Annotated in this window: 49 protein-coding genes and 1 pseudogene; 18 read left to right on the forward strand and 32 right to left on the reverse strand. The window is 64.8% G+C overall.

The genetic code is table 11. The features are described 5' to 3' along the window. Positions 1–351: 351 nt before the first annotated feature. Genes secD through VKZ87_RS07415 form a run of 3 tightly spaced genes read left to right on the forward strand, consistent with a single transcriptional unit; the run spans position 352 to position 3,214 of the window. Complete coding sequence (gene secD / locus VKZ87_RS07405; protein WP_324220611.1) at positions 352–1,851, forward strand: protein translocase subunit SecD; 1,500 nt, start codon at positions 352–354, stop codon at positions 1,849–1,851. A gap of 11 nt (positions 1,852–1,862) precedes the next feature. After that, positions 1,863–2,822, forward strand: coding sequence for a protein translocase subunit SecF (secF, locus tag VKZ87_RS07410; protein WP_324220612.1), 960 nt, complete (start codon positions 1,863–1,865; stop codon positions 2,820–2,822). 17 nt (positions 2,823–2,839) lie between these two features. Beyond that, a complete protein-coding gene (locus VKZ87_RS07415) occupies positions 2,840–3,214 on the forward strand; it encodes an Mth938-like domain-containing protein (protein WP_324220613.1) in 375 nt (124 codons plus the stop codon). A gap of 19 nt (positions 3,215–3,233) precedes the next feature. On the opposite strand, the gene VKZ87_RS07420 is transcribed toward VKZ87_RS07415, so the two are convergent. Continuing rightward, positions 3,234–3,812, reverse strand: a complete 579-nt coding sequence (locus VKZ87_RS07420; protein ID WP_324220614.1) for a urate hydroxylase PuuD — start codon at positions 3,810–3,812, stop codon at positions 3,234–3,236. A 125-nt stretch (positions 3,813–3,937) separates the two neighbouring features. Here VKZ87_RS07420 and VKZ87_RS07425 point away from each other — a divergent pair, with 125 nt between their 5' ends. Continuing rightward, complete coding sequence (locus VKZ87_RS07425) at positions 3,938–4,774, forward strand: phytoene/squalene synthase family protein (RefSeq protein ID WP_324220615.1); 837 nt, start codon at positions 3,938–3,940, stop codon at positions 4,772–4,774. On the opposite strand, the gene VKZ87_RS07430 is transcribed toward VKZ87_RS07425, so the two are convergent. Genes VKZ87_RS07430 through uvrA form a run of 5 tightly spaced genes read right to left on the reverse strand, consistent with a single transcriptional unit; the run spans position 4,771 to position 10,888 of the window. Further along, positions 4,771–5,619 carry an SDR family oxidoreductase gene (locus VKZ87_RS07430; protein ID WP_324220616.1) on the reverse strand — a complete coding sequence of 283 codons (849 nt, stop codon included), beginning with the start codon at positions 5,617–5,619 and terminating at the stop codon, positions 4,771–4,773. The genes VKZ87_RS07425 and VKZ87_RS07430 overlap by 4 nt on opposite strands. Beyond that, positions 5,616–6,983, reverse strand: coding sequence for a methylenetetrahydrofolate--tRNA-(uracil(54)-C(5))-methyltransferase (FADH(2)-oxidizing) TrmFO (gene trmFO / locus VKZ87_RS07435; protein WP_324220617.1), 1,368 nt, complete (start codon positions 6,981–6,983; stop codon positions 5,616–5,618). Before trmFO ends, VKZ87_RS07430 begins: the two co-directional genes overlap by 4 nt. Further along, complete coding sequence (locus tag VKZ87_RS07440) at positions 6,970–7,542, reverse strand: regulatory protein RecX (RefSeq protein ID WP_324220618.1); 573 nt, start codon at positions 7,540–7,542, stop codon at positions 6,970–6,972. The genes trmFO and VKZ87_RS07440 overlap by 14 nt, the downstream gene beginning before the upstream one ends. A 14-nt stretch (positions 7,543–7,556) precedes the next feature. Continuing rightward, positions 7,557–7,961, reverse strand: coding sequence for a heme-binding protein (locus tag VKZ87_RS07445; protein WP_324220619.1), 405 nt, complete (start codon positions 7,959–7,961; stop codon positions 7,557–7,559). Between the two features lie 14 nt (positions 7,962–7,975). After that, the gene (gene uvrA, locus VKZ87_RS07450) at positions 7,976–10,888 is read right to left on the reverse strand and encodes an excinuclease ABC subunit UvrA (protein WP_324220620.1); all 2,913 of its coding nucleotides are present in this window, start codon (positions 10,886–10,888) and stop codon (positions 7,976–7,978) included. A gap of 110 nt (positions 10,889–10,998) precedes the next feature. Here uvrA and ssb point away from each other — a divergent pair, with 110 nt between their 5' ends. Further along, complete coding sequence (gene ssb, locus VKZ87_RS07455; RefSeq protein ID WP_324220621.1) at positions 10,999–11,496, forward strand: single-stranded DNA-binding protein; 498 nt, start codon at positions 10,999–11,001, stop codon at positions 11,494–11,496. A gap of 7 nt (positions 11,497–11,503) precedes the next feature. On the opposite strand, the gene VKZ87_RS07460 is transcribed toward ssb, so the two are convergent. From VKZ87_RS07460 to mazG, 3 genes are all read right to left on the reverse strand, one after another. Then, entirely contained in the window at positions 11,504–11,911 is a 408-nt protein-coding gene (locus tag VKZ87_RS07460; RefSeq protein WP_324220622.1) for a hypothetical protein, read from the reverse strand. Further along, on the reverse strand, positions 11,908–12,213 hold the full coding sequence (locus tag VKZ87_RS07465; protein ID WP_324220623.1) for a hypothetical protein: 306 nt from the start codon (positions 12,211–12,213) through the stop codon (positions 11,908–11,910). Before VKZ87_RS07465 ends, VKZ87_RS07460 begins: the two co-directional genes overlap by 4 nt. 141 nt (positions 12,214–12,354) lie before the next feature. Continuing rightward, positions 12,355–13,179, reverse strand: coding sequence for a nucleoside triphosphate pyrophosphohydrolase (mazG, locus tag VKZ87_RS07470; protein ID WP_324220624.1), 825 nt, complete (start codon positions 13,177–13,179; stop codon positions 12,355–12,357). Between the two features lie 103 nt (positions 13,180–13,282). On the opposite strand from mazG, the gene VKZ87_RS07475 reads away from it, so the two are divergent. Further along, positions 13,283–13,894 (forward strand): DedA family protein, encoded by a 612-nt coding sequence (locus VKZ87_RS07475; RefSeq protein ID WP_324220625.1) that lies wholly within the window; start codon positions 13,283–13,285, stop codon positions 13,892–13,894. 79 nt (positions 13,895–13,973) lie between these two features. On the opposite strand, the gene VKZ87_RS07480 is transcribed toward VKZ87_RS07475, so the two are convergent. From VKZ87_RS07480 to VKZ87_RS07505, 6 genes are all read right to left on the reverse strand, one after another. Continuing rightward, positions 13,974–14,948, reverse strand: coding sequence for a mitochondrial fission ELM1 family protein (locus VKZ87_RS07480; protein ID WP_324220626.1), 975 nt, complete (start codon positions 14,946–14,948; stop codon positions 13,974–13,976). Beyond that, positions 14,942–15,697, reverse strand: coding sequence for an MBL fold metallo-hydrolase (locus VKZ87_RS07485; protein WP_324220627.1), 756 nt, complete (start codon positions 15,695–15,697; stop codon positions 14,942–14,944). Before VKZ87_RS07485 ends, VKZ87_RS07480 begins: the two co-directional genes overlap by 7 nt. A 15-nt stretch (positions 15,698–15,712) precedes the next feature. Further along, entirely contained in the window at positions 15,713–16,516 is an 804-nt protein-coding gene (locus VKZ87_RS07490; RefSeq protein WP_324220659.1) for a TatD family hydrolase, read from the reverse strand. An 8-nt stretch (positions 16,517–16,524) separates the two neighbouring features. Beyond that, positions 16,525–18,072 (reverse strand): methionine--tRNA ligase, encoded by a 1,548-nt coding sequence (metG, locus tag VKZ87_RS07495; protein WP_324220628.1) that lies wholly within the window; start codon positions 18,070–18,072, stop codon positions 16,525–16,527. 67 nt (positions 18,073–18,139) lie between these two features. After that, a complete protein-coding gene (locus VKZ87_RS07500) occupies positions 18,140–19,942 on the reverse strand; it encodes a tetratricopeptide repeat protein (protein WP_324220629.1) in 1,803 nt (600 codons plus the stop codon). Next, the gene (locus VKZ87_RS07505) at positions 19,939–20,484 is read right to left on the reverse strand and encodes a hypothetical protein (protein ID WP_324220630.1); all 546 of its coding nucleotides are present in this window, start codon (positions 20,482–20,484) and stop codon (positions 19,939–19,941) included. The genes VKZ87_RS07500 and VKZ87_RS07505 overlap by 4 nt, the downstream gene beginning before the upstream one ends. A gap of 76 nt (positions 20,485–20,560) precedes the next feature. Between VKZ87_RS07505 and VKZ87_RS07510 the strand changes: the two genes are divergently transcribed. From VKZ87_RS07510 to chrA, 7 genes and pseudogenes are all read left to right on the forward strand, one after another. Beyond that, positions 20,561–21,568: an aspartate carbamoyltransferase catalytic subunit gene (locus tag VKZ87_RS07510; RefSeq protein WP_324220631.1), complete on the forward strand. Its 1,008-nt coding sequence runs from the start codon at positions 20,561–20,563 to the stop codon at positions 21,566–21,568. A gap of 19 nt (positions 21,569–21,587) precedes the next feature. Further along, positions 21,588–22,892 carry a dihydroorotase gene (gene pyrC, locus VKZ87_RS07515; RefSeq protein WP_324220632.1) on the forward strand — a complete coding sequence of 435 codons (1,305 nt, stop codon included), beginning with the start codon at positions 21,588–21,590 and terminating at the stop codon, positions 22,890–22,892. 1 nt (position 22,893) lies between these two features. Further along, complete coding sequence (gene plsY / locus VKZ87_RS07520) at positions 22,894–23,538, forward strand: glycerol-3-phosphate 1-O-acyltransferase PlsY (protein ID WP_324220633.1); 645 nt, start codon at positions 22,894–22,896, stop codon at positions 23,536–23,538. Further along, entirely contained in the window at positions 23,516–24,628 is a 1,113-nt protein-coding gene (dprA, locus tag VKZ87_RS07525; RefSeq protein ID WP_324220634.1) for a DNA-processing protein DprA, read from the forward strand. Before plsY ends, dprA begins: the two co-directional genes overlap by 23 nt. Positions 24,629–24,770: 142 nt before the next feature. Then, positions 24,771–25,025: pseudogene (locus tag VKZ87_RS18490) on the forward strand (rhodanese-like domain-containing protein); the annotation flags it as partial. A gap of 23 nt (positions 25,026–25,048) precedes the next feature. Beyond that, positions 25,049–25,570, forward strand: a complete 522-nt coding sequence (locus tag VKZ87_RS07530; protein ID WP_324220635.1) for a chromate resistance protein ChrB domain-containing protein — start codon at positions 25,049–25,051, stop codon at positions 25,568–25,570. 11 nt (positions 25,571–25,581) lie between these two features. Then, a complete protein-coding gene (chrA, locus tag VKZ87_RS07535; RefSeq protein WP_324220636.1) occupies positions 25,582–26,910 on the forward strand; it encodes a chromate efflux transporter in 1,329 nt (442 codons plus the stop codon). A gap of 45 nt (positions 26,911–26,955) precedes the next feature. Here chrA and VKZ87_RS07540 read toward each other — a convergent pair whose 3' ends face one another. Beyond that, a complete protein-coding gene (locus VKZ87_RS07540; protein ID WP_324220637.1) occupies positions 26,956–28,389 on the reverse strand; it encodes an NAD-dependent succinate-semialdehyde dehydrogenase in 1,434 nt (477 codons plus the stop codon). A gap of 147 nt (positions 28,390–28,536) precedes the next feature. Here VKZ87_RS07540 and VKZ87_RS07545 point away from each other — a divergent pair, with 147 nt between their 5' ends. Beyond that, positions 28,537–29,430 (forward strand): ATP-binding protein, encoded by an 894-nt coding sequence (locus VKZ87_RS07545; RefSeq protein ID WP_324220638.1) that lies wholly within the window; start codon positions 28,537–28,539, stop codon positions 29,428–29,430. Here the strand turns inward: VKZ87_RS07545 and VKZ87_RS07550 are convergent, their stop codons facing one another. From VKZ87_RS07550 to argS, 14 genes are all read right to left on the reverse strand, one after another. Continuing rightward, positions 29,431–30,621: a LysM peptidoglycan-binding domain-containing M23 family metallopeptidase gene (locus VKZ87_RS07550; RefSeq protein WP_324220639.1), complete on the reverse strand. Its 1,191-nt coding sequence runs from the start codon at positions 30,619–30,621 to the stop codon at positions 29,431–29,433. A gap of 111 nt (positions 30,622–30,732) precedes the next feature. Further along, a complete protein-coding gene (locus VKZ87_RS07555; RefSeq protein WP_324220640.1) occupies positions 30,733–31,377 on the reverse strand; it encodes a protein-L-isoaspartate(D-aspartate) O-methyltransferase in 645 nt (214 codons plus the stop codon). Between the two features lie 4 nt (positions 31,378–31,381). After that, positions 31,382–32,137, reverse strand: a complete 756-nt coding sequence (gene surE, locus VKZ87_RS07560) for a 5'/3'-nucleotidase SurE (protein ID WP_324220641.1) — start codon at positions 32,135–32,137, stop codon at positions 31,382–31,384. Positions 32,138–32,140: 3 nt separating this feature from the next. Further along, complete coding sequence (serS, locus tag VKZ87_RS07565; protein WP_324220642.1) at positions 32,141–33,424, reverse strand: serine--tRNA ligase; 1,284 nt, start codon at positions 33,422–33,424, stop codon at positions 32,141–32,143. Positions 33,425–33,434: 10 nt separating this feature from the next. Beyond that, positions 33,435–34,277: a twin-arginine translocase subunit TatC gene (gene tatC, locus VKZ87_RS07570; protein ID WP_324220643.1), complete on the reverse strand. Its 843-nt coding sequence runs from the start codon at positions 34,275–34,277 to the stop codon at positions 33,435–33,437. Then, positions 34,274–34,666 carry a Sec-independent protein translocase protein TatB gene (gene tatB, locus VKZ87_RS07575; RefSeq protein WP_324220644.1) on the reverse strand — a complete coding sequence of 131 codons (393 nt, stop codon included), beginning with the start codon at positions 34,664–34,666 and terminating at the stop codon, positions 34,274–34,276. The genes tatC and tatB overlap by 4 nt, the downstream gene beginning before the upstream one ends. Positions 34,667–34,758: 92 nt before the next feature. Continuing rightward, complete coding sequence (locus tag VKZ87_RS07580; RefSeq protein ID WP_324220645.1) at positions 34,759–35,001, reverse strand: twin-arginine translocase TatA/TatE family subunit; 243 nt, start codon at positions 34,999–35,001, stop codon at positions 34,759–34,761. Positions 35,002–35,105: 104 nt separating this feature from the next. Beyond that, positions 35,106–36,176: an ABC transporter ATP-binding protein gene (locus tag VKZ87_RS07585; RefSeq protein ID WP_324220646.1), complete on the reverse strand. Its 1,071-nt coding sequence runs from the start codon at positions 36,174–36,176 to the stop codon at positions 35,106–35,108. Beyond that, on the reverse strand, positions 36,173–37,285 hold the full coding sequence (gene scpB, locus VKZ87_RS07590; protein ID WP_324220647.1) for an SMC-Scp complex subunit ScpB: 1,113 nt from the start codon (positions 37,283–37,285) through the stop codon (positions 36,173–36,175). Before scpB ends, VKZ87_RS07585 begins: the two co-directional genes overlap by 4 nt. A 3-nt stretch (positions 37,286–37,288) precedes the next feature. Further along, positions 37,289–38,176 (reverse strand): ScpA family protein, encoded by an 888-nt coding sequence (locus VKZ87_RS07595; RefSeq protein WP_324220648.1) that lies wholly within the window; start codon positions 38,174–38,176, stop codon positions 37,289–37,291. A 27-nt stretch (positions 38,177–38,203) separates the two neighbouring features. Next, positions 38,204–38,887: a site-2 protease family protein gene (locus VKZ87_RS07600; protein ID WP_324220649.1), complete on the reverse strand. Its 684-nt coding sequence runs from the start codon at positions 38,885–38,887 to the stop codon at positions 38,204–38,206. 8 nt (positions 38,888–38,895) lie between these two features. Further along, positions 38,896–39,924, reverse strand: a complete 1,029-nt coding sequence (gene nagZ / locus VKZ87_RS07605) for a beta-N-acetylhexosaminidase (RefSeq protein WP_324220650.1) — start codon at positions 39,922–39,924, stop codon at positions 38,896–38,898. Between the two features lie 4 nt (positions 39,925–39,928). Continuing rightward, positions 39,929–40,780: an SPOR domain-containing protein gene (locus VKZ87_RS07610; protein ID WP_324220651.1), complete on the reverse strand. Its 852-nt coding sequence runs from the start codon at positions 40,778–40,780 to the stop codon at positions 39,929–39,931. A gap of 3 nt (positions 40,781–40,783) precedes the next feature. Further along, positions 40,784–42,523 (reverse strand): arginine--tRNA ligase, encoded by a 1,740-nt coding sequence (gene argS, locus VKZ87_RS07615; protein WP_324220652.1) that lies wholly within the window; start codon positions 42,521–42,523, stop codon positions 40,784–40,786. 171 nt (positions 42,524–42,694) lie between these two features. On the opposite strand from argS, the gene erpA reads away from it, so the two are divergent. The 3 genes from erpA to VKZ87_RS07630 all read left to right on the forward strand — a co-directional run bounded on the left by erpA (position 42,695) and on the right by VKZ87_RS07630 (position 45,181). Beyond that, a complete protein-coding gene (gene erpA / locus VKZ87_RS07620; RefSeq protein ID WP_324220653.1) occupies positions 42,695–43,075 on the forward strand; it encodes an iron-sulfur cluster insertion protein ErpA in 381 nt (126 codons plus the stop codon). A 127-nt stretch (positions 43,076–43,202) separates the two neighbouring features. Then, positions 43,203–43,994 (forward strand): exodeoxyribonuclease III, encoded by a 792-nt coding sequence (locus tag VKZ87_RS07625; protein WP_324220654.1) that lies wholly within the window; start codon positions 43,203–43,205, stop codon positions 43,992–43,994. A 146-nt stretch (positions 43,995–44,140) separates the two neighbouring features. Continuing rightward, complete coding sequence (locus VKZ87_RS07630) at positions 44,141–45,181, forward strand: hypothetical protein (protein ID WP_324220655.1); 1,041 nt, start codon at positions 44,141–44,143, stop codon at positions 45,179–45,181. On the opposite strand, the gene recQ is transcribed toward VKZ87_RS07630, so the two are convergent. After that, complete coding sequence (gene recQ / locus VKZ87_RS07635; RefSeq protein WP_324220656.1) at positions 45,178–47,043, reverse strand: DNA helicase RecQ; 1,866 nt, start codon at positions 47,041–47,043, stop codon at positions 45,178–45,180. The two genes, VKZ87_RS07630 and recQ, sit on opposite strands and share 4 nt — an antisense overlap. Before the next feature lie 143 nt (positions 47,044–47,186). Here recQ and VKZ87_RS07640 point away from each other — a divergent pair, with 143 nt between their 5' ends. Continuing rightward, on the forward strand, positions 47,187–47,381 hold the full coding sequence (locus VKZ87_RS07640; RefSeq protein ID WP_324220657.1) for a hypothetical protein: 195 nt from the start codon (positions 47,187–47,189) through the stop codon (positions 47,379–47,381). A 62-nt stretch (positions 47,382–47,443) separates the two neighbouring features. On the opposite strand, the gene VKZ87_RS07645 is transcribed toward VKZ87_RS07640, so the two are convergent. Beyond that, positions 47,444–47,934, reverse strand: a 491-nt coding sequence (locus VKZ87_RS07645; protein WP_324220658.1) for an Ig-like domain-containing protein, incomplete at its 5' end; no start/stop codon positions are given.

Below are 47,934 nucleotides of genomic sequence, written 5' to 3' on the forward strand. Positions count from 1 at the left end.
CGGCAAGATCACCAAGGTGCATGAAGACGGCACCGTGCAGCTTGAAATTGCCGACGGCGTGAAGATCAAGATCGTCAAGGCGACGATAACCGAGGTTCGCTCCAAGGGCGGAGACATCGACGAAGACAAGGCCGAAGCCAAGGCTGGCTGAGATAGTATATCGCGGGTCACCTTCGCGGCCGGGGTCCTCCGGCAGCAACGGGTTGATGCGGACGAGGCCCGAAGGGTATTGCGATGTTGTATTTTGCTCCCTGGAAAACCGCACTGGTCATTCTGGTCACCCTGGCCGGATTGATCACGGCGGCGCCTAATCTTCTCACCCGACAGCAGCATGAAGCGTTGCCGTCATGGATGCAGCTGCCCCAGGTGAACCTTGGCCTCGATCTGCGCGGCGGATCGCACCTCCTGCTCGAGGTCGACACGTCTGCGGTGCTGCGCGAGCGGCTGGATGCTTTGGTTGAAGGGGCACGCGAGGAACTCCGCAAGGAGCGGATCGGCTATACCAACCTGGGGATCGCAAGCGGCAACACCGTCGGGCTGCGCCTGCGGGACACGGCGCAGATTGACCGCGCTCGGCAGCTGCTGGTGAAACTGGGCCAGCCGGTACAGGGCGGCGCGTTCAGTCTTGGCGCAGCACCGACGGATCTGCAGGTCGAGATCTCTTCCGACGGTGTGGTGCGCATGACCCTGTCTGAAGTGGCGGTCCGCGAGCGCGCCCGTTCGGCCGTTGCCCAGTCCATGGAGATAGTTCGCCGGCGCATAGACCAGACGGGCGTGAACGAACCCACCATTCAGGTTCAGGGCAGCGACCGCATCCTGGTTCAGCTGCCGGGTGTCGATGATCCGGATCGCATCAAGCGCTTGATCGGCACCACCGCGAAACTCAGCTTCCGCATGGTCGACACACAGGCCGACCCGTCGATGCCGCCGCCCCCGGGCTCGGAGATCCTGGAAGGAGACAAGGCGCGCAGTGGCAATGGGCCGGTCGATCGTTATGTGGTCAGGCGCAGGGTCGAGGTCGCTGGCGACAATCTGGTGGATGCACAGGCCGGTTACGACCAGCGCACCGGAGAGCCGATTGTCAGCTTCCGTTTCGACAGCGTCGGCGCCCGCCGCTTCGCCGAAGTGACGCAGCGATCGGTTGGCCTGCCGTTCGCCATCGTGCTGGACAACAAGGTTCTGAGTGCTCCGGTCATTCGTGAACCGATCCTGGGCGGGTCAGGCCAGATCAGCGGCAATTTCACCGTTGCCGAAGCCAATGATCTCGCCGTCCTGCTGCGCGCGGGCGCCCTGCCGGCGCCGCTGAAGGTGATCGAGGAGCGTGTCGTCGGCCCGGATCTTGGTGCCGATGCGATCCGCGCCGGCATTATCGCCATCATCATCGGCTTTGTAGCCGTGAATGTATTCATGATTGCCGCATATGGGCTGTTCGGCATCTTCGCCGTGATCGCGGTTTCGCTCAACCTCGTACTCATCCTCGGCGCACTGTCGAGCATGCAGGCGACGTTGTCGCTGCCCGGCATTGCCGGCATTCTTCTCACCATCGGCATGGCGGTCGATGCGAATGTTCTGATCAATGAGCGCATTCGTGAGGAGTACAAGCTCGGCAAGTCGGTGGTCGCGTCTCTGGATTCCGGCTTCAGCCGGGCATTCTCGACAATTCTCGACTCGAACCTGACGACGCTCATTGCCATGGCGATCCTGTTTGCTTTCGGCTCGGGTCCGGTGCGCGGCTTTGCGGTTGCGATCTCGATCGGCATCGTCACCTCAATGTTCACCGCCATCCTCGTCGTCCGCCAGATGATCGTGCTCTGGATGAAGTCGGCCCGGCCTAAGAAGCTTGTCGTGTGAGGACCTCGATCATGTTTCGCCTGCGCCTGGTTCCCGACAAGACCAACATCAAATTCATGAAAGGCCGCTTCGTCGGCCTTGCGGTTTCGGCTTTCCTGTCGATAGCCTCCGCCATCCTCTTCTTTTATCCGGGGCTGAATTACGGCATCGACTTCCGCGGCGGCATTCTGATGGAAGCGCGGCTGCAGCAGCCTGCTGATTTTCCGGCGCTGCGCAGCCTGCTCGGCGGCATGAATCTGGGCGAGGTAGCCTTGCAGGAATTCGGCTCGCCGCGTGATGTGCTGATCCGGATTGAACGTCAGGGTGATGACGACGCGGCCCAGAACCAGGCAGCGCAGCGGGTGCGCAGCGAGCTGACCGCCGCGTATCCGGGCACCGAAGTGCGCCGCGTCGAGGTGGTTGGCGGCAAGATCAGTGCCGAACTGTTCACGAGCGGATTAATGGCTGTCGCTATCTCGCTAGCCGGAATCGCGATCTATATCTGGTTCCGTTTCGAATGGATGTTCGCCGCGGCGGCACTTATCACCCTGTTACTCGACATTACCAAGATGATCGGCTTTTACGCCGTAACGCAGCTGCCTTTCGGCCTGACGGCGGTGGCGGCCGTGCTGACGATCATCGGTTATTCGATCAATGACAAGGTGGTCGTCTACGATCGGATGCGCGAAAATCTGCGCAAGTACAAGACCATGCCTCTGCGCGAGCTGATTGATCTGAGCATCAACGAGACGCTCTCCCGCACGATCTTTACGTCCGTGACGACTTTCCTCGCCATGATACCGCTCGCCTTCATGGGGGGCGAGGCGGTCGAGGTCTTCGCCATTGGCATGCTGTTTGGCATCGTGGTCGGCACCTCGTCGTCGATCTTCATCGCCGCACCGCTCGTGCTGCTCACCGGCGAAAAATGGCTGCGGCGGCAGAAGGCGTCTGAAACCGAGGCGAAGTCGGCGCCGGCCGCCCAGCGGCCGTAACCCGAGTCGCGGCCGCCATGGATCTGCTGCCGCGCATTCCCGCCGACCGCCAGGTCATCAATGCCTATGGCGACGGCGGCTTCCGCATCTCCGGCACACACTGGACGCAGCCCGTGCTGGTCTTTCCATCGAAAACGGTTGCCTGGCCGGTAGCCGCTTTTTCCGAACTGACGCTGGAGTCGCTCGAGCCGGTATTCGGCACCGAGCCTGTCGCCGAGCTGCTGCTGATCGGATGCGGCCCTGCCATGGCTTTCGTGCCGAAAGACCTGCGCGCGGCGGTGAGAGCGCACGGCATCGTGATCGAGGCGCTGGATACCGGTGCGGCCTGTCGCACCTACAACCTTCTCATGGGGGAAGGGCGGCGGGTGGCCGCCGCCCTGATACCCGTCTAGCCTCGCACCTGCGTCTGCCTTACCAGGCGCCGCCATTCTGCTGCGCCACCATGCAGTAGAGCATGGGCAGCGAGAGCACGAAGTTGGTGCGCGAGGCGAGCATGGCGAAACGTGCCGCCTTAGCCTTGGTCGCGTCATCGGCCGGAACGATGCCCAGCGCCTTCTTCTGACTCGGCCAGATCACGAACCAGACATTGGCCGCCATGAAGAGGCCCAGCCACATGCCGATGCCAATCGTACGGCTGCCTTCCTGCAGCATCATGGCCTGGTGCCCATAGCCGTTCAGCACGGAAAGGGTCAGTCCGGTGGCCACCGTCGCGACCGCTGCCCAGCGGAACCAGAAGAGGGCTTCCGGCGCAATGAATTTCCCGATCGCCGGCTTCAGCTCGGCGGGAATTCTGGGCATGGTCGGGATCTGCACGAAGTTGAAATACCAGAGCAGGCCGATCCAGAGAATGCCGGACAGGACGTGCAGCCAGCGGAAGAAGAAGCTGACGAAGGCCGCATCGAAGGTGCTGTGGACCAGGAAGAACAGTCCCAGCGCCAGAACGATGCCGGCGCCGATGGCCTTGTAGAGATGTTCGAGGATCCTTGTCATGATGGCACATCCCTGCTGGTGTCTGTTTTCGCCGTACCAATGCGGATGCGGCACGAATCGTTGCTGGGAGGCTATCATGATTCGTGGTAGCGAGAAGCGAGCTTGCATCCCGGGACGCCGACTCGATGGTCGATTCGTTTGACGATTACTGCGCTGCGGAAGTCCGCCGCCACGATCCCGACCGGTGGCTGACAAGCCTGTTTGCTCCGGATTCCAGGCGTCCCGCATTGCTGGCGCTGTATGCCTTCAACCTCGAGATCGCGCGGGCGCGGGAGTCCGTCACCCAGCCGATGATCGGACAGATCCGCCTGCAATGGTGGCGCGAGGCCTGGGACGGAATCATGCTCGGCCAGCCGCGCAAACATCCGGTGGTGGAAGCGCTGCACGCGCATGTTCGCCGGATCGACGCCGCCGATGCCTATGCGTTGATCGAGGCGCGGGAGCGCGACATGGATCCTGCGCCAATGGCCGACCTGCCGGCGCTGCTCGCCTATGCCGAGGCGACGTCGGCGCCGCTGATGCGCCTGGCGGCCGGGGCGCTGGGCGCCGAGCTTGCGCCGGCGCTGCTGGAGACGATCCGGAAGGCCGGAACCGCCTATGCGCTGACCGGCATCCTGCGGGCGACTCCCTTCCTGCTGGCGCAACAGCGCGTGCTGCTGCCGGCAGACCTGTTGCGCGAGGCCGGGATTGCTCCTGACAGTCTGCACCAGAAGGATCACGGCGCAGCCGTCTACAGGGTCATTGAGCGGGTGGCGGACGAGGCGCGACGGCTACTGCAGGAAGCAGGCAGCAGCCGCATCGGACGGGCGGCCTTTCCCGCGCTGCTGCCGGCCAGGCTTGCCCGGGTCTATCTGCGGCAGCTGGAACAGGCCGGGTTCGACCCGGAGGCACTCGAACCGGACCGCGGCATCACGCGGAGGCATTTCGCGTTGCTGTCCGCATCCATCACACGGCGCATCTAGCCGAAGGTTCTGCGCAGGCCTTCCGCAAGCGGCATCGGCTGAACCCCCAGGCGCTGCTTCATTTCAGAGATCGGAAAGGCCTTGTCTTCCGAGAGCCGGCGGATTTCGTCGCGCCTTATGCGTGGCAGGAACGGCAGAACGGTCGTCAGTCCGGCGGCCGCTTCGAGCAGGCGTCCGGGCAGCGGCAGGATGAGCGGCCGTTTGCCGATCGCGGCACCGACCGCGAGCACAAGGTCGCGATAGCTGACCGGTTCGGGGCCGGCCACAACGATCGGATCACCCGGCGCCTCGGACCTGAACAGCGCCGCCTCGACGCAGGCGGCAACATCCTCGACATGGATCGGCTGCAGCAGGGTGCGTCCGCCATCGGGCAGGGGGATGACACCCAGCCTGCGGATATAGGCCGCAATACGCTGCAGGTTATTCTCGGCCGCGGCGCCGTAGATCATCGTCGGATGCAGCATCACGCCGGGAATGCCCGATTGTGCCAGTGCGGCCTGCGTTGCCTGCAGCAATGCGACATTGGGATCGGGAAAGCGCGTGTAGATCCGCGTCGAGCCGAGCAGGACGATGCGCTCAACGCCGGCGGGCAGAGCCCTGAGCAGATCGACGCCGTAGCGTCCGTGCAGGCAGGAAACAAGCAACCGCGTATCCTGCAATGCAGGCGCAATCGTCTCCGGGCGTTCGGCGTCAAATCGCCGCGCATGCGGGCGCAGTTCCGGATCGAGCCTCTCCGGCGTGCGGACGACCGGAATCACCGTGACGCCACGTGCCAGCAGGCGACGGCCGACAATACGCCCCAGCTTCCCCGTGGCGCCGATCAGCGTGACCGTTGGTCCCGTCATGCGGCGGCGGCTGTTGCCGCTTGCAGCCAGCCGGTCAGATCACCCAGCGCGCGCCGGGAGAGAAAGCGCTTGCGTTCGTCCTTGCGGATGTCGCCGGGCGGTGGCGGGAAGAGGCCGAAATTGACATTCATCGGCTGGAAGGTCTTGGCATCGGCACCGCCGGTGATGTGGTTGTGCAATGCGCCCAGGGCTGTGGTCGGCGGCGGCGGTTCCTGTCTGCCACCCAGCCGTTCCGCCGCCGCCATGCGGCCGGCGACAAGTCCGATGGCCGTGCTTTCGACATAGCCTTCAACGCCGGTGACCTGGCCTGCGAAACGCAGGCGCGGCATCGCCTTCAGGCGCAACTGCGCATCCAGCAGCTTCGGCGAGTTGAGGAAGGTGTTGCGATGAATGCCTCCGAGCCGGGCGAACTGCGCGTTCTCCAGACCCGGGATCATCCGGAAAATCCGCACCTGTTCGGCATGCTTCATCTTGGTCTGGAATCCGACCATGTTGTAGAGCGTGCCGAGCTTGTTGTCCTGCCGCAGTTGCACCACGGCATAAGGCCGCCGCTGCGTGCGCGGATCAACCAGGCCGACCGGCTTCATGGGCCCGAAGGTCAGCGTGCGCGGTCCGCGCTCCGCCATCACCTCGATGGGCAGGCAACCCTCGAAATAGGGCGTGTTCTTCTCCCAGTCCTTGAACTCGGTCTTCTCGGCTTCCAGCAGGGCGGCATGGAATGCCAGGTACTCGTCCTTTTCGAGCGGGCAGTTGATGTAGTCGCCTTCTTCCTGCTGGCCGGTGCCGCCCGGCCCCACCTTGTCGTAGCGCGACTGGAACCAGGCCTTGTCCATGTTGATGCTGTCGCGGTACACGATCGGAGCGATGGCATCGAAGAAGGCGAGGCTCTGCTCACCGGTAAGATCCCGGACCGCCTCGGCCAGCGCCGGCGAGGTGAGGGGGCCGGTGGCAACGATCACGCTGTCCCAATCTTCGGGCGGCAATCCGGCGATCTCTTCGCGGCGTATTTCAATCAGCGGCTCGGCCTCGATGGCCTTCTGCACCTCGGCCGAGAAGACATGGCGATCCACCGCCAGCGCACCGCCTGCCGGTACCTTGGCGATGTCGGCGGCACGCATGATCAGGGAGTTGCAGCGGCGCAGTTCCTCATGCAGCAGGCCGACTGCATTGCTCTCCGCATCATCGGAACGGAAGGAGTTTGAGCAGACCAGTTCGGCCAGGCCGTCTCCCTGATGGGCTTCGGTCTTCCGGACGGGGCGCATTTCGTGCAGCACGACCGGCACGCCGGCGCGGGCGATCTGCCAGGCAGCCTCCGAGCCGGCAAGGCCGCCGCCGATGATGTGGACGGGTTTACTCTTGCTCATGCAACAACTCCTCGAGCGCCTCCTGGTCGGCGGCGCCCAGTACTGTCATCGTCACCGCCTGGCTGAAGCCGCGGCGGGCCAGCGCGCCCATATCCTTCTGCCGCATCGCCGATCGTTCGGCCGGATCGGTCCTGAACGGTCCAAGCTTGCGCCGGCGGGCATAGGATATGGCAGCCGGCAGATCGGAGACAGGGATATCGGCCTCGATCTGCAATCTTTCCAGAGCGGCGTCGATATCCGGTTTGGCGACCCCCTTGGCCGCAAGCGTCTGCCGGATCCGGCCCAGCGCCTTACCTTCCGCATACAGGCGCCGGACCTTGGTCTCGGCGTAGGAACGGTCGTTCAGCAGCCCGTTTCGCTGCAGCTTTTCGATCAGCGCCGCAATCCAGCCGGCCGCCTCTGCCGGCTCCGGCGTACCGTGTTCCTGGATGGAGCGGCGCACCTTGCGGTCCAGAACACGGCGCAGATTGCCGGCAGAGGAGCTGTAGCGCTCGAGATAGAAGACGGCGGCCCGTTCCAGATACTGGGGCGTGATCTTCTTCGGTCGCTTGCGCTGCATGGCCGGCGCGGCAGTCAGCCCGCCAGTGCGGCGATCCCGGCGCGGGCGATCTGCGCGTCCTGATCGGACCTCACGCCGGATACGCCGACGGCACCAATGCAGATCCCGTCGACGATGATCGGCTCGGCGCCTTCCAGCAGGACGATGCCCGGCACGGAAAGAAAGGCGTTGCGGCCGCCCGCGACGATGTCCTCGAAGGCCTTGCTGGGACGCCGGCCGAAGGCGGAGGCTTTCGCCTTGCCCTGGGCGATCTCGATCGAGGTGAGGGGTGCGCCGTCGAGCCGCTGGAAATGCAGCAGATGGCCGCCGTCATCGACAATGGCAATGCTGACCTTCCAGTCGTTCCTTTTGGCTTCCGTCTCCGCCGCCGCGGCAATCGCCTGCACATCGGCCAATGTCAGTGCCTTGCGTGTGATCATGTTTCCCCCTTTTGTCACTCGGCGGCGTCACGCCGACGGGATCTTTCGTTCTTCTTCAATGAAAGGGTCGGCGCCTGGTGGCTGCGCTGGGCCGCTGGCTTGAGATATTCCTTCAGATACTGCCCGGTATAGCTTTCCTTCACCTTGGCCACATCCTCGGGCGTGCCCTGCGCCACGATGCGGCCACCGCCATTGCCGCCCTCCGGTCCCAGATCGATGATCCAGTCGGCGGTCTTGATGACCTCGAGATTATGCTCGATCACGATCATCGTGTTGCCGGCCTCGACCAGCGTATGCAGGACCTCGAGCAGCTTGCGCACATCCTCGAAATGCAGGCCGGTGGTCGGCTCGTCGAGGATATAGAGCGTGCGCCCGGTGGCGCGCTTCGACAGTTCCTTGGCCAGTTTCACGCGCTGCGCTTCGCCGCCGGACAGGGTGGTGGCCGACTGGCCGATCTTGATATAGCCGAGACCGACCTTCTCCAGGGTCTCCAGCTTCTCGCGGATGGTAGGGACTGCCTTGAAGAATTCGGCACCGTCCTCGACCGTCATGTCGAGCACATCGGCGATCGACTTGTCGCGGTATTTGATCTCCAGCGTTTCGCGATTGTAGCGCTGGCCCTTGCAGACGTCGCACTGCACATAGACGTCGGGCAGGAAGTGCATCTCGATCTTGATCAGGCCGTCGCCCTGACAGGCCTCGCATCGGCCGCCCTTGACGTTGAACGAGAAGCGGCCCGGCGCATAGCCGCGGGACTTGGCTTCCGGCAGGCCGGCGAACCAGTCGCGGATCGGCCCGAAGGCGCCGGTATAGGTGGCAGGATTGGATCGCGGCGTGCGGCCGATCGGGGACTGGTCGATATCGACGATCTTGTCCAGCCATTCCAGGCCTTCGATCCGGTCATGGGCGCCGGGGATTTCGCGACTGTTGTTCAGCTTGCGCGAGATTGCCTTGTACAGCGTCTCTATCGTCAGCGTCGACTTGCCGCCGCCGGAAACACCGGTCACGCAGGTGAACACGCCGAGGGGAAAGTCGACCGTGATGTTCTTCAGGTTGTTGGCCCGTGCGCCGACGATGCGGATGCGCTTGTTCGGCGGCGCCGTGCGGCGCTTGGCAGGAACCGGGACGAACTTCGTGCCGGCCAGATACTGGCCCGTGACGGATTTCTTGGCGGAGACGATATCGGCAGGCGTGCCCTGGGCGATGATCTCGCCGCCATGAACGCCGGCCGCCGGACCCATGTCGATGACATGATCCGCCGTGCGGATCGCTTCCTCGTCATGCTCGACCACCAGCACCGTGTTGCCGATATCACGCAGGTGGATCAGCGTCTCGAGCAGCTTGGCATTGTCGCGCTGGTGCAGGCCGATAGAGGGCTCGTCGAGCACATAGAGTACGCCGGTCAGGCCGGAGCCGATCTGGGATGCCAGCCGGATGCGCTGGCTCTCGCCACCCGACAGCGTGCCGGACGCGCGCGCCATAGTCAGGTAATCGAGACCGACATTGACTAGGAAACCGAGGCGGTCATTGATCTCCTTCAGGATTCGCGTGGCGATATCCTTCTCCTTCGGCTTCAGCTTGCGGGTGAGGTCGAGGAACCACTGTCGTGCCTCGAGGATCGAAAGGTCGCAGATCTCGCCGATATGCCTGCCACCAACCTTGACGGCCAGGGCCTCGGGCTTGAGACGGTGGCCGCCGCAGGTTTCGCAGGCCGTCTGCGACTGATAACGCGAAAGATCCTCGCGGATCATGTCGGAATCGGTTTCGCGCCAGCGCCGCTCCAGGTTCGGCAGCACGCCTTCAAAGGGCCGCTTTACCGTGTAGCTCCGCATCCCGTCGTCATAGGTGATCGGCACGATATCGTCGCCCGAGCCGTGCAGGATCGCGTTGCGAATCTTTGCCGGCAGTTCCTTCCACTTCGTGCTCAGCGAGAACTTGTAATACTTCGCCAATCCCTCGAGGGTCTGGAGATAGTAGGGCGACGGAGTCGCGGCACGCGACCAGGGCACGATGGCGCCTTCCCGCAGGCTGAGATTGCCGTCCGGCACGACCTGGTCAGCATCGAAATACATCTTCGAGCCGAGGCCGTCGCAAGCCGGGCAGGCGCCATGCGGACTATTGAAGGAGAACAGCCGCGGCTCGATCTCCTCGATGGTGAAGCCGGAAACCGGGCAGGCAAACTTGGCCGAGAAGATGGTCCGCTCGTCCTTGTCCGCATTCTCGGCAATCGCGATGCCGTCAGCGAGGCCAAGCGCGGTTTCGATGGAGTCCGCCAGCCGGGTCTGGATGCCGTCGCGGACCACGACGCGGTCGACCACGACTTCGATGTCATGCTTCAGTTTTTTGTTGAGCGTCGGAACCTCGGCGATCTCATAGAGCTTGCCGTCCACCTTCACGCGCTGGAAGCCGCGCTTCTGCAGGTCCTGCAATTCCTTGCGGTACTCGCCCTTGCGGCCGCGCACGATCGGCGCCAGCAGGTAGAGACGCGTGCCCTCCGCCATGGCCATGACCCGATCCACCATCTGGCTGACGGTCTGGCTTTCGATGGGCAGACCCGTAGCCGGCGAGTAGGGGACGCCGATGCGGGCGTAGAGCAGGCGCAGATAGTCGTAGATCTCGGTGACGGTCCCCACCGTCGAACGCGGGTTTTTCGAGGTGGTCTTCTGCTCGATGGAGATTGCCGGGCTCAGGCCGTCGATGTGATCGACGTCCGGCTTCTGCATCAGCTCCAGGAACTGGCGTGCATAGGCAGACAGCGATTCCACATAGCGCCTCTGCCCCTCGGCGTAGATCGTGTCAAAAGCGAGCGAGGATTTGCCCGAGCCGGACAGGCCGGTCAGAACCACCAGCTTGTCGCGGGGGATGTCGACATCGACATTCTTGAGATTGTGCTCGCGCGCGCCGCGGACGGAGATGAACTTCTGCATGGTTACGCCAACTCTGAGGGATGCCGATTATTGCGCTTTACGGGACAGTTGTTCACTATGCGGGACTCGTATATTATTAGATCACTTCGGGAACGGATAGGGGTTAAGCCATGGCGGGCAGCGTCAACAAAGTCATCCTGGTCGGCAATCTGGGCCGCGACCCCGAAATTCGTACCATGCAGTCCGGCGAAGAGGTCTGCCAGCTCTCCGTCGCGACCTCGGAGACCTGGCGGGACAAGGCTTCCGGCGAGCGCAAGGAACGTACCGAGTGGCATCGCGTGGTGATCTTCAACGAGAACCTCGTGAAGGTCGCCAAGCAGTACCTGAAAAAGGGCTCGAAGGTATATCTGGAGGGTTCCCTCCAGACCCGCAAGTGGACCGACAAGGACGGTGTCGAAAAATTCACCACGGAAGTGGTTCTGCAGCGTTATCGCGGCGAGCTGACCATGCTGGATGGCCGCGGTGAAGGCGGCGGGGGCGGCGGCTTCTCGAGCGGAGACGATTACGGCTCGGGCGGCGGGTCTTCCGGCGGTTTCGGGGGTGGCAGCCGTTCCGGCGGCAGCGCGCCGCCGCGGCGCGACGATCTCGACGACGAGATCCCGTTCTGATCGTCGGCTAGCGCCGGCTTCGCAGCATCGATGCCAGAACCACCCCGGCGACCACGGCTCCGGCCACGGCGCCGATCGGGTGTTCGCGGGTGATCTGACGCCCCATCGGCAGCGCGTTCCGTACGGCATCCGTCATGGGATCAGGAACCCGCTTGGTGGCCACCGAAACAGCGGCCAGCAGCAGCCCGGCAGTAATTGCGAGCAGGATGCCTGCGGAGGCGGCTGCAGCCCATGCCGGGTTCAGAATCTGCCCGAACCCCAGGAACATAGCCCAGCCGCCGAGGAGGAAGGCTGCGACCAAAGAGGCTAGCGCAATCAGGCCCAAGGCTGCGGCAATGGCATATTGTCGCAGCTTCTGGGCCAGACTCGCCGTCTGAATGCTGCCGACGACGAGGCCGAGAAGGGTTTTGATCATTTACGCAGGAGCAGGGTGAGGACCGCGCCGGCGGCAAATGCCGCAAGCAGGCTCGTGCCCGGATGCTCGCGGACCGTATTCTCGGCCCGGGCAATGTATTCACGGCTGCGCATCCGGACATCGCTCATCAGCGTGTTCAGTCGTTCCTGCAGATGGCTCAATTCCGCTTCGGCGATGGCACCACCATCGCGCTTGGCACGATCGAGGAGCGAGCTGAGCTGGTTGCCGAGTTCCGACACCTGGGCGCGCAATTCGTTGAGGTCCGCCTCAGGGCGACCATACTGCTGATAGGTGGGTTCCATGAACACGACTCCTGTGGCTTGAGACGGTATGCAGGCGGGAGAGACGACCGGAGGAAACGCGACGAGCTATCGCGCCGGCTCAATAACCGGAACGGGAACAAAAGGTTCCCCGAAAAACGCTCTGAAGCTGATCGTGACGGTTCAGCCGGCCTTCCGCTCCAGCGCCTTGGCCTTGTCCCAGGCTTCGTCCATGGCGGTGAGGTCGCAGTCGGTCAGATTCCGACCCGATTCCTCAACTATCTGCTCCATCATGCTGAAACGACGCTCAAATTTCCGATTGGCGTTGCGCAGGCACTGTTCGGGATCCAGTTTCAGATGGCGGGCCAAGTTCGCTACAACAAAGAGAAAATCGCCAAACTCCTCTGCGATCGCCTCAGAGGCCCCAGCTGAGATTTCCTGCTCAAGTTCTTCGAGTTCTTCTCGAATTTTAGCCAAAACAGGCTTCTTGTCAGGCCAATCGAAACCGACGCGGGCGGCGCGATTTTGCAGCTTCACCGCGCGCGTCAGGGCAGGAAGGCCGGTGGTGACTCCGGCAAGGACGGTCGAGACGTCCACCGCGGCCGGCTTCGCAGCACGCTCGGCTGCCTTGATGGCCTCCCAGTTCGTGCTTACGGCTTCCGGATGATCGGCCTCAACGCTGCCGAAGACATGAGGGTGCCGGCGGACCATCTTCTCGGCAATGCTGGTGGCTACATCAGGGAATGCGAAATGGCCGGCTTCCTCGGCCATGCGGGCGTGGAAGACCACCTGCAGCAGCAGGTCACCCAGTTCATCCTGAAGAGCCGGCATGTCATTGCGTGCAATGGCATCTTCGACCTCGTAGGCTTCCTCGATGGTATACGGCGCAATGGTGGCGAAGGTCTGCTTGAGGTCCCAGGGGCAGCCACCATCCGGGTCGCGCAGCTTCGCCATGATTTCGAGAAGCTGCTGCAGGCTGGCGAGATCGTATTGGCCGGGCTGGGACATGGCGCGCACCGTAAGCTGGGGAGCGGGAGCATGCTTGGGCTCGTGCTGCCTTGCAACCCGCTGCCGCCCGAACTATTGGCCGCGCCGGCTGTTGAGGCGGCGCATGTTCGAATGGATCACCCGCATGGTGGAGGAAGGCGGCTATCTGGGCATTCTCGCCCTGATGCTGGTGGAGAACCTGTTTCCGCCGATCCCGTCCGAACTGATCATGCCCCTGGCAGGCTTTCTTGCCGCCAGAGGCGACCTCAACGCCGTGCTGGTGATGCTCTCCGGGACGGCAGGGTCCGTGCTCGGAGCGGCGGCCTGGTATGCCATCGGCCTGCGGTTCGGGCTCGCCCGGATCCGGGGCTTTGCGGCCCGGAACGGCCGTTGGCTCGGCGCCACGCCGGACGAGATCGACAGGGCCCATGACTGGTTCAACCGCCATTGCGGCAAGGCCGTGCTGGGCGGGCGCATGATCCCGGCAATCCGGTCGCTGATCTCGATTCCGGCCGGCGTGGCGCGGATGGAGCCGGGGCGGTTCCTTATCTTCACGATCATCGGTTCGGCAGCCTGGTCAGGCCTGCTGATGGCGGCCGGTTTCGTGCTGGAGGATCAGTACAGCCGGGTCGCCGGCTGGGTCGATCCGGTAGCCAAACTGGTGCTGGCCGCCATGGTCCTGACGTATCTGTACCGGGTCGTCACGTTCCGGAAGGGCGGCGGAACCGCCGTATGACCGCCGCTTCGGAGAAACCAGATTATCTGATAATGTATATTATGGAAAATAATTGATGATGTAAAACGAGCAAGTTAGCTCAAGCCCAACCGAGGCGTTGCCGGATCTCTTCCGGCACCCGGTCCATGTCGTCAATCCGGCCGTTATCCCATTGCATCAGCCGACCATCGAACCACTGGATCAGGCCGCGCTTCAGCAGGCTGTCATAGAAAATCTCGAACCGCTTCGAGCGGCCCGGCAGTTTCGCCACCAGCACCGGCTTCCCGGTCGAACAGGCTTCCGAGATCATCGAAATCGACTCACAGGTCACGATGACGGCATCAGCCAGGGCCAGATAGCCGAAGTACGGGTTCGGCCCTTTCCCATCCCATAGCACGCCCGGCAGGCTGGCCAGGCCACCCCGCAGGATTGCCGCTTCGGCCTCGCCGGTGCGGCGCGACACCGTGGCCAGCAGGCTGCAGCCCGAGCGCTGCACCATCTGCCGGAGCTGGCCGACGAAGCCCCTCATCCATTCCTCGTCGAGCGTGTAGTTCCGGTTGCTGCCGCCGACCAGTACCGCCACGCGGGGGCTCGGCAGATGCGCCAGTTCCCGGCGCAGGGCTTCGGCGCCGGCATCCAGTTTCAGTCGGGTGACCCGGTGCATCGCGCCCTGGGTCAGGATCACATTCGGGCCGCGGACCTGGTCATGCTCAGGAACCACCAGCAGCGACCAGTGGCGCGGATTGGTCCGGGGGTCCTGGGTCAGGATCGTGCGGGTCTGGCCGCCGCTGGCTTTCTTTACCGCGAGAGCGAGGATCGCCGCCTTGCGGCCGCTGGCGATCAGCAGGTCCGGCCAGGGTGGCTGGAAATTCGGTCGTGTATCCTCTGTCAGAGCGTTCAGGCTGGCGAAGAACGGATGGGTTGGCAGCAGGCCGTAAGGCCGCCGGAACGCCACTTCGAAGCCCTGCGGCAGGCTGAAGCCCCCGGTGGCGAACAGCGCTTCCGCAAGGCCGAGCGCCTGGCTCTGCATGCCGGCGGCACCGCGTTCCCAGACGGCCCAGATCGTCTTCAGCATTCGAGGATCATGCCGTCATAGGCCGGCTCGACGCCCGCGGGCAGTTCGGCGCGCAGCCTGTTGTAGTCCAGATCGATATGCATGTTGGTGAGCACGGCGCGCTCAGGCTTCACGCGCGCGATCCATTCCAGGGTCTGCGCCACATGGCTGTGCGTCGGATGCGGCGTGTAGCGCAGTGCATCGACGATCCACAGCTTCACGCCGGCCAGCACCTCGAAGGCGGCATCGTCCAGTCCGACCACGTCGTTGGAATAGGCCATGTCACCACAGCGGAAGCCCAGCGAATGGATCTTGCCGTGATCCTGCCGGAAGGGCTGCACCTCGATCTCGCCGACCGTGAACGGGCCGTCGATCAGACGCGGTTCGATGATCGGCGGATAGCCGTCGCCGGCGGTCTCGAAGCAGTATCCGAATTTCCGTTTCAGCCGCCGCATGGTGAAGTCATCGGCATAGCCGATCACCCGCCGGCCGGCCGTGTAGGCCAGAATGCGCAGATCGTCCAGGCCATGGGTCTGGTCCGCATGGTCATGGGTCCAGGCGACACCGCTGACCCAGGTCAGGCCGTTATCGAGGAACTGGTTGCGCAGATCCGGGCTGGTATCGATTAGCAGCCGGGTCTCGCCCTTCTCCACGACGATCGAACCGCGGCTGCGACGGTTCTTCGGCTCGGAGGGATCGCAGGCACCCCATTCGCCATCGATCCGCGGCACACCCGCCGACGTCCCGCATCCGAGGATGATGGTCCGCATCGTTACGCCGCACCGTCAGGCCGCATGGCGTTCGGTAACCGCGTCTCGCGGCACCTTGTCGAACAGCCTGAGGAAGTTCTCCGTCGTGCGTTCGGTGATCTCGGCGGTGCTGACGCCCTTCAGCCTCGCAAGGAAAGCCGCCGTATGCGCCACATAGGACGGCTCGTTGCGTTTGCCGCGCAGCGGCACCGGCGCGAGATATGGCGCATCGGTCTCGACGAGCAGGTTTTCCATGGGCAGGGCTCGGGCGGACTCCTGCACGTCCCGCGCCTTGTTGAAGGTCAGGATGCCCGAGAAGGACACCATCATACCATGCCGCACGGCAAGCTCGGCCAGTGCGTGGCCCGACGAGAAGCAGTGCAGCAGGCCCTTGAAGCGGCCCTTCCCCATCTCCGCCTCGATGATCGCGGCCATATCCTCGTCGGCATCGCGGGTGTGGATCACCACGGGCAGGCCGGTTTCGCGCGCCGCAGCGATATGGGCGAGGAAGCAGTGCTTCTGCGACTCCCGGTCGCTGTGCTCGTAATAATAGTCCAGTCCGGTTTCGCCGATGCCGACCACTTTCGGATGTCTGGTCAGCGCTACCAGCTTTGCCGCATCGACATCCACATGGTCACTTGCCTCATGCGGATGGATGCCGACCGTGCAATAGACATCCGGATAGGCCTCAGCCACGGCCAGAACGCGATCGAACTGGTCCAGCCGCGTCGAGATGGTGAGCATCAGGCCGACGCCTGCCTGCCGCGCCCGCGCGATGATGGCGTCGCGCTCATCCGCGAAGTCCGGGAAATCGAGATGGCAATGGCTGTCGATCAGCAAGGCCATGATTAACTCCCCGCAGCAGCCTCGACATGCCGCGGGAACACACCCTGCGGCGGCGGCAGCGGCGTGCCGGCGCGCAGCCGGCCGATCTCGCCCAGGCAGGCGAAGCTGCGGGCCGCTTCCGAGACGCCGAGCTGATCCAGCATTTTCGCCGCCGCCGTGGGGACGAAAGGCTGGGCCAGGATGGCAAGCTGCCGGATCGCTTCCAGCAGGCACCAGAGCACGGTCTCCATCCGCTCGGGATCGGTCTTGCGCAGGGTCCAGGGCGCCTCGACGTCGATATACTTGTTCGCCGCGTCGACCAGGTCGAACCAGTGCTGCAGAGCGACATGGATCGCCTGTTCATCCAGTGCGGCACGCATCTGGTCGACCAGGCTGTCGGCCAGCGCCAGCAGCGCTTCATCGGACTCACGCAGTTCGCCCGGCGTCGGCACCGCGGCATTCGTGTTCTTGGCACAGAAAGACAGCGTGCGCTGCGCCAGGTTGCCGAAACCGTTGGCCAGCTCGCTGTTGATGCGACCGACGATGGCAGCGCGGCGGAAATCGCCGTCATTGCCGAAGGGCACTTCGCGCATCAGGAAATAACGCGTCTGGTCGAGTCCATATTCCTCGATCAGCTGCAGCGGATCGATCACGTTGCCCAGCGACTTGGAAATCTTCTGGCCTTCATTGGTCCACCAGCCATGGGCAAAGACGCGCTTCGGCGGCTGCAGGCCCGCTGCCAGCAGGAAGGCCGGCCAGTAGACGGCATGAAAGCGCAGGATATCCTTGCCCACCATATGCAGGTCGGCCGGCCAGTAGCGCTTGTATCGGTCGCTGTCCACATCGGGATATCCGGCGGCCGTCATGTAGTTGGTCAGTGCATCGAGCCACACATACATGACATGGGTTTCGTCGCCCGGAACCGGGATGCCCCACTTGAATGTCGTGCGGGAGACCGAGAGGTCCTTGAGGCCGCCCTTTACGAAGCTGATCACCTCGTTGCGGCGGCTCTGCGGCAGGATGAAGCCGGGATTCTCTTCGTAGAATTTCAGCAGCGGCTCCTGCCACGCCGAGAGTCTGAAGAAGTAGGACGGCTCCTCGACCCATTCGACCGGCGCGCCGGACGGCGCCAGCTTCTGGCCGTCGGGGCCCTCCTGCAATTCGTCTTCCTGGTAGAAGGCTTCGTCGCGCACCGCATACCAGCCGGAATACTTGCCGGCATAGATGTTGCCGCTTTCAACCAGTTTCACCCATAAGGCCTGGACCGATTTGATATGGCGCTCTTCCGTGGTGCGGATGAAATCGTCGTTGGAGAAATTCATCGCCTTCGCGAGGTCGCGGAAGGTCTGGCTCACGCGATCGCAAAAACTCTTCGGGTCTGTGCCCGCTGCCTCGGCCGATTTCTCGACCTTCTGCCCGTGCTCGTCGGTGCCGGTCAGGAACAGGACATCGTAGCCGTCCAGCCGCTTGAAGCGCGCCAGCACATCACAGGCGAGCGAGGTATAGGCATGCCCGATATGCGGCTTGTCGTTGACGTAGTAGATCGGCGTCGTGATGTAATAGCTTTTCATGCTCAATAGGTAAGGCAAGGACGCCGACGATGCCAGCGTCCGGGACCGCGAAGTCGGCCCCCTGCTATCACTTCGCAGGCTGTTTTTCCAGAAATTCCAGACGTTTCGCGGCCATCTTCAGCAGCTCGGACCAGCTCTGGCCGGCAGCCCGGCGCAGGATGGTCATGGACGGGTACCAGGGTGTCGTTGCGCCCTCGCCCATCAGGTAGAAGAACAGCCCCCGGCCGGCAGGCGCCAGGACCCAGACCGGCGCCCCCTGGGCCCCGGCCAGATGCGCCGTCACGTTCGAAACCGTGATGGTGAGATCGAGGGCGGCGATCTGCGCCGCCAGCCCGTCGATATCCTCGCGGGCGTCGATCTCCGGATCGACAACGTAGCGATCGCCAAACACCTGCCGCAGCGCAGCGTGTTCGGCCTCCGAAGCCCCATATTGAAGGCAGACGAAGCGGCAGTCTGCCGCCGAAGCCAGGGGCGCCAGTTCGGCGACCGGCACCGATTTGCCCGCGCCCAGAATCGGATTGGCACTGCGCCAGGACAGGCCGACCAGCTTCTGCCCTGTCCCGCCCAGCTGGCGTGCCCGCAGCTGCGCCGCCCGAGTGCCGTCCGGTTTCAGCCAGGCTTGCCCCGGCGGCGCCCCGTGCGGCAGATCACCGAGCGGCAGATGCCGATCAAAAGACCCGGCTAGCAGGTCGTCGGCAGGCTGGCCGGCTTCCGCCGAGAGTTTCAGCGTGGGAAAGCAGCGCCGCAGCAGCGGGATCAGGCGCGCATCCGTTTCCAGTGTCACGTCCGCCAAATCGGGCAGCAGCTGCGGGAGGTATTGCAGGAACAGCAGACGGTCGCCGATCCCCTGCTCGCCCCAGAGCAGAATCCGCTTGCCCGCGAGATTTTCTCCTCGCGCGGCGCGCGGCCATGGCCAATTCCGGCGCGGCAGCGGCGGTTCAGCCTTATGCCAGCGCCATCCGAAAGCCGGCCAGCCCGCCGTGAAGTCACCCTTGGCCAGCGCTGCGAGGCCATAATTCCAGTGGATTTCGGGATCCTGCGGCCGGCGCTGCAGCGCCTGGCCATAGGCATTCAGCGCCTGGTCCAGATCGCCGAGGGCATGGTGCGCCTGTCCCAGGGCGGCCCAGGCATCGGGATGACCCTGGCTGACCTGCAACGCCCGTTCGGCCTGCGCGAGTGCTGCCGCGGCATCGCCACTGTCCCGCAGCGATGCGGCCTTGTTGATCATGGCTGCGGCATAGTCCGGCCGCAGGCCCAGCGCCCGGTCGAAACTTGCCAGCGCCGCCGCATGCTCGCCCCGAGCCGCCAGCAGGCTGCCGAGGTTGTTGTGGCATTCCGGCGCCTGCGGTGCCAGTGCAAGGGCCTGTTGTGCTGCGTTCACTGCCTCTGCGAGCTCACCGAGAATCCGCAGGCAGGTCGCCAGCTGGAGCCAGGCAGCAGCATTCTGCGGCTGCAGGGTGACCACCTCGCGATATCCCTGCTCGGCCCGATCCCACGCGGCTGCCATCCGCTGCGCTTCTGCCCAGATATAGACGGCATTGGCGTCACCCGGTGACAGCCCGCGCACCGTTTCGGCCGCCTCCAGTGCTGCCTCGATATGCCCCGCCGACAGCAGCGCTTCCGTATAGCTGAGCCACAATCCGGGCTGCTTTCCCGCCCGATCCAATGCCCGCCGCAGCAGCGGCACGGCTTCCGCCGCCCGTCCTGTCTGCACCAGCAGGCGCCCCAGCAGATTGCTGGCATCCAGCGTATCGGGAGCGGTTCCCAGGACGGCGCGGTAGCCGCGCTCGGCGGCGGACAGATCGCCGCGGCGATGCGCCTCCAGGCTGGCCTGCAACTGCTGCAGGACGGCAGGCTGCAGCACCGTCATGGCTCGAAGCGGAAATCGGGCACGTCCACGCAGCGGTCGAGAAGCCGCTTCAGGATCTGCAGGACTTCCTCGAACAGGGCCGGCACGCTGTCCGGCACGAGGTTGGGCGGCAGGCCCGGCAATACGTTGTCCCGAAAATCGCTCACCACGTCCTGCTGCATCAGGAAGATGGCCTGGGCGAAAATGTTGATCATGCCGCGGCGCTCCAGCGCCGTGAGGTAAGCCCCCATGCCCCGCAGCAGAGCGAAGAAGGCGCGTGTCTTGACCGCCGTGACCTCGTGCAGGATCGGTTCGCGGGTCTGCGGCGCAATCTGCTCGAGCTTGGACTCGATCACGTCGCAGAAGGACATGAATTCCTGCACCCGCCGGAAACCGTCTGAATAATCGGAAAACGGCAGGAGGGTCGCCTCCTCGTAGATCCGGGTGGTGATCGCCTGGACTTCGAGGGCGCGGCCGTTCAGGACCTGCAGCAGACGGATGGCGTCGGCGACCGGGTCCTTGGCGCCGACGGCGTCGATCTGATTTTGCCGATAATCGTTCATTCCGGAGGCCATCAGAGCAGAAATAAGTTAACGCTTTGATTGCCGGCCGGGCGCGGATGTGTACAATGGCGTTTTAATGTCTGCGAGTCGCGCTACCTCCCCCGCCGAATCGGCCAAACGGCCAACGGCCACTTTTCCCCATCGGCATCTACTTGGAATCGAAGGGCTTTCCCAACAGGACATTCAGGTCCTGCTGGATGAGTCCGACCGATATGTGGAGCTGAACCGCCAGGTGGAGAAAAAACAGACTTCGCTCCGCGGCCGAACCATCATTAACCTATTCTTCGAGAACTCCACCCGCACCCGGACCTCTTTCGAGCTGGCCGGCAAGCGGCTGGGCGCCGACGTGATCAACATGTCGGTCGCCACCTCCTCGGTGAAGAAGGGCGAGACGCTGATCGACACGGCGATCACCCTGAATGCCATGCACCCCGACCTGCTGGTGGTCCGTCATCAGGATTCGGGCGCCGTCGCCCTGCTGGCCCAGAAAGTCGGCTGCGGCGTCATCAACGGCGGCGACGGCAGCCATGAACACCCGACCCAGGCGCTGCTTGACGCCCTGACCATCCGGCGCCGCAAGGGCCGGTTGGAAGGCCTGCTGGTGGCGATCTGCGGCGATATCCTGCACAGCAGGGTGGCCCGCTCGAACATCCATCTGCTCAATACGATGGGCGCTCGCGTCCGCCTGATCGCACCGCCTACTCTGCTGCCGGCCTATGCCGAGCGGCTCGGCGTGGAGGTCTTCCATGACATGCGCAAGGGGCTGACGGATGTCGATATCGTCATGATGCTGCGTCTGCAGATGGAGCGCTTTCATGGTTCCTTCGTGCCGTCGACGCGCGAGTATTTCCACTTCTACGGCCTCGACCACGACAAGCTCGGTTTTGCCAAACCGGACGCACTTATCATGCATCCGGGACCGATGAACCGCGGGATCGAGATCGACACAGAGGTGGCCGACGACATTCATCGGAGCGTAATTCACGAGCAGGTCGAGATGGGCGTTGCCGTCCGCATGGCCTGCCTGGAACTGCTGGCGCAGCACCTGCCGAACTGGCAGGGCACCACGCCCTCGGGCATCTGAGCCGAAGACGGGGGAAGGAATGGCTCGCCGCCGCAAGCTCTACACCAACGCACGCCTGCTCGACCCGGCCACGGGCCTGGACGCCAAGGGTGCGCTTCTCACGGAAGGCGACCGGATTCTCGATCTCGGTCCCAAACTCGGCGGCGGCAGTTTTGCCGGCGATATCGAGGTGATCGACTGCCAGGGCCATTGTCTCTGCCCCGGCCTGATCGACATGCATGTCTGGCTGCGCGAACCGGGCGCCGAACACCAGGAAACCATGGCGACGGCTGCCCGTGCCGCTGCCGCCGGCGGCGTCACCAGCATGGTGGCCATGCCGAATACCGAACCGGTCATCGATGAGGTCGCACTGGTCGAGTTCACCGCCCGCCGTGCCGTGGATTCTGCCGTCGTGCGCATCCTGCCTGCCGCGGCGATCACCAAGGGCACCAGGGGCGAGGAACTCTGCGAGCTGGGCCTGCTGGCCGAAGCCGGCGCCGTCGCCTTCACTGACGGCGACCGTCCGGTGGCCAATGCCCGGCTGATGCGGCGCGCCCTGTCCTATGCAACCAGCTTCGACCTGCTGCTGATGCAGCATTGCGAGGAGCCGTCGCTGGCCAAAGGTGGTGTGATGAACGAGGGCGAGATCGCCGCCCGCCTCGGCCTCGCCGGCATTCCCGCCATCGCGGAAACAATCATGCTGGAGCGCGATATCCGCCTCCTGGAAGTGACCGGCAGCAAGCTTCACGCCTCGCATCTGTCCACGCGGGAATCCTTCGAAGCGGTCCGCCGCGCCAAGCAGCGCGGGCTGCGCCTGACCGCCGGTGCCGCGCCGCATAACTTCGCCCTGAACGAGCTCGATGTCGGCGACTACCGCACCTTCGCCAAGGTCAAGCCGCCACTGCGCATCGAGGATGATCGCAGAGCAGTGGTCGAAGCGATTGCCGACGGCACGGTCGACATCATCTCCTCGGCGCATTCACCCCAGGATCCTGAAAACAAGCGGCTGCCATTCGCGCAGGCCGAGTTCGGCATCATCGGGTTGGAAACGCTGCTGCCCCTGACCCTGGAGCTGTATCACAACGGCTCGGTGCCGCTGCTGAAGCTGCTCGCCTGCCTGACCTGCAATCCGGCGCGGCTGCTCAAGCTGGAATCCGGCCGTCTCGCCCCGGGGGCGCCCGCTGACCTGCTGCTGTTCGATCCGGACTCGCCATGGCGGGTGGACGAAAAGAAATTCCGCTCCAAAGCCAAGAACTCACCCTATGATGGCCGCCGCGTGCAGGGCCATGCCCTGCGCACCATCGTGGGAGGTGAGACCGTGTTCCAGCGCAAGCGGGAAGCCTGAGATGCCCGATTCAATTTCCTGGGCCAATGACGCGCCGTATTATCTTGCGGCTGCCCTGCTCGGCTATGTGCTGGGATCGATCCCGTTCGGCCTGATTCTGACCAAGCTGAGCGGCCTCGGCGACATCCGCAGTATCGGCTCAGGCAATATCGGCGCAACCAATGTGCTGCGCACCGGACGCAAGGATCTCGCCGCCCTGACACTCCTGCTGGATGGCGGCAAGGGTGCCGCTGCGGCGCTCATCGCCGGCATGTATGGCCAGGAAATGATGATGGTGGCGGCCTTCTCCGCCTTCATCGGGCATCTCTTTCCTGTCTGGCTGCGTTTCAAGGGTGGCAAGGGTGTGGCCACCTATCTGGGCGTGCTGCTCGGCGCGGCCTGGCCAGTCGGACTGTTTGCCTGCGCCACATGGCTGGTCGTGGCTTTCGTGATGCGGATCTCGTCCCTGGCCGCGCTGACCATGGCCGTCGCCAGCCCCGTCTTCGCCTGGTTCATCATATCACCCCAGATTGCGGAGATGGCCGCGGCGATGAGCGTTCTGGTCTTCATCCGGCATCATCAGAACATTGCCCGCTTGCTCAGGGGCGAAGAGCCGAAGATCGGCCGGAAGAAAGCCGCCGGAGATGGATCGGCCGCACCTCAGTGACACTGAGAAACGCGACTGGCTGCGGCTGATCCGCAGCGAGAATATCGGTCCGATCACCTTCCACAACATACTCCGGTATTACGGAACCGCCGCAAAAGCGATTGAAGCAGTGCCCGCCATGGCCAGGCGCGCCGGTGCCAGGCGGCAGATCAGACTGGCGAGCCGGGACAGTGTCGATCGCGAATGGACTGCTTTGCGCAAGCTGGGCGTCGGGCTGATCGCCTGGGGTGAGCCGGGATATCCGCTCCGCCTGATGCAGCTCGACGATGCGCCGCCGCTGCTGGCCGCCAAAGGCGATCCAGCCATTGCGGAGAGCGACGGTATTGCGATTGTCGGTGCGCGGAACGCTTCCGCCATTGGCCAGCGTTTCACGAAGGACCTGGCGGCGTCGCTCTGTCGGACCGGTTTCACCGTCGTCTCCGGCCTCGCCCGCGGCATCGACAGGGCTGCCCATGAAGGCGCTCTTGCCGCGAAGGGCCGGTCGATCGCCTTCATCGGCACGGGCATCGACGTGATCTTCCCGCCCGAGAATGCCGCCCTGTTCGAGCGCATGGCCGAGGACGGGCTGATCATGGCGGAGATGCCGGTGGGCACGCCCGCCCTGGCGCAGAATTTCCCGCGCCGCAACCGCCTGATCAGCGGCGCCTCGCTCGGCGTCGTGGTGATCGAGGCGGCAATGAAATCCGGTTCCCTGATCACCGCGCGCATGGCGGCGGAACAGGGCCGCGAGGTGATGGCAGTGCCCGGCTCGCCGCTCGATCCGCGCTGCCACGGCAGCAACGACCTGATCCGTCAGGGCGCCACGCTGGTCGAGAAGGTTGAGGATATCCTTGCTGTGGTTGCGCCGCAGACCGAGATGAGGCACAGCGAAGGGCTACAAATGCCTGCCAGAATCGCCTACGCGGGTGAGGACGATCTCGATCGCGCACATGCCGAACTCGACCGGCTGCTGTCGCCCTCACCGGTACTGATCGACGACCTGATCCGGCTCAGCGGCATGCCCTCAGCCCTGGTGCAGATGGCCCTGACGGAAAAGGAGCTGACGGGGCAGCTGCAGCGGCATCCCGGCGGCAAGGTATCGGCGGCCTGAATACCCGCTTGCCAAAGTCAGGCCTGCGCTATATCTGCTGGCCATCGGGGGTGACGCGGTCTCCCCGCAGATGCCTATTCTGAGCATCCAAGCACCGCTGCATCTTCTGCCCTGCAGATCGCGGGCGTGGAAAGGAGCAGCCATGGATGCCGCCATACCCTCAGTTTCCGCTTCCCATCTTGCCGAGCGTGTTTCCGCCGGTCGTTTCCCCTGTCTCATTGATGTCCGACGGGAGGAAGGCTATGCCGGATCCGGCACCGTAATCCGCGGCGCAAGGCGCAGGCCGCCCGAGCAGATCGACATCTGGGCACAGAATCTGGCGCGCGACAGAGAAATAATCGTCTACTGCGTCCATGGCCGTGAGGTCAGCCAGAGCGCCGCTGCCGCTCTGTACAGGCGCGGCTTCAACGCAGCCTTCTGGTGGGCGGCTTCGAAGGCTGGTGCGACGCCGGCGGCCATGTGCAGGCCAAGCCACCCGCAACACCAAGTCGCTGGATTACCCGCGGACGCCCAAAGATCGACCGTATTGCCTGTCCTTGGCTGGTGCGTCGTTTCATCGATCCGGATGCGGTCTTTCTCTATGTCCCGAGCCATCAGGTCGTCGCCAGAGCAAAGGAACTGCAGGCCGAGCCCTATGACATTCCCGGTGCCGCCTACAGCCACGACGGCGAATTCTGCAGCTTTGATGTCTTTATCCTCCGGCACCATTTGCAGGATGACCCTGCCTTGCTTCATCTCGCCGGGATCGTTCGCGCTGCCGATACCGGCAAACCGGAGCTGGCCGCTCCGGCCCATGGCCTGCTGGCGGTTTCGCTCGGATTGTCGACGATGTTTCAGGACGATGACCGGATGTTGACGGAAGGCATGCTGATATACGATGCCCTCTATGCTTGGTGCGCACGCGCCCGGAGCGAAACCCATAACTGGCCCCCGGCGGTGTGATCGGCGTCATCATGGATCGGAGAACCACAGTCCCGCAGCCCAGCTTCGCCGAAGCGCTGCTCACCTGGCTGAAGGTTGGCCTGCTGAGCTTCGGCGGTCCGGCCGGGCAGATCGCCATGATGCACCGCATCGTGGTGGACGAGAAGAAATGGGTCAGCGAGCCGCAATTCCTGCACGCGCTGAATTTCTGCATGCTGCTGCCCGGGCCCGAGGCGCAGCAGCTCGCCACTTATGTCGGCTGGCTGCTGCACCGCGCGAAAGGCGGCATTGCCGCCGGCCTGCTGTTCATCCTGCCGGGTCTGGCCATCATCCTGGCCCTCAGCACGGTCTATGTGCTTTGGCGCGAGATACCGCTGGTGCACGGCCTGTTCTTCGGCCTCCAGGCTGCCGTGCTCGCCATCGTAATCGAGGCCGTGCAGCGGATCGCGAAGCGCGCGCTCAGGGCGCGTTTCCTGCTCCTCCTGAGCATGGCGGCCTTCATCGGCATCTATCTGCTGCAGCTGCCTTTCCCGCTGATCGTTCTCGGCGCCGCGCTGGCGGGCTGGCTGGTCGGGCGCCTGCGGCCTGCCTGGATGGGCGGCAGCAGGGCTGAAGACGATGCCGCCCTGCTGCCCTCGGTCGCGCCGAGCTGGCGGCGCAACGTCGTCGTGCTTGTCGTCTTCGGCCTGCTCTGGTTCGGCCCGATCCTGTGGCTGCATGTCATGTTCGGCGGCGAACATGTGCTGAGCCGTATCAGCGTGTTTTTCAGCGAGATGGCCGTCGTGACCTTCGGCGGCGCCTATGCCGTGCTGGCCTATGTCGGCCAGCAGGCGGTGGATGTCTATGGCTGGCTGGAACCGGGCGAGATGCTGCACGGCCTCGGCCTTGCCGAGACCACGCCGGGACCACTGATTCTGGTGCTTACCTTCGTCGGCTATCTCGCCGGCTTCAAGGCCAGCGGCATCGAACCGGGAATCCTGGGCGGTCTGGCAGGCGGCGTGCTGGCGACCTGGGTTACTTTTGCTCCCTGCTTCCTCTGGATCTTTCTCGGCGCGCCGTATCTGGAGCGGCTGCGCGGCGTGGCGGCACTCAACCACGCGCTGGCGGCGATCACCGCGGCCGTGGTCGGCGTGATCCTCAATCTGGCCATCTGGTTCGCGCTGCATTCGCTGTTCCGCCAGATGGGCCAGCTGAGCCTTGGGCCTTTCACCTGGGATATTCCCGTCTGGTCCAGCCTGGATCCGGCCATGGCCCTGCTGGCCGCGCTGTCCATGCTGGCGCTGCTGCGCATCCGTATCGGCATGCTCTGGGTGCTGGCCGGTGCGGGCGCTGCCGGTGTTGCGCTGAAGCTGTTCGCATGAAAAAGGGGGCCGCAGCCCCCTTTCCCCTTGTTTCGGCCGGTCGGATCAGAGCCCGACCTGGGTGATGAACTTGGTGTTCAGGTAGGCCTCGATCGCCTCCGAACCGCCTTCCGAACCGTAACCGGAATCCTTCACGCCGCCGAAAGGCACTTCCGGCAGGGCAAGGCCGTGATGGTTGATCGAGACCATGCCGCTCTCGAAGGCCGCGCCGATGGCGGCCGCGGTCTTCGCCGACTTCGTATAGGCGTAGGCCGCAAGGCCGAACGGCAGGCGGTTCGCCTCTTCCACCACGGCATCGAAGCTCGAGAAGGGCATGATCGGCGCGATCGGCCCGAACGGCTCCTCGTTCATGATGCGCATGTCGGTGGTCACATCTGTGAGCACCGTCGGTTCAAAGAAGTTGCCCTTGTTGCCGATCCGCTTGCCGCCGGTCCGGATCTTCGCGCCCTTGGCCTGGGCATCGGCGACGAACATCTCCATCGCCTGCACACGGCGGTCATTCGCTAGCGGGCCCATGCGGGTGTCCTTGTCAAGGCCGTCACCCACCTTGAGATTCTTGGCCACCTCGGTGAATCCGTCGACGAACTTGCCATAGACCGACTCATGCACCAGGAAGCGCGTCGGCGAGACGCAGACCTGGCCGGCGTTGCGGAACTTGTTGGCGCTCAGGACCTTCACGGCCGTGTCCACGTCGGCGTCTTCAAAGACGATCGCCGGCGCATGGCCGCCGAGTTCCATGGTGATCCGCTTCATGTGCTGACCGGCCAGCATGGCGAGATGCTTGCCCACCGGGGTCGACCCCGTGAAGGTGATCTTGCGGATCACCGGATGCGGAATCAGGTATTCGGAGATTTCCGACGGCACGCCATAGACCAGCTGGATGACGCCGGCCGGTACGCCGGCATCGATATAGGCCTGCACCAGGGCGGCGCAGCTCGCCGGCGTCTCTTCCGGGCCTTTCAGGATGATCGAGCAGCCCGCGGCGATCGCGGCCGAGCACTTGCGTACCGCCTGGTTGATCGGGAAGTTCCACGGCGTGAAAGCGGCGACCGGGCCGACCGGCTCCTTGACCACCAGCTGATACACGCCCTCGGCGCGCGGCGGGATCACGCGACCATAGGTACGGCGCGCCTCTTCCGCGAACCAGTCCATGATGTCGCCGGCCAGCAGCGTCTCGCCCTTGGCCTCGATGAAAGGCTTGCCCTGCTCCATCGACATGATCTTGCCGATCTCGTCGGCGCGGCTGCGGATGATGTCTGCCGCCTTGCGCAGCGTCTTATAGCGGTCGAAAGCCGAGACCTTCTTCCAGGCCTTGAAGCCCTTGTCGGCGGCGGCCAGCGCACGGTCAAGATCCGCCTTGTCGGCATGGGCCACCTTGCCGATCGCCTCCCCGGTCGCGGGATTCAGCACCGGCTGGCTCTTCCCCGAGGCGCCGTTGCACCACGCACCGTCAATGTAAAGCTGGACTTCGGGATACATGCTTCCTCTCCTTTTCTCGGTCTGCCGGGTGGCTGCAATTTCAGGCCGCGAATTATGGCGGAAAGCGCCAGGGCCCGCTACCGGTTGCACGGCGCCCGCCGCGCCCCCAGAATGTCGGCCTTCCCACTTGTATTTCCGCAGCACAACATGACCAGCTCTCCCGCTCCTTTCCCTGCCGATACCGCTGAAACGCTTGCCCGCATCGCCGCCGCGCTGGAGCGGCTGGCGCCGCCCGCGCCGCCCGTCTTCGACGACCAGGCCGCGGACGCCTTCATCTGGCATGCGGAACCGGCGCCCGGCTGGCTGGAGCCCATCACCAGGATCAACGCCGTGCCGATCACGCTGCTGCGCGGGGTCGACCGGGTCCGCGACATCCTGCTCGACAATACCCAGCGCTTCGCGAAGGGCCTGCCGGCGAACAACGCCCTGCTCTGGGGTGCGCGCGGCATGGGTAAATCCTCGCTGGTGAAAGCCGTGCTCGGCGCGGTCAACAGGGAAAAGTCCCGTTCGCTGGCCCTGGTGGAAATCCATCGCGAGGACATCCCGACCCTGCCGCAGCTGCTCAAGGTCCTGCGCAATTCGAAGCGGCGCTACGTGCTGTTCTGCGACGATCTTTCTTTCGATGCCGAGGACCAGCATTACAAGTCGCTCAAGGCCGTGCTCGAAGGTGGCATCGAAGGCCGCCCCGAGAACGTGATTTTCTATGCGACCTCGAACCGCCGCCACCTGCTGCCACGCGACATGATGGAAAACGAGCGCAGCACCGCGATCAATCCCGGCGAGGCCATCGAGGAGAAAGTTTCGCTCTCGGATCGCTTCGGTCTCTGGCTCGGCTTCCACTCCTGCAGCCAGGAGGATTATTTCGCGATGCTGGATGCCTATTGCGCGGCTTACGACCTGCAGATCGATCAGGCGACGCTGCGCGCCGAAGCGGTGGAATGGGCCATGACCCGCGGTGCCCGCTCGGGACGCGTCGCATGGCAGTTCATCCAGGATCTTGCCGGCCGCATGGGCAAGCCGCTGACCGCCGTGAAGGCGTAATCAGGCAACGGAGAGGAATTTCGCCGGATCGACCGCCTGGGTGCCCCGGCGGATCTCGAAATGCAGCTGCGGTTCACTCACGCCGCCGCTGGTGCCGACCGTGCCGATCGCCTGTCCCCGCGTGACCTTCTGGCCCTTTCGCACGAGCGTCTTGTCCAGATGCGCATAGGCCGTGATCCAGCCATCGGCATGGCGGACCAGCAAGAGATTGCCGAAGCCGCGCAATTCGTTCCCCGCATACACGACGACACCGTTCTCGGCAGCAATCACGGGTGCGCCGGCGCGGGCAGCGATGTTGATGCCGTCGTTATGCAGCCCGTCGGCCTTGGGGCCGAAACTGGACAGGATGCGGCCGCGCACCGGCCATGAGAATGTCCGGCCCGAACGCGGCGGCAGAACGGTCTCGCGTTCCGGTTCCGGAGCCGCTGAGGGCGGCGGCTGCGGTACGGCCGGCGGAACCGGTGCTGCGGCCACCTGGGGGTTGGCCGGCGCTGGTGATGGCGATGCCGGCGGACTGGCGACCGGCGCAGTGCCGGTGCGCGCCGGCACGGTGACTTCCGGCAGCGGCGCAGCCGGCGTCTGGGATGATGTCGGCGCAGGGTCCGGAACCGAAAGCACCCTGGAGCCGGAGGTCGCCGGCTGCTGCGCTGCCGGGGCTGGCGGCGGCAAGGTCTCCACCTCAATCTCGCGCGAGGACGGCAGGCTGGACACCGGGGCGGCCGAGGCAACCGCATAGGCGGTCGGCGCCGAGATGCGCAGCTGCTGTCCGACCGCAATCGTGTATGGCGGCGCAAGGTCGTTCGCCTGCGCGATGCTGTAGAGATCGGCACCGTAGCTGCGCGAGATGCTGTAGAGCGTCTCGCCCCGCTGCACGGTATGGAAGCGGCCGCCCGGAATGCGGATATGCTGTCCCGTCTGCAGCAGATAGGGCGGCTGCAGCCCGTTATCGTCGATAATCGCGCGAACCGGACGGTTGTAGCGGCGCGCAAGGGCATAGACCGTATCGCCCGGCTGCACGACGACCATGTCCGGCACGGTTTCGGGGGCAACCGTGATCACCGGCGGCGGAACGGGGGGCACGAAGGCCGGGCCGCTGGCGGGCGCGGCAGTCTGCGCGGCCGGACGGTGGCTGAACGTCACGGGTGCCGGGGCCTGCGTACCGCAGGCCGCCACCAGACCAGCCAGCATCATCGGCGCAAGAAATCGCGCTGTTCCGACAAAATAGGACATTGCCGCAGAGTTTAGGGACTTCCTGTTAAGGCTTCATAAACGCTGTTTTGGCCCTGTCGGCCAAGCAGGCCCCTACCCGGCCGCTTCCCGGGCAATGCCGGGCAGCAGCGGCACGAAGCGCACGGGCAGCAGCCTCTCCTCCTGGATGTCATCTCCCGTACGGGTATAGCGGATGACGTCCTGCTCGATGGCCGAAACCGCAACCGGGGCCACCATGATACCGCCATCCGGAGAAAGCTGTTCCAGTAGCGTTTCCGGCCGCCTGTCGGCTGCGGCGGTGACCAGGATACGGTCGAACGGCGCCTGCTCCACCCAGCCCTTGTTGCCGTCGCCCAGCTTGGCGGTGATGTTGTTCACCCCGAGGTCGGCGAAGCGACGCTGGGCCGTCTGCAGCAGCGAGCGATAGCGCTCGATCGTGTAGACGCGGCGGCACAGCTTCGCCAGCACCATGCTCTGGTAGCCCGAACCGGTCCCGATCTCGAGCACCTTCATCCGGTCGCCGAGCCGCAGTGCCTCGGTCATATAGGCGACGACGAAGGGCTGGCTGATCGTCTGTCCCTGGGTGATCGGGAGGGCGATGTTGTCGTAGGCATGCTTCAGGAACTGGTCCGCCACGAAGCGTTCGCGCGGCACCCGCTCGATCGCCGCCAGCACACGCGTATCCGTGATGCCCTGACGGCGCAACTCCATGATCAACTGGATGACGCGCGTTTCCACAAGCTTACTTGAGCGCGGATCGCAGCGCCTTCAGCGTAGCCGACTGGGTCAGGTCCAGCTGCAGCGGGGTCACGGATATCGCGCCGTTCTCGGTCGCGCCCAGATCGCTCTGCCGCTTTGCCTTGCTCTTCTGCCGACGGAAACCGATCCAGTAATAGGGTACGCCGCGCGCATCGATACGATGGTCGAGTACGAGATCTGTGAGATCGCGCTGTCCCTGTTTGACTACCTCGATGCCAGTGACGGAATCCGCGATCACGTCCGGGAAATTGACGTTGATCAGCACGCCTTTCGGCCAGCCGGCCTTCAGCAGTTTGCGGATCACCTTCGGCGCATGGTGCTCGGCGGTGGCCCATTTCACCGGATGGCCGAACTGGAAACACTGGCTCAGGGCAATCGAGGGCACCCCCAGCAGGGTCCCCTCCATGGCCACGGCAACCGTGCCTGAATAGGTGACGTCCTCGCCCAGATTGGCGCCGCGGTTGACACCCGAGAGCAGAAGGTCGGGCCTCTTGTCCTTCATCAGCTCGTGGATCGCCATCATGACGCAGTCGGTTGGCGTGCCGCGAACCGCGAATTTGCGCGGACCGACCTTGCGAATGCGCAGCGGCTGCGTCAGCGTCAGCGAGTGGGAGGCGCCCGACTGTTCATATTCCGGCGCTACAACCCAGATGTCCTTCGACAGCGTTCTGGCCACCTTCTCCAGGATCTTCAGGCCCGGCGCGTGAATGCCGTCGTCGTTCGAAACCAGGATGCGCATAAACTAGGTCGCCTTCTCGATTTTGGTGAGCCCGCCCATATACGGCTTGAGCACATCCGGAACGGCGATGCTGCCATCCTCGTTCTGGTAATTCTCCATCACTGCGATCAGGGCGCGGCCGACCGCCAGGCCGGAGCCGTTCAGCGTGTGCACAAAGCGCGTCTGTTTTTCGCCCGGCGCGCGGCAGCGCGCATTCATCCGCCGTGCCTGCCAGTCGCCGCAATTGGAGCAGGAGGATATCTCGCGATACTGGTTCTGGCCGGGGAGCCAGACCTCGAGATCGTAGGTCTTGCGCGCCGCGCCACCCATGTCGCCGGCGCAGAGCAGCATGGTGCGGAACGGCAGGCCGAGCTTCTTCAGCACGGTTTCCGCCGCATCCGTCATGCGCTCATGTTCTACGACCGACTTTTCCGGCGCGACGATGCTGACCAGCTCCACCTTGTCGAACTGGTGCTGGCGGATCATGCCGCGCGTGTCGCGGCCCGCGGCGCCGGCCTCGGAACGGAAGCAGGGTGTGAGCGCCGTAAAGCGCCAGGGCAGTTCATTTTCGTCGATGATCAGATCGCGGGCCAGATTGGTCAGCGGCACTTCCGCCGTCGGGATCAGCCAGTAGCCAGTCGTGGTGCGGAACAGGTCGTCGCCGAATTTGGGCAGCTGACCGGTGCCGAAGGCCGAGGCATCGTTGACCATCAGCGGCGGCTGCATCTCGGTGTAGCCGAACTCGGTGGTGTGCAGGTCCAGCATGAACTGACCGAGCGCGCGTTCCAGACGCGCCAGCTGGCTTTTCAGTACCGTGAACCGCGCGCCAGCCAGCTTCACGCCGGCGGCGAAGTCCATGTAGCCCAATGCCTCGCCGAGGTCGAAATGCTCCTTCGGCTTGAAACTGAAACTGCGCGGCGATCCCGAGCGGCGCAGCTCGACATTGGATGTCTCGTCCAGCCCTTCCGGCACATCCTCGGCAGGAAGGTTCGGAATGCGCGACAGGGCATCGGTCAGGGCCACCTCATGGGCCCTCTGCTCGACCTCGAGCAGGCCAAGCCGCTCCTTCAGGACGGCGACCTCGGCCATCAGCGCCTGCGCCCGCGCCTCGTCCTTCCTGGCCTTTGCCGCACCGATCTCCCTGGACAGGGCATTGCGCTTGCCTTGCAATTCGTCGAACTCGGCCTGCGCGGCGCGGCGCTTGCGGTCCAGTTCGATCAGCTTTGCCGATTGCGGCTCCATGCCGCGCAGCCGGACGGCCCGGTCGAATGCGTCCGGGTTGTCCCGGATGAACTTGATGTCATGCATGATATGTCCGTCAGGATGTCTGCGTGGAGGACGCCTCATCCTTGTTGTCTTCTGTCGCGTTCTGGGCGGCCTCTTCCGCTTCGCGCTTGGCGCGGTCGCGTTCGATGCCTTTCACCATCCAGATCGACACTTCATAAAGCAGAATGAGTGGAATGGCGAGGCCGACCTGACTGATGACGTCGGGCGGCGTGACCACGGCGGCGAAAATGAACATGCCGACGATGGCGTATTTGCGCTTCGACGCGAGGCCGGCCGAAGTCGCGATGCCGACCTTGCCCAGCAGCGTCAGCAGCACCGGCAGCTCGAAGGCGATGCCGAAGGCGAAGATCAGCGTCATCACCAGCGAGAGATACTCGCTGACCTTGGTTTCCAGCTGGATGGGAATCGAACCATCCCCGCCCGGCGCCTCGAAGCCGATGAAGAACTTGAGTGCCAGCGGCATGATGAAGAAGTAGACGAAGGCGCCGCCGATCGCGAACAGCACCGGCGTGGCGATCAGGAAGGGCAGAAACGCCTTTCTCTCGTTCTTGTAGAGGCCGGGTGCCACGAACATCCATACCTGGCTGGCGATGACCGGAAAGCTGACCACCATGGCGGCCCAGAAGGACAGCCGGATATAGGTGAAGAACGCTTCCTGGGGCGCGGTGAAGATCATTCGCCGGCCTTCGGTGCCAGCTGCCTCGACCAAAGGAAGCATCAGGATGTTGTAGATATACGGCGCGAGGAAATAGCAGCCCGCGAAGGCGACGAAGATCGCGCCGATCGACCACATCAGGCGGTTGCGCAGCTCGACCAGATGATCGAGCAGCGGCATGCGGGAAGCTTCGACCTCGTCGGGTTTGGACTCGCTCACGTCTTGGCCTCGGGCTTGGCCTCTTCAACGGGCGCGGATTCCACCTCGGCGCTCCGGGGCGCCTCCATCACCGGCTTGGGTTCGGCAAAGGGATCATCGATCATCGGCTCGCGGAAGGATTTCTCCAGCGAGCCGTCGGGATCGATGCTCTTCTTCACCTCATCCTGGAGCGACCCGTCGGTGATCTGCTTGGCGGCCTGGCGCAGTTCGTCCAGCTCGGACTCGCGCACCATGTCGTCGATGCCGCTCTGAAATTCCCTTGCCATGGCCCGTGCCTTGGACGTCCACTGACCGACGGTGCGCAGCACCTTCGGCAGGTCCTTCGGGCCGATGACGACCAGAGCGACCACCGCAATGATTCCGAGTTCCGACCAGGCAATGTCGAACATCGCCGCTTACGCCACCTGACCTGCTGTGCCACGACGGTACGGGAAGCCGCCGGGCGTCATCGATATCACCGGAGCTGCTGCCAGGGCTGTGATCAGTGCGACTGAGCCTTGTCCGCAGGGGCCGAGGTGCTGGCAGCGCCGCCGGTCGGCGTCTGCTGCTGGTCGATCACCGGAGGATTCGCCGGCTTCTCGTCGGTGTCTTCCTTCATGCCCTTGCGGAAATTCTTGATGCCCGAGGCGAGATCGCCCGCCACCCGCGGCAGCTTGCCCGCGCCGAAGATGATCAGGATCACCAGCAGGACAATAAGCCAGTGCCAGAAACTGAACGTACCCATACCCTTGTCTCCTCCTACGAGGGGTCTTCCCGCAGACGGGGCGCCTGCCCCCGCAGCAGTTCACTATGACAGAGATAGCGCCGGCAAGGCAATCTACCTACCCCTTACGGCGCCGGAAAAACAAAGCAGAAGTCCGGGTTTAGGGAAAAATGCAGGATTGCGCCGGCGGGCGGCAGCGGACCGGCCGGCAGGCGGGCCGCCAGCCTGAGCCCGTCGGGAGCTGTGACTTCGAGGCGGCGATAGGCGCCCAGCGCCGTGGCCCGCTCGACCCGCAGTGCCAGTCCGCCATTCCCCGCCGGCTGTTCCTGCAGGGCCTCTGGCCGGAACATCAGGATGGCCGCGGCCCCGTCCGAGATCTGCGGCGCCGGCACGTCGCCCAGGGGCGTCCGCAGCCGGCCGGCTTCGACGCGGCCCGGTACCTCGTTGGTCTCGCTCAGGAACCGCGCTGCGAACGGCGTGCGCGGCATGGCGTAGACGCGGTCCGGGGTGTCCAGCTGCTCGATTCGCCCGGCCTGCATCAGGGCGATCCTGTCGCCCATCCGCATCGCCTCCTCCGGATCATGGGTGACCAGGAGCGTCGCCGTGCCAGCCTGCTTGAGCACGGCAACCGTCTCGTCGCGGATCTGGTCGCGCAGACGGCTGTCTAGGCTGGAAAACGGCTCGTCCAGGAGCATGACCCGGGGTTCCGGCGCCAGCGCCCGCGCCAGCGCCACCCGCTGCTGCTCGCCGCCCGACAGCTGGTGCGGATAGCTCTTCAGATGCGGTGCCAGGCCCAGGCGCTCCGCCCAGACCGCCGCACGTTCCCGCCTTTCGGTGGCCGGCAGGTGGCCTAGTCCGAAGGTGATGTTGTCGGCAACGCTGAGATGGGGGAACAGCGCATGATCCTGGAACACCATTCCGATATGGCGGTGCTCGGTGGGAACGTTGATTCCCGGGCCGGCGACCGTGCGTCCGCCGATGCGGACTTCGCCCTGCTGCAGGGTTTCGAGGCCGGCGGCCAGCCGGAGGGTGGTCGATTTCCCGCACCCCGATGGCCCGAGCAGGCCGAGAATCTCCCCGGGTGCGACATTCAGCGTGACATTGTCGACGGCACGACGCGAGCCGTAGTGATGGCTGACGGCAATAAGGTCGAGGCCGCCACCCGAGCCGGACGGGGTGAATTTAGTCCTGGTCAATGGCGCTCAGACTCGTCGTCGTCGGACTCGTCCTCGTCATCGTCATCATCGTCGTCGTCATCATCGTCGTCGTCGTCATCATCGTCGTCGGATTCGTCATCGTCCTCATCGTCCGACTCCTCATCCTCGGCGCCGTCATCCTCTTCATCGTCATCATCGTCGTCATCGGACTCGTCATCGTCTTCATCATCCGAGTCCGCGTCGTCGTCACCCTCGTCGTCATCGTCGTCATCGGACTCATCCTCGTCGTCGTCCTCTTCGGACTCGTCCTCGGAGTCATCGTCTTCGTCGCCATCTTTTGCGGCCTTCTCGTCCTTCTCGATGATCAGCGGCTCGAGGAACTCGCGACCGTCATCATCTTCGTCCAGCGGATCCTCGCCCGCAGTATCCAGCGTCTCACCCGGCATCGGGATGCCGCCGGAAGCAGGCAGCGCTTCGAGCAGGCCGGAGGCACGCAGCTCTTCCAGACCCGGCAGCGCGTCGACGCTCTCCAGACCGAAATGCACGAGGAATTCATCGGTCGTGCCGTAGGTCACCGGGCGGCCCGGCACGCGGCGGCGGCCGCGGATCTTCACCCAGCCGGTTTCCATCAGCACGTCGAGGGTGCCCTTGCTGATGCTGACGCCGCGGATTTCCTCGATCTCGGCGCGCGTGCAGGGCTGGTGATAGGCGATGATCGCCAGCGTCTCGATGGCGGCGCGCGACAGCTTGCGCTGCACCTGGCGATGCTCTTCCAGCAGATGCTGCAGGTCCGGAGCGGTGACGAACGCCCAGCGGCCGGCCACCTTCTTCAGGTTCACGCCACGATTGCGATACTGGTCCTCGAGGGCGGCCAGCACGGCCGGCACCCGCGCGGTCTTCGGCATCCGCTTGCGCAAAGTCGCCTCATCCAGCGGTTCCGCGGCCGCGAACAGCAGTGCTTCCGCCATGCGTACGGCCGCCGCGAACGCTTCCTCGCGATCGGCGTCGCCACCGCCGTTGCCGTCGGATCCCGCCTCGCCTTCCGTCTCCTCGCCTTCGGTTTCGTCGGCGGTCTCGGCCGGTTCGGCGCTATGGGGCATATCCTCGTCGAGCCGGGCCTCTTCCGGCAGCGCGTCGTTCGACTGCATGACTTACTCTTCCGAATTGGCCGCCGGTTCCGGCTGCGCGGGGGCAGCCTGCTGGCGGCGGATATAAATGGGACCGAAGGTCTGTACCTGCTTCAGCTCGATCAGGCCCTGCTTGGCCATTTCCAGACTGGCGTTGAACGTCGATGCCAGCGCCGAGCGCACGGTGAAGGGGTCGTCCAGCTCGGCCGGCAGGAAGGCCTGCAGGGTCGCCCAGTCGGGAATCTGCCCGATCATGTTGCGCAGCCGCGCCAGCGCCTCTTCGACCGAAACGATGCGCCGGCGCGCCACTTTCATGGTCAGGACTTCGCCCGATCCCTTCGAGGCGCGGAATTCGGCATAGGCCTTGAGCAGCTCGTACAGCGTGGCGTTGTAGATCGACTTGCGGATGATGCGCACGCCTTCCGGCTTGCCGCGCAGGAACATCGCCAGGCCGACCTGGTCCCGCTGCATCAGCTGGTCGGCCGCCTTGCGCATGGCTTCCAGGCGCTGCAGCTGCAGGGCCAGCCGGGCCGCCATGTCGGCGCCGGAAGGCTCACCCTCCTTCTCGGGCTCGGGGATCAGCAGCCGCGATTTCAGATAGGCCAGCCAGGCGGCCATGACGAGGTAGTCCGCCGCCACTTCGATGCGCACCCGGCGCAGCTCCTGGATGAAGGCGAGATACTGTTCCGCCAGCGCGAGGATCGAGATGCGCCGCAGGTCCACCTTCTGCTCGCGCGCCAGGGTCAGCAGCACGTCGAGGGGGCCCTCGAAGACGTCGAGGTTGAGAACCAGCTGTTCGCCGATCTGCACGCCCTGGGGCAGACCGTCGCGCCGCTCGGCCTCGAAAGGCTCGGCCGCGGCGCCGGTCTCGGGCGCAGCTACGGGGTCAGGCGCGTTCGCGGGTTCTGTCACGGCGTAAATCCAGATGGGGCCGCGGTGTTAACCGCTATGCCCGGACAACACAAGCAGGAAGTCCCGCAGAGCGGCCATGACCGGCATAATCAGCTCGAACAACGGGTTCCAATTGCTGCCGAATTCGCTGGCCGCAAACGGTACGACGAGCAGAAGAATCAGCAGGATGACCATGCCATAGGGCTCCAGCCGGGCCAAGGGGCGTGCCAGCGGCTCCGGCAGCCAGCCGACCGCCACCCGGCCGCCATCCAGCGGCGGCAGAGGTATCATGTTAAAGACGCAAAGTATCAGATTGATCAGAATGGCATTTTCGAGATTGGCCGCAAGCCAGTGATCTACACCGGGACCGAACAGCGGCAGTAGGTGGAACAGCAGCATGGCGACGTAGGCCTGGATCAGGTTGATACCCGGACCGGCCAGCGCCACCAGTGCCATGTCGCGGCGCGGCGACGGCAGGTTCCAGAAATTGACCGGCACCGGTTTGGCCCAGCCGAACAGGAAGGGGGCCTTGAACAGCAGCAGCAGGCCCGGAATTACCACCGTGCCGACCGGATCTACATGGCGCAGGGGATTGAGGCTCAGCCGGCCGGCGCGCAGGGCTGTGTCGTCCCCCATCTTCCAGGCAACCCAGCCATGGGCGGCCTCGTGCAGGGTGATCGCCAGCAAGGCCGGCAGGATCCAGGTGGACGCGTTGTAAAGAAATCCGGTCAATGGGCCGCTCACGCCGCCGCCGGGGTCATCAGCCCGGCATAGCGCTCCCGTTCGGCGGGACCGAAGGAAGCCGGAATGGCCGGCAGCAGGGAACGCGCATCGGCCAGCCGCCCCGCCGCCTTGTCGGTCATCGCCGGCAGGGCCGCCAGCAGGCCCTGCATCTCCGCCAGGTCACCCGAGCAGTGCAGCACCAGGTCACAGCCCGCCTGCAGCGAAGCGACACCGGTCTCCGCCGGCGTGCCTTTCAGCGCTTTCATGGTGAGATCGTCGGAAATCAGCACGCCGTTGAAGCCGATATGGCCCCGGATGATCCGGTCGATCACCACGGGAGAAAGTGTCGCCGGCCTGTCGGCGTCGATGGCGCCGTAGACGATATGCGCCGTCATCGCCCAGGGCGCATTGTTCATCGCGCGGAATGGCAGGAAATCGCTCTGCTCCATGGTCCTGATATCGGTATCCACCACGGGCAATTCCAGATGGCTGTCGGTATGCGAGCGACCATGGCCGGGAATATGCTTGATGACCGGCAGCACGCCGGCATCGCGCAGGCCGCGCATCACCGCCTGCCCGATCGCGACCACTGCAGCGGGAGTATCGCCATAGGCGCGATCGCCGATCACGTCATGGGCGCCCGCGACGGGAAGGTCGGCCACCGGCGCGCAATCGACATCAATGCCGAGCGCCGCGAGCTCGGCGCCGATCCAGCGCGAATTCAGGTAGGCTGCCTCGATGCCGCGCGCACGATCCTGTTGCAGCAATCGGCCGAATACCGCGCCGGGCGGAAAGGTCGGCCAGTGCGGCGGCTTGAGACGCGCCACGCGCCCGCCTTCCTGGTCGATAAGCACCGGTGCGAGGTCGTTCTCCACCACGCCGCGGAAATCCGCAATCAGCGCCCTCACCTGCTCCGGCGTTTCGATGTTGCGCGCGAACAGGATCAGGCCCAGCGGTTTGCGCACGCCGAACAGCACACGCTCTTCCGCGGTGAGCTGCTTGCCCGCGCAGCCGACGACGACGGGCGCGAAGCCCGCCCAATCCACGCCGCTAGCGTCCGACAACGATGCAGCCCTGCTTCTTGGCGGCAAGCTGTTCGCAGATGCTCTGCGCGGCGGCGCGATCCTTCATCGGTCCGGCCTGGAGGCGCACGAAGCTGCCCTTGCCGGGAATGTCGACGCTCTCGTAGCTCGGGGTCAGGCCGCCGAGCAGATCGCCGTATTTCTTCTGCAGTTGGGTCCAGGTGGACTGCGCGGCAGCACGGTCCTTGAGCGATGCGAGCTGCACCTTGGCGCTGCCGCCTGGTGTTGCCGTCACTTTGGGTGCAGGCGCTGGTGCCGGTTCTGGTTTCGGAGCCGGTGCAGCTGCCGTCTGGGACGGCGCAGGACTGGTCGCCTGCGGTTGTGATTCCGCCGTCGCGCCGGCCACCGGCGTCGCGCTCGGCGCATCGGTGCGGTTGGGAATGGCGGATGAGGAAGCAGGCGCCTGGTCGGGTACAGCGCTGGCAGCCGGCCGCATCGGAATGGTGACGGACTGGTTCGGCGCGGTGGCCGCAACATTCGGCCGTTCTGGCGGCGGCAGCAGCCGCTCGACCTTGCCCGCAGAGGCCGTGGAATTACCGTCGAGCCGCTCGTAGATCAGCTTGTCCTGGTTCGGGATCTGCATGCCGCCGGGATTCTCCGGAGCGACTTTCGCCGGGGTCTGATCCGCCCGCACCAGCGGCGGCGCGCCGCTGGCACCGCGTTTCACCCCCTGATCATAGGCAAACCAGATGCCGATGCCGAAGGCCGCAACGGCGCCCAGCGCCACGACGGCAGCAATGGTCTTCTTCGGGCTGGACATGCGTTGTTCGGCCTGGCCGGGGACCGGCCGCGAACTTCTGTCCGTGCGCAGATCGCTCATGATTCACCTCATCTCTTCGACGGGCGTCACGCCCATCACCGACAGGCCGGACGCGATCACCACAGCCACGGCGCGCAGCATGGCGAGCCGCGCCCGCGTCAGCTCCGGATCGTCCGGCAGCAGGAACCGCACGCTGGTGTCGTCACGGCCCACATTCCACAAACCATGAAAAGCCGCCGCCACTTCCTGCAGGAAGAAAGCAACGCGATGCGGCTCATGCGCCTCGGCGGCGCCTTCCACCAGGCGCGGCCAGCCGGCCAGCAGCTTGATCAGGGTCAGTTCCGAGGGGTGGGAGAGTTTCGACATGTCCGCGCCCGCCAGCGCCGCATCGGCTGTATCGATGGCCGGAACCTCGGTCTTCGCATTGCGCAGCACCGAACAGATGCGCGCATGGGCATACTGGACGTAGAAAACCGGATTGTCCTTCGACTGCTCGGTGACCTTCCTGAAGTCAAAATCGAGCTGCGCGTCGTTCTTGCGCGTCAGCATGATGAAGCGGACGACATCCTTGCCGACTTCATCCACCACGTCACGCAGCGTCACGAAGGTGCCGGCACGCTTGGACATGCGAACCGGCTCGCCGCCGTCCAGCAGGTTGACCATCTGTACCAGCTTGACGTCGAGATCCGCCTCGCCGTTGGAAATCGCCTTCACCGCGGCCTTCATGCGTTTGACGTAGCCGCCGTGATCGGCGCCCCAGACGTCGATCATCCGGCGGAAGCCGCGGCGATACTTGTCGTCGTGATAGGCGATATCGGCACCGAAATAGGTCCAGGATCCATCGGACTTCTTCAGCGGCCGGTCGGTGTCGTCGCCGAACTCGCTGGCCTTGAACAGGGCCTGCGGCCGCGGTTCCCAGTCATCGGGCGTCTTGCCCTTGGGCGGTTCGAGCACGCCGGTATAGATAAGGCCACGCTGCTGCAGTCGGTCAAACGCGCCCTGCACCGCACCGCTGTCATGCAGCGCCTTTTCCGACGAGAACACGGCATGATGGATGTTGAGCGCCGCGAGATCGTCGCGGATCAGATCCATCATCGCATCCACCGCCTCACTGCGGAACAGCGGCAGCCATTCGGCTTCCGGCGCCGCGCGGTAACGCTCGCCATGCTTTTTCGCCAGCGCCGCGCCGACCGGCTTCAGGTAGTCGCCCGGGTAGAGTCCTTCCGGAATGGTGACGGTTTCGCCCAAAGCCTCGCGGTAGCGCAGATGCGCCGAGCGGGCCAGCACATCCACCTGCGCGCCGGCGTCGTTGATGTAGTATTCGCGCGTGACCTTGAAGCCGGCTTTCTCCAGCAGCGCCGCCAGCGCGTCGCCGAATACCGCCCCGCGGCAATGGCCGACATGCATCGGCCCGGTCGGGTTGGCCGAGACATACTCGACATTCACCGGCTCGCCCGCACCCAGCTGGCTGTCGCCGTAGGTCTGGCCCGCCTTCAGGATCACGCCCACCTGGCGCTGCCAGTAGCCGGCATCGAGCCGGAGATTGATGAAGCCGGGGCCGGCGATCTCGACGGCCATGACGCCGTCCAGCTTTTCCAGCAGGGGCTTGATCCTGTCCGCCAGCGCTCGCGGCGCCATCCCGGCCGGCTTGGCGATCACCATGGCGGCATTGGTCGCCAGGTCACCATGGGCGGGATCACGCGGCGGCTCGACGTTGATCGCCTTCAGCGGCAGTTCGCCGGCCAGCCCCAGGCTTTCGACGGCGCGCACAACTTCGCGGCGGAATTCGGTGTAAACATTCATCTTGGCAGGCTTTTCTATGCGATCCTGAATCGGGCCGGACACTATCGATTGCGCCTGCCGCCCGCAACGCGCCCGACCGGTGGACAGACGGGCAAAATTGACTTCCCGGCGGGGGTACCTACATTACCCGGGAGTTTCGCAAATTATTGGTAAACCGAGCGTAAATTCCCGATGCCTGAAGCAGCTGCCCAGTCCCAGGCTTCCGCCGCGCCCGCGGCGGCGGCCGATCCCGTGACGGTAACCGCCGCGGCGGCGCGCCGTATCCGCAAGGTGGCCGAGGCCGAGGGCAATCCGGGCCTGGGTCTGCGCATCAGCGTATCCGGCGGCGGCTGTTCGGGCTTCCAGTATGGCTTCACCCTCGATGACGCGGAAACCGCCGACGATGTGGTGATCGTCCGCGACGGCGTGCGGGTACTGATCGACACGATCTCGCTGGAATATATCCGTGGCGCCGAAATCGACTTCGTCGAGGATCTGAGCGGCGCCGGCTTCCAGATCCGCAACCCGCAGGCCGCCTCCAGCTGCGGCTGCGGCAACTCCTTCGCGATCTAGCCCACACTGCCCCCCTGCCACGCAGGTCTGCCAGCGGATACCGCGGGCGGAAGCGGTGGTTTGTCCGGGGCTTTCGACGCGGGGGCCGGCCCTGTAGAAAGGGAAACCCATCGAACAGGGAGTTCCCATGCGCATCGCCTCCTGGAATGTGAACTCGATCAAGGCGCGACTGGCCAATGTCACCGAATGGGTGCGCCAGGAAAAACCGGATGTACTCGCCCTCCAGGAAATCAAATGCCAGGATAAGGATTTCCCGGCGCTCGAGTTCGAATCTATGGGCTATTCCGTCCATGTGCATGGACAGAAAAGCTATAATGGCGTCGCGATCCTGAGTCTGCTGCGCCCCGACGCGGTGCGCATCCGCCTGCCCGGAGACGATGCCGACGAGCAGGCGCGCTATATCGAGGCCGATATCGCCGGCATCACCATCTGCAATCTGTACCTGCCCAACGGCAATCCGCGGCCGGGCGAGAAATACGATTACAAGCTGCGATGGATGGCGCGGCTGCGCCGGCGCGCCTCCGAGCTGCTGGCCGCGGAGACCCCCTTCCTGATGGCGGGCGACTACAACGTCTGCCCGGAGGATATCGACGTCTACGATCCGGTCGCCTTCGCCGATGACGCGCTGTGCTGGCCGGAAACCCGGCAGGCCTACCGCGCCCTGCTCAACCTCGGCCTGACCGAGGCCTGGCGCGCGCTGCATCCGGGCGTGCAGGATTACACCTTCTGGGATTACCAGGCCGGATGCTGGCCGAAGAACCACGGGCTGCGGATCGACCATTTCCTGCTGTCGCCGCAGCTCGCCGACCGCCTGGTCGCCTGCGAGGTGGACCGCAGACCTCGCGGCAGGGAAAAGGCGTCCGATCATACCCCGATCGTCTGCACCATCGCGGATGCGGACAAGCCGACTGATATATGAGTAAGCCTGACTGATATATCAGTTGGTCGAGGGTTACCAATAAATAATGCGAAAGATCATAATGTTACCGGATTTCTAAAAGACACGTTAACGATTTCGGCCCATCCTCCCTTCATGTGATTCACGGGGTGAAGGGAGGGTGCGCAATGGGACTGAAGCTGCCGCTTTCCGCAGCCCTTTGCGCCCTGTTTCTGGCGGTTTCCCAGCCTGCCTCTGCCCAGATATCGGTCGGCCTGTCCACCACCTGCCAGCCCGATCCCGCCACCTGCCAGCGCGGACTCGCCAGACCGGAACTGCCGAGCGGCGACTTCCGGCTCTTCACCTTCGATGAAGCCCTGCTGCGCATCTCCGCCGATCCGCCGCCCGTCCGGCGCCGCTCGGTGCTGGCGGAAGACCCGGTGCCCAGCATCAGGGGCGTCCATTTCAGCCGCGACCGTTCCTGGCCGGACGGCGTCGTGGTGATCCCGCGTAACATGATGCAGGCCTCCTACGACCGCCCGGTACCGGGCAGCGGCCTGACGATTCTTGGCAGCAGCGCCATCGCCGACCGGCCGGCGGCGCATCATACCGATGGCTGGAGCAATGCCGCGCGCAGCAATCTCGGCGTCTCGTTCAACGACTACGGTATCCGCCTTACCGTGAATCCGGATGTGGAGGCCAACTGGGGCATGCGGATTTCCGACCGCATGCGCTACGGCGTGACCAATCAGCTCGATACCGACCTGCTGAACGACGTCACCCTGTCCTTCTATTCCCGCTATGACGGCTATTCCTTCAGCGAGGACTGGCGCGACTACGACGAACTGCAGAATTTCGTCACCCTGTCCTACCGCCTCGCCGGCGGCGAGGTCGTGAGCATCGCGATGCGGGACATCAGCGGCACCAACAGCTGGGAAGACTGGAACCGCACCGGCCCGGCGCTCAGACTGGATCTGCCGATTGCCGAGCGGGTCCGGCTCACGCTGGACAACGAGCTGCTCTACGCGCGGCGGAATTTCCATGACGACCAGGCGCCCTCGATCGGCTACCAGCGCAATCACGACCTGCAGATCAGCTGGAGCCCCGCGGCGTTTGCGAAATACGCCCTGAACGTCATCATCGGTTACACGCTGAACTTCGACAGCGCCGCCGAACGGCAATACGCCCAGCACAACGCCGCCCGCCTGGGCCTGACGATGCGGTTCTAGGTCTCCTCGTCCGCCAGGATGACGTCGAGAAACACCTGGCCGAAGCGGTCCAGCTTCGCCTGGCCGATACCGTGGATGTCGCTCATCTGGTAGAGATTGCGCGGCCGCTTGACCGCCAGCTCCAGCAGCGTGCGGTCGGAGAACACCATATAGGCCGGCTGCTGCAGGTCCGTGGCGAGCTGCCGGCGCAGGTCCTTCAGTGCGGTCAGCAGCCTCTGGTCCGCCGCCGACAGCGCGGCCTCCGCGGCTGCCGCCGGCGCCGCCCTGCCCTTTGCCGCCCGGCGCGCCCGCAGGCTGTCGCGGCGCAGCTCGATGCGCTGCTGCCCCTTCAGCACGGCGCGTCCGGCATCGGTGATGAACCAGCCGCCGTGACCCTCTATCTCGAGGTCGATCAGGCCGGCGCCGTAAAGCTGGCGGAAGATCGAGCGCCAGGTGTGGGCATCATGCTCCCTGCCGACGCCGAAGGTCGGCAGCCGGTCATGCTCCAGCCGCAGGATGGCGTCGGTCTGGTTACCCAGCAGGATCTGCACCAGATGTTCGGTGCCGAACCGCTGCCCCGTCCGCGCCATGGCCGACATGGCCATCTGCGCCTCCCGGGTGCCATCGAACAGCGCGACGCCGTCCTGGCAGAGGTCGCAATGGCCGCAGGGCTGGGCCATCTCCTCGCCGAAATAGGCCAGCAGCGTCTGCCGCCGGCAGCGTGGACTTTCGCAGAGCGCGATCAGCGCATTGAAGCGCTGGCGTTCGATCCGCTTGCGTTCGGGCGGCGAATCGCCCTCCTCGATCTGCAGGCGGCGGAAGCGCATGTCGTCGAGGCCGTAGAGCGTCAGCGTCTCGGCCGGCAGGCCGTCGCGACCGGCACGGCCGATCTCCTGGTAATAGGCTTCCACGTTGCGCGGCAGGTCGGCGTGGCAGACATAGCGCACGTCCGGCTTGTCGATCCCCATGCCGAAGGCGACCGTCGCCACCATCACCACGCCGTCCTCGCGCAGGAAGATGTCCTGGTTCTCGTCGCGCTGCGCCTGGTCCAGGCCGGCATGGTACGGCAGGGCGCGGTGGCCCATGGCGGCAAGCGCCGCGGCCAGGTCCTCGGTGCGCCGGCGCGACGAGCAGTAGACGATGCCGTTCAGGCCGCGCCGGGCGGCGATGAAATCGCCGATCTGCTTCCTGGCGCTGGCCTTGGGCTGCATCATGAGATGCAGGTTGGGCCGGTCGAAGCTGCGGATGAAGGTGCGCGGCCGGCTCTCCCCGAACAGACGGGTCACGATATCCGCCCGCGTCGGCGCGTCCGCCGTGGCGGTCAGCGCGATGGTGGTGACGTTGCCCAGCGCGCGCCGCACCTCACCCAGCCCGAGATATTCCGGGCGGAAGTCATGGCCCCATTGCGAGACGCAATGCGCCTCGTCGATCGCCAGCAGGCCGGGCCCGGAGCCGTGATTGCTCCGCTGCAGCAGCGCCACGGTTTCCGGACGCACCAGCCGTTCCGGCGCCACGTAGAGGATCCGCAGGCTGCCCTCGCGCAGCTGGCGGAAGACGCGGGCATTCTCCTCTTCCGAATTCGCCGAATTGAGGCTGGCGGCATTGACGCCGTAGCCCTGCAACTGCCGCACCTGGTCCCGCATCAGCGCGATCAGCGGCGAGACGACGACAGTCAGCCCGCCGCTCACGATCGCCGGCAGCTGGTAGCAGAGCGACTTGCCGCTGCCGGTCGGCATCACGGCGAACACATCCTCGCCGGACAGCAGGGCGGTGACGATTTCCGCCTGGCCTTCGCGGAAACGCTCGAAGCCGAAGACCGAGTGAAGCGCCGCTTCGGCTTCGGCCAGCGGCGAGGATGCGGAAACGGGTAACGGAACTGCCATGCCGGACGGGAACTCGAGATGTGCCGATTCGCTGTGTCCCCAGCCTATCAGGGATAGGCGCCCGTCGCGATGAACCGGCCCGGGCAGACAAGGCCGGAACAAGCGGCGCAGTGACCTGTTGGCCTGCTGACAAGGAGGAGCCCATGCCACAGAACCATGCCGACACCGTCCGCCATGGCGGGCCGGGCAGCAGCCAGCAGAATGCGAAGAATCCGGAGAAAAGCGCGGCGCCGCGGCCGCTCTCCCCATCCGACCGCAAGGAGAAGCACAGCAACGTTTCCGGCGGCGGTGGCGAACGCGACATCCATCATACCCGCGATCCGCGCACGAAATCCTGAGCCAAAGAAAACGGCCGCCGGAGAAGACCCCGGCGGCCGCATTGCACTTCCTGGTTGGTCGATCAGGCCAGCAGCACGTCGAAATGCACCAGACCGGTGTCGCTGCTGCCGTCCCGATCGGTCACGGTGTATTCCACCGCATCCTTGCCGGTGAAGCCGGCCGGCGCCTTGTAGATCGCCGTGCCGCTCGTGGCATCCCAGGACACGCTGCCACCCTTCACGGTTGTCGCGTCGATCGCCGCCACCTTCAGGCCGCCATCCTTGCCCACGTCGTTCATCAGCAGATACTTGCTGTTGAAGTAGTAGGCCTTGCCGGCAACCGCCTTGTGGAAGTCGTCGGCGACGATGACCGGATGCCCCGTGCCGGTGCCCGGCGTGGGCTCGGTCGGGTTCGGCGTCGCGGTGCCGTTGCCGACCTGGATGTAGACGGTACCGGTATCGAAGCTGCCGTCCTTGTCCATCACCGTGTATTCGATGGAGTCCTTGCCCTGCCAGTCCTTCAGCGGGGTGTACTTCACCGTGCCGTCGCTGCTCCAGCTCACGCTGCCGCCGG

The organism is Ferrovibrio sp. (assembly GCF_035304305.1).
In the GTDB taxonomy this organism is placed as follows: domain Bacteria; phylum Pseudomonadota; class Alphaproteobacteria; order Ferrovibrionales; family Ferrovibrionaceae; genus Ferrovibrio.

Excerpts from the sequence above, each read along its gene's own strand:
- surE (WP_324220641.1), bottom strand. The coding sequence starts at position 32,137 with ATGCGCATCCTGGTTTCGAACGACGACGGCATTCACGCGCCGGGCCTG.
- VKZ87_RS07425 (WP_324220615.1), top strand. The coding sequence starts at position 3,938 with ATGGTCGATTCGTTTGACGATTACTGCGCTGCGGAAGTCCGCCGCCAC.
- VKZ87_RS07510 (WP_324220631.1), top strand. The coding sequence starts at position 20,561 with ATGTCTGCGAGTCGCGCTACCTCCCCCGCCGAATCGGCCAAACGGCCA.
- pyrC (WP_324220632.1), top strand. The coding sequence starts at position 21,588 with ATGGCTCGCCGCCGCAAGCTCTACACCAACGCACGCCTGCTCGACCCG.
- VKZ87_RS07475 (WP_324220625.1), top strand. The coding sequence starts at position 13,283 with ATGTTCGAATGGATCACCCGCATGGTGGAGGAAGGCGGCTATCTGGGC.
- dprA (WP_324220634.1), top strand. The coding sequence starts at position 23,516 with ATGGATCGGCCGCACCTCAGTGACACTGAGAAACGCGACTGGCTGCGG.
- uvrA (WP_324220620.1), bottom strand. The coding sequence starts at position 10,888 with ATGCAGAAGTTCATCTCCGTCCGCGGCGCGCGCGAGCACAATCTCAAG.
- VKZ87_RS07545 (WP_324220638.1), top strand. The coding sequence starts at position 28,537 with ATGACCAGCTCTCCCGCTCCTTTCCCTGCCGATACCGCTGAAACGCTT.
- VKZ87_RS07440 (WP_324220618.1), bottom strand. The coding sequence starts at position 7,542 with ATGCAGCGCAAGCGACCGAAGAAGATCACGCCCCAGTATCTGGAACGG.
- VKZ87_RS07540 (WP_324220637.1), bottom strand. The coding sequence starts at position 28,389 with ATGTATCCCGAAGTCCAGCTTTACATTGACGGTGCGTGGTGCAACGGC.
- tatB (WP_324220644.1), bottom strand. The coding sequence starts at position 34,666 with ATGTTCGACATTGCCTGGTCGGAACTCGGAATCATTGCGGTGGTCGCT.
- VKZ87_RS07610 (WP_324220651.1), bottom strand. The coding sequence starts at position 40,780 with ATGAGCGATCTGCGCACGGACAGAAGTTCGCGGCCGGTCCCCGGCCAG.
- VKZ87_RS07415 (WP_324220613.1), top strand. The coding sequence starts at position 2,840 with ATGGATCTGCTGCCGCGCATTCCCGCCGACCGCCAGGTCATCAATGCC.
- VKZ87_RS07460 (WP_324220622.1), bottom strand. The coding sequence starts at position 11,911 with ATGATCAAAACCCTTCTCGGCCTCGTCGTCGGCAGCATTCAGACGGCG.
- metG (WP_324220628.1), bottom strand. The coding sequence starts at position 18,072 with ATGAAAAGCTATTACATCACGACGCCGATCTACTACGTCAACGACAAG.
- VKZ87_RS07420 (WP_324220614.1), bottom strand. The coding sequence starts at position 3,812 with ATGACAAGGATCCTCGAACATCTCTACAAGGCCATCGGCGCCGGCATC.
- mazG (WP_324220624.1), bottom strand. The coding sequence starts at position 13,179 with ATGTCCCAGCCCGGCCAATACGATCTCGCCAGCCTGCAGCAGCTTCTC.
- scpB (WP_324220647.1), bottom strand. The coding sequence starts at position 37,285 with ATGCAGTCGAACGACGCGCTGCCGGAAGAGGCCCGGCTCGACGAGGAT.
- serS (WP_324220642.1), bottom strand. The coding sequence starts at position 33,424 with ATGCATGACATCAAGTTCATCCGGGACAACCCGGACGCATTCGACCGG.
- ssb (WP_324220621.1), top strand. The coding sequence starts at position 10,999 with ATGGCGGGCAGCGTCAACAAAGTCATCCTGGTCGGCAATCTGGGCCGC.
- VKZ87_RS07640 (WP_324220657.1), top strand. The coding sequence starts at position 47,187 with ATGCCACAGAACCATGCCGACACCGTCCGCCATGGCGGGCCGGGCAGC.
- VKZ87_RS07465 (WP_324220623.1), bottom strand. The coding sequence starts at position 12,213 with ATGGAACCCACCTATCAGCAGTATGGTCGCCCTGAGGCGGACCTCAAC.
- VKZ87_RS07505 (WP_324220630.1), bottom strand. The coding sequence starts at position 20,484 with ATGAACGATTATCGGCAAAATCAGATCGACGCCGTCGGCGCCAAGGAC.
- VKZ87_RS07445 (WP_324220619.1), bottom strand. The coding sequence starts at position 7,961 with ATGATCACACGCAAGGCACTGACATTGGCCGATGTGCAGGCGATTGCC.
- argS (WP_324220652.1), bottom strand. The coding sequence starts at position 42,523 with ATGAATGTTTACACCGAATTCCGCCGCGAAGTTGTGCGCGCCGTCGAA.
- recQ (WP_324220656.1), bottom strand. The coding sequence starts at position 47,043 with ATGGCAGTTCCGTTACCCGTTTCCGCATCCTCGCCGCTGGCCGAAGCC.
- VKZ87_RS07625 (WP_324220654.1), top strand. The coding sequence starts at position 43,203 with ATGCGCATCGCCTCCTGGAATGTGAACTCGATCAAGGCGCGACTGGCC.
- erpA (WP_324220653.1), top strand. The coding sequence starts at position 42,695 with ATGCCTGAAGCAGCTGCCCAGTCCCAGGCTTCCGCCGCGCCCGCGGCG.
- secF (WP_324220612.1), top strand. The coding sequence starts at position 1,863 with ATGTTTCGCCTGCGCCTGGTTCCCGACAAGACCAACATCAAATTCATG.
- VKZ87_RS07500 (WP_324220629.1), bottom strand. The coding sequence starts at position 19,942 with ATGACGGTGCTGCAGCCTGCCGTCCTGCAGCAGTTGCAGGCCAGCCTG.
- VKZ87_RS07580 (WP_324220645.1), bottom strand. The coding sequence starts at position 35,001 with ATGGGTACGTTCAGTTTCTGGCACTGGCTTATTGTCCTGCTGGTGATC.
- trmFO (WP_324220617.1), bottom strand. The coding sequence starts at position 6,983 with ATGAGCAAGAGTAAACCCGTCCACATCATCGGCGGCGGCCTTGCCGGC.
- VKZ87_RS07630 (WP_324220655.1), top strand. The coding sequence starts at position 44,141 with ATGGGACTGAAGCTGCCGCTTTCCGCAGCCCTTTGCGCCCTGTTTCTG.
- chrA (WP_324220636.1), top strand. The coding sequence starts at position 25,582 with ATGGATCGGAGAACCACAGTCCCGCAGCCCAGCTTCGCCGAAGCGCTG.
- plsY (WP_324220633.1), top strand. The coding sequence starts at position 22,894 with ATGCCCGATTCAATTTCCTGGGCCAATGACGCGCCGTATTATCTTGCG.
- VKZ87_RS07480 (WP_324220626.1), bottom strand. The coding sequence starts at position 14,948 with ATGCTGAAGACGATCTGGGCCGTCTGGGAACGCGGTGCCGCCGGCATG.
- VKZ87_RS07550 (WP_324220639.1), bottom strand. The coding sequence starts at position 30,621 with ATGATGCTGGCTGGTCTGGTGGCGGCCTGCGGTACGCAGGCCCCGGCA.
- secD (WP_324220611.1), top strand. The coding sequence starts at position 352 with ATGCAGCTGCCCCAGGTGAACCTTGGCCTCGATCTGCGCGGCGGATCG.
- VKZ87_RS07485 (WP_324220627.1), bottom strand. The coding sequence starts at position 15,697 with ATGCGGACCATCATCCTCGGATGCGGGACGTCGGCGGGTGTGCCGCGG.
- VKZ87_RS07430 (WP_324220616.1), bottom strand. The coding sequence starts at position 5,619 with ATGACGGGACCAACGGTCACGCTGATCGGCGCCACGGGGAAGCTGGGG.